At 64.2% G+C, this 48230-nt stretch carries 42 protein-coding genes (1 of these 42 only partly in view); 21 read left to right on the top strand and 21 right to left on the bottom strand.

Translation table 11 applies throughout. From position 1 onward, the window contains the following. Positions 1-2025: Rne/Rng family ribonuclease (locus WBG82_RS01305; protein WP_424420403.1), on the bottom strand; the 2025-nt coding region annotated here is incomplete at its 3' end. A gap of 853 nt (positions 2026-2878) precedes the next feature. On the opposite strand from WBG82_RS01305, the gene WBG82_RS01300 reads away from it, so the two are divergent. The 3 genes from WBG82_RS01300 (at position 2879) to prfB (ending at position 8166) form a co-directional block, all read left to right on the top strand. Beyond that, positions 2879-4279, top strand: a complete 1401-nt coding sequence (locus tag WBG82_RS01300; RefSeq protein ID WP_424420400.1) for an N-acetylmuramoyl-L-alanine amidase — start codon at positions 2879-2881, stop codon at positions 4277-4279. 163 nt (positions 4280-4442) lie between these two features. Continuing rightward, a complete protein-coding gene (locus WBG82_RS01295; RefSeq protein ID WP_424420398.1) occupies positions 4443-6938 on the top strand; it encodes a penicillin-binding protein 1A in 2496 nt (831 codons plus the stop codon). 96 nt (positions 6939-7034) lie between these two features. Continuing rightward, a protein-coding gene (gene prfB / locus WBG82_RS01290) for a peptide chain release factor 2 (RefSeq protein WP_424420395.1) occupies positions 7035-8166 on the top strand; the annotation gives its coding sequence in 2 pieces (ribosomal slippage) (positions 7035-7103 and positions 7105-8166; 1131 coding nt in all). A 12-nt stretch (positions 8167-8178) separates the two neighbouring features. Here prfB and mobA read toward each other — a convergent pair. The 5 genes from mobA to bcp all read right to left on the bottom strand — a co-directional run bounded on the left by mobA (position 8179) and on the right by bcp (position 12528). Beyond that, on the bottom strand, positions 8179-8805 hold the full coding sequence (gene mobA / locus WBG82_RS01285) for a molybdenum cofactor guanylyltransferase MobA (protein WP_424420392.1): 627 nt from the start codon (positions 8803-8805) through the stop codon (positions 8179-8181). A gap of 119 nt (positions 8806-8924) precedes the next feature. Continuing rightward, the gene (locus WBG82_RS01280) at positions 8925-9446 is read right to left on the bottom strand and encodes a bactofilin family protein (protein ID WP_424420389.1); all 522 of its coding nucleotides are present in this window, start codon (positions 9444-9446) and stop codon (positions 8925-8927) included. A gap of 28 nt (positions 9447-9474) precedes the next feature. Further along, positions 9475-10848, bottom strand: a complete 1374-nt coding sequence (locus tag WBG82_RS01275; RefSeq protein ID WP_424420387.1) for a peptidoglycan DD-metalloendopeptidase family protein — start codon at positions 10846-10848, stop codon at positions 9475-9477. Positions 10849-11020: 172 nt separating this feature from the next. Beyond that, positions 11021-11809 carry a ferritin-like domain-containing protein gene (locus WBG82_RS01270; RefSeq protein WP_424420406.1) on the bottom strand — a complete coding sequence of 263 codons (789 nt, stop codon included), beginning with the start codon at positions 11807-11809 and terminating at the stop codon, positions 11021-11023. A gap of 62 nt (positions 11810-11871) precedes the next feature. Next, positions 11872-12528, bottom strand: coding sequence for a thioredoxin-dependent thiol peroxidase (gene bcp / locus WBG82_RS01265; RefSeq protein WP_424420385.1), 657 nt, complete (start codon positions 12526-12528; stop codon positions 11872-11874). 224 nt (positions 12529-12752) lie between these two features. Here bcp and WBG82_RS01260 point away from each other — a divergent pair, with 224 nt between their 5' ends. After that, positions 12753-16301 carry an AsmA-like C-terminal domain-containing protein gene (locus WBG82_RS01260; RefSeq protein WP_424420383.1) on the top strand — a complete coding sequence of 1183 codons (3549 nt, stop codon included), beginning with the start codon at positions 12753-12755 and terminating at the stop codon, positions 16299-16301. A gap of 83 nt (positions 16302-16384) precedes the next feature. Further along, on the top strand, positions 16385-17518 hold the full coding sequence (locus WBG82_RS01255) for a ferritin-like domain-containing protein (RefSeq protein ID WP_424420380.1): 1134 nt from the start codon (positions 16385-16387) through the stop codon (positions 17516-17518). A gap of 90 nt (positions 17519-17608) precedes the next feature. Here the strand turns inward: WBG82_RS01255 and tyrS are convergent, their stop codons facing one another. Further along, positions 17609-18865 (bottom strand): tyrosine--tRNA ligase, encoded by a 1257-nt coding sequence (gene tyrS / locus WBG82_RS01250; RefSeq protein WP_424420378.1) that lies wholly within the window; start codon positions 18863-18865, stop codon positions 17609-17611. 87 nt (positions 18866-18952) lie between these two features. Here tyrS and WBG82_RS01245 point away from each other — a divergent pair, with 87 nt between their 5' ends. Next, positions 18953-20065 carry an anhydro-N-acetylmuramic acid kinase gene (locus WBG82_RS01245; RefSeq protein ID WP_424420375.1) on the top strand — a complete coding sequence of 371 codons (1113 nt, stop codon included), beginning with the start codon at positions 18953-18955 and terminating at the stop codon, positions 20063-20065. A 72-nt stretch (positions 20066-20137) separates the two neighbouring features. Here WBG82_RS01245 and WBG82_RS01240 read toward each other — a convergent pair whose 3' ends face one another. Next, a complete protein-coding gene (locus tag WBG82_RS01240; RefSeq protein ID WP_424420372.1) occupies positions 20138-20488 on the bottom strand; it encodes a DUF3147 family protein in 351 nt (116 codons plus the stop codon). 31 nt (positions 20489-20519) lie between these two features. Further along, complete coding sequence (locus WBG82_RS01235) at positions 20520-21176, bottom strand: alpha/beta hydrolase (RefSeq protein ID WP_424420370.1); 657 nt, start codon at positions 21174-21176, stop codon at positions 20520-20522. A 272-nt stretch (positions 21177-21448) separates the two neighbouring features. On the opposite strand from WBG82_RS01235, the gene WBG82_RS01230 reads away from it, so the two are divergent. Genes WBG82_RS01230 through WBG82_RS01180 form a run of 11 tightly spaced genes read left to right on the top strand, consistent with a single transcriptional unit; the run spans position 21449 to position 30140 of the window. After that, positions 21449-21922, top strand: coding sequence for an Rrf2 family transcriptional regulator (locus tag WBG82_RS01230; RefSeq protein WP_324300060.1), 474 nt, complete (start codon positions 21449-21451; stop codon positions 21920-21922). 33 nt (positions 21923-21955) lie between these two features. Next, positions 21956-23164, top strand: a complete 1209-nt coding sequence (locus tag WBG82_RS01225) for a cysteine desulfurase family protein (RefSeq protein ID WP_424420366.1) — start codon at positions 21956-21958, stop codon at positions 23162-23164. Positions 23165-23185: 21 nt separating this feature from the next. Next, the gene (gene sufB / locus WBG82_RS01220) at positions 23186-24640 is read left to right on the top strand and encodes a Fe-S cluster assembly protein SufB (protein WP_424420364.1); all 1455 of its coding nucleotides are present in this window, start codon (positions 23186-23188) and stop codon (positions 24638-24640) included. After that, on the top strand, positions 24640-25380 hold the full coding sequence (gene sufC, locus WBG82_RS01215) for a Fe-S cluster assembly ATPase SufC (RefSeq protein ID WP_424420362.1): 741 nt from the start codon (positions 24640-24642) through the stop codon (positions 25378-25380). The genes sufB and sufC overlap by 1 nt, the downstream gene beginning before the upstream one ends. Before the next feature lie 9 nt (positions 25381-25389). Beyond that, complete coding sequence (gene sufD, locus WBG82_RS01210; protein WP_424420359.1) at positions 25390-26721, top strand: Fe-S cluster assembly protein SufD; 1332 nt, start codon at positions 25390-25392, stop codon at positions 26719-26721. Continuing rightward, positions 26718-27968 carry a cysteine desulfurase gene (locus WBG82_RS01205; RefSeq protein WP_424420356.1) on the top strand — a complete coding sequence of 417 codons (1251 nt, stop codon included), beginning with the start codon at positions 26718-26720 and terminating at the stop codon, positions 27966-27968. The genes sufD and WBG82_RS01205 overlap by 4 nt, the downstream gene beginning before the upstream one ends. 9 nt (positions 27969-27977) lie before the next feature. Then, entirely contained in the window at positions 27978-28364 is a 387-nt protein-coding gene (locus WBG82_RS01200; RefSeq protein ID WP_424420353.1) for an SUF system Fe-S cluster assembly protein, read from the top strand. A 53-nt stretch (positions 28365-28417) separates the two neighbouring features. Beyond that, positions 28418-28777 carry a HesB/IscA family protein gene (locus tag WBG82_RS01195; RefSeq protein WP_424420350.1) on the top strand — a complete coding sequence of 120 codons (360 nt, stop codon included), beginning with the start codon at positions 28418-28420 and terminating at the stop codon, positions 28775-28777. Between the two features lie 19 nt (positions 28778-28796). Beyond that, positions 28797-29213: a TfoX/Sxy family protein gene (locus WBG82_RS01190; RefSeq protein WP_424420347.1), complete on the top strand. Its 417-nt coding sequence runs from the start codon at positions 28797-28799 to the stop codon at positions 29211-29213. Positions 29214-29267: 54 nt separating this feature from the next. Continuing rightward, entirely contained in the window at positions 29268-29606 is a 339-nt protein-coding gene (locus tag WBG82_RS01185; RefSeq protein ID WP_424420344.1) for a hypothetical protein, read from the top strand. A gap of 33 nt (positions 29607-29639) precedes the next feature. Next, positions 29640-30140, top strand: coding sequence for a DUF411 domain-containing protein (locus tag WBG82_RS01180; protein WP_424420342.1), 501 nt, complete (start codon positions 29640-29642; stop codon positions 30138-30140). A gap of 77 nt (positions 30141-30217) precedes the next feature. Here WBG82_RS01180 and WBG82_RS01175 read toward each other — a convergent pair whose 3' ends face one another. From WBG82_RS01175 to WBG82_RS01160, 4 genes are all read right to left on the bottom strand, one after another. After that, entirely contained in the window at positions 30218-30616 is a 399-nt protein-coding gene (locus WBG82_RS01175) for a nuclear transport factor 2 family protein (RefSeq protein WP_424420339.1), read from the bottom strand. A 2-nt stretch (positions 30617-30618) separates the two neighbouring features. Next, positions 30619-31410, bottom strand: a complete 792-nt coding sequence (locus tag WBG82_RS01170) for an enoyl-CoA hydratase/isomerase (protein WP_424420336.1) — start codon at positions 31408-31410, stop codon at positions 30619-30621. A gap of 20 nt (positions 31411-31430) precedes the next feature. Continuing rightward, positions 31431-32231: an enoyl-CoA hydratase-related protein gene (locus WBG82_RS01165; RefSeq protein ID WP_424420334.1), complete on the bottom strand. Its 801-nt coding sequence runs from the start codon at positions 32229-32231 to the stop codon at positions 31431-31433. A 173-nt stretch (positions 32232-32404) separates the two neighbouring features. Next, positions 32405-33460 carry a GGDEF domain-containing protein gene (locus WBG82_RS01160; RefSeq protein WP_424420331.1) on the bottom strand — a complete coding sequence of 352 codons (1056 nt, stop codon included), beginning with the start codon at positions 33458-33460 and terminating at the stop codon, positions 32405-32407. 249 nt (positions 33461-33709) lie between these two features. Between WBG82_RS01160 and WBG82_RS01155 the strand changes: the two genes are divergently transcribed. Beyond that, positions 33710-35173: a coniferyl aldehyde dehydrogenase gene (locus tag WBG82_RS01155; protein ID WP_424420328.1), complete on the top strand. Its 1464-nt coding sequence runs from the start codon at positions 33710-33712 to the stop codon at positions 35171-35173. Between the two features lie 61 nt (positions 35174-35234). After that, positions 35235-36446 (top strand): M20 metallopeptidase family protein, encoded by a 1212-nt coding sequence (locus tag WBG82_RS01150; RefSeq protein ID WP_424420326.1) that lies wholly within the window; start codon positions 35235-35237, stop codon positions 36444-36446. Between the two features lie 62 nt (positions 36447-36508). On the opposite strand, the gene WBG82_RS01145 is transcribed toward WBG82_RS01150, so the two are convergent. The 4 genes from WBG82_RS01145 to WBG82_RS01130 all read right to left on the bottom strand — a co-directional run bounded on the left by WBG82_RS01145 (position 36509) and on the right by WBG82_RS01130 (position 42116). Further along, positions 36509-38035: a DEAD/DEAH box helicase gene (locus WBG82_RS01145; RefSeq protein WP_424420324.1), complete on the bottom strand. Its 1527-nt coding sequence runs from the start codon at positions 38033-38035 to the stop codon at positions 36509-36511. Positions 38036-38229: 194 nt separating this feature from the next. Beyond that, entirely contained in the window at positions 38230-38778 is a 549-nt protein-coding gene (locus tag WBG82_RS01140) for a hypothetical protein (RefSeq protein ID WP_424420321.1), read from the bottom strand. 98 nt (positions 38779-38876) lie between these two features. Next, positions 38877-40913 (bottom strand): DNA topoisomerase IV subunit B, encoded by a 2037-nt coding sequence (gene parE / locus WBG82_RS01135; protein WP_424420319.1) that lies wholly within the window; start codon positions 40911-40913, stop codon positions 38877-38879. A 93-nt stretch (positions 40914-41006) separates the two neighbouring features. Then, positions 41007-42116, bottom strand: a complete 1110-nt coding sequence (locus WBG82_RS01130) for a methyltransferase (RefSeq protein ID WP_424420317.1) — start codon at positions 42114-42116, stop codon at positions 41007-41009. Positions 42117-42308: 192 nt separating this feature from the next. Here WBG82_RS01130 and WBG82_RS01125 point away from each other — a divergent pair, with 192 nt between their 5' ends. Beyond that, on the top strand, positions 42309-43631 hold the full coding sequence (locus WBG82_RS01125; protein ID WP_424420314.1) for an NADH:flavin oxidoreductase/NADH oxidase family protein: 1323 nt from the start codon (positions 42309-42311) through the stop codon (positions 43629-43631). Positions 43632-43822: 191 nt separating this feature from the next. Here the strand turns inward: WBG82_RS01125 and WBG82_RS01120 are convergent, their stop codons facing one another. Then, positions 43823-44545 (bottom strand): TPM domain-containing protein, encoded by a 723-nt coding sequence (locus WBG82_RS01120; RefSeq protein ID WP_424420312.1) that lies wholly within the window; start codon positions 44543-44545, stop codon positions 43823-43825. Beyond that, on the bottom strand, positions 44545-45138 hold the full coding sequence (locus WBG82_RS01115) for a LemA family protein (RefSeq protein ID WP_424420309.1): 594 nt from the start codon (positions 45136-45138) through the stop codon (positions 44545-44547). The genes WBG82_RS01120 and WBG82_RS01115 overlap by 1 nt, the downstream gene beginning before the upstream one ends. Positions 45139-45860: 722 nt before the next feature. Here WBG82_RS01115 and WBG82_RS01110 point away from each other — a divergent pair. Further along, positions 45861-46628: a VOC family protein gene (locus tag WBG82_RS01110; protein ID WP_424420306.1), complete on the top strand. Its 768-nt coding sequence runs from the start codon at positions 45861-45863 to the stop codon at positions 46626-46628. Between the two features lie 54 nt (positions 46629-46682). Here WBG82_RS01110 and glnA read toward each other — a convergent pair whose 3' ends face one another. Then, positions 46683-48092 (bottom strand): type I glutamate--ammonia ligase, encoded by a 1410-nt coding sequence (gene glnA / locus WBG82_RS01105; protein WP_424420303.1) that lies wholly within the window; start codon positions 48090-48092, stop codon positions 46683-46685. A gap of 70 nt (positions 48093-48162) precedes the next feature. Then, positions 48163-48230, bottom strand: partial view of a P-II family nitrogen regulator gene (locus WBG82_RS01100; RefSeq protein WP_424420301.1) — the 3' portion only. The gene runs 271 nt beyond the window's last position; only the last 68 of its 339 coding nucleotides appear in the window; the start codon falls outside the window, past its right edge; it ends in the stop codon at positions 48163-48165.

Raw genomic sequence — 48230 nt, 5'->3', positions numbered from 1 at the left:
CTCCGCCTCCATGCCCTCGGCGCCTTCCTCGCCCCGGCGGCCACCGCGCCTGCGACGGCGGCGGCGCCTGCGGCGGCCGCCATCTTCATGCTCTTCCTCGCCCTTGCGCGCATGCGTTTCCGCTTCGGCCGCTTCTTCGGCTTCCTCGGCCACTTCCTCGACGACGGGCTCTTCTTCCGTAAACGCCGTTTCGATGTTGATCGCGCCCTGTGCCGGACGCGCCCGCGTCAGCGCGCGTGCCTCAGCCACTTCGATCCGGTGCTCCGAACCCTTGAGCAGGTGATCGGCCTCGATATAGATCGACGTGCCGTAGCGCTCCTCGATGTCGAGAAGGTTGGCGCGCTTCTGATTGAGAATATAGACGGCCACATCGACCGGCACCTTGGCGGTGAAGGCGGCCGCTCGTCCCTTGATCGCTTCGGCCTCGACGCCGCGCAGCACATGAAGCGCCATGGATTCGACCGAGCGGACGAGGCCCGTGCCGTGGCAGTTCGGGCACTGGACCGTGGAGCCTTCGAGAACGCCCGAGCGCATGCGCTGGCGCGACATTTCGAGAAGGCCGAAATGGCTGATGCGGCCGACCTGGATGCGCGCCCGGTCGAACTTGAGTGCGTCCTTCAGCTTGCGTTCGACGGCGCGGTTGTTCCGGTTCTCCTCCATGTCGATGAAGTCGATCACGATGAGGCCGGCAAGGTCGCGCAGCCGCATCTGGCGCGCGATTTCCTCGGCTGCCTCGAGATTGGTCCGAAGCGCCGTCTGCTCGATGTTGCGCTCCTTGGTGGAGCGGCCCGAGTTGACGTCGATCGAGACGAGGGCTTCCGTCGGATTGATGACGACGTAGCCGCCCGATTTCAGCGTCACGACCGGGTTGAACATGGAATCGAGCTGCTGCTCGACCTGATGCTTCTGGAAGAGCGGCTGGCGATCCTTGTAGGGCTGAACATTCTTCGCATGGCTCGGCATGAGCATGCGCATGAAGTTCTTTGCTTCCTTGTAGCCCTCGTCGCCCTCGACGAAGACGGTGTCGATATCCTTGTCGTAGAGGTCGCGGATCGAGCGCTTGATGAGGCTGCCTTCCTCATAGACGAGGGCAGGGGCGATCGATTTGAGCGTCAGTTCGCGCACGCTCTCCCACATGCGCAGCAGATATTCGTAGTCGCGCTTGATCTCCGCCTTGGTGCGCTTGGCGCCCGCCGTGCGGATGATGAGGCCCATGCCCTCCGGCACCTCGAGCGACTCGGCGATGCCCTTGAGCTTCTTGCGGTCCGCGGCCTGCGTGATCTTGCGCGAAATGCCGCCGCCCCGCGCCGTGTTCGGCATCAGCACGCAATAGCGGCCGGCGAGCGAGAGGAAAGTGGTGAGCGCCGCGCCCTTGTTGCCGCGCTCTTCCTTGACGACCTGCACCAGCAGGATCTGCCGGCGCTTGATGACTTCCTGGATCTTGTAGTTGCGGAAGTTGTGCCGCTGCTTGCGGGGTTCGGCGTCGTCATGGACCTCGTCGAGCGCGTCATCCGCGCCGACGACCTCGACCGTCTGGTCGGAATGAACCGATTCCGTCTCGCCGCGGTCGATAGGCCCGTCGCCATCCTCGCCGTGATCGTCATGGTCGGCGTCGTCGTGATGCGCCTCGACGTGAGGAGCATCGGCAGGGGCCGCGGCCTCGGCAGGCGCGGGCGCTGCTGCGGCGGGCTCGGCCTCGCCGGCGTCCTGATCTTCCTCCTCGGCCTCGCGGCGCGCTGCAGCAGCCTGCTGCTTCACCAGCGCTTCGCGGTCGGCGACGGGGATCTGGTAGTAGTCGGGATGGATTTCGCTGAAGGCCAGAAAGCCGTGCCTGTTGCCGCCATACTCGATGAAAGCCGCCTGAAGCGACGGCTCAACGCGCGTGACCTTGGCCAGATAGATATTGCCGCGAAGCTGCTTTCGGCTTTCCGACTCGAAGTCGAATTCTTCAACCCGGTTGCCGCTGACGACCACGACCCGGGTTTCTTCCGGGTGGGTGGCATCGATGAGCATCTTGTTCGCCATTGAGAGAATCTCCAGGGCGCCATCCGCCGCAAATCGCAAGGCGCAAGTTCATGCGGCCGAGCGGGCGCGGGCGGGCGCCGATTTGATGAATCCGGCCGGTCGCCGCCACCGCATCGAGGATGGGCGCGGCGTTGGGGCCGGAAAGGGTCTGAAATGAGGAGGAGACGAGCACGCCGCAGGCAGCATGACGTGAGGCGACAGACTTGTGCGCGTAGCGAACCTGTCCTGCCTGTCTGCCGTTTAACTGCGTCGGTGCGTCGTGCATCGGAACCTTGCGTTACCCCCTGAAGACGCCGGGGGCGGGCGGAACTTGCCGTCGCCCGCTCGCTCCATCCACGGGACGAAGGGGGCTGGACGAGCGTAACTCGCTCTTGCGGTGTGGCACCGTGTTCACAGTCGGGCTGAAAGGGCGGCAAACCGCAAAATGCCGTTCCGCATGTCGCGGGGGCCTGTCCGTCGCGTCCTTTCGGCTAATCGGACCCCGGGAGCCCGGATCTCAGTGACCAGGCGACCGATGGGTGGATGCCAAACCGGCTAGCCCCTGTTTTGTACTTGGTACGATCCTGATTTGGCAAGAGATGCTTGATCGCGGATCGGCGCCGGTCCGGGGCTACCTCCCATTAACCACCCGAACCCTTGAAAAACCGTAAAAATTTCCGCCCTTGTAACGGTTTATAAAGTATTCTCGTCACAATAGTTTAGACCTGCTTCATTGATTCAGCCGCGCTTGGCCGGAGCATGAACAAGCAGGGGGCCGGCCGCGATCGGCGATCGCAAAGGCGTGGGCTGCGGGTGCGTTATGGTCAATAAGCTGCGACGAATCTCTGGGGGGAGAGCAGGGCTGCGAGCGCTCGTGCGGCCGCTTCTCGTCGCATTCGCCTTTTTCGCTTTCTCGGCCCCCTTCGCGGTGGCGCAGCCCGCCCAGGGCGTTCTCGGCACGTTGCCGCTTTCGCCACCGCGCGCCGAAACCGCCTCCGGGCGTCAGCCCGACGATCTAACGCGCCTCTTCAACGAAGCCGCCCTGCCGCCCGCATCGGGCGCGGCGGCCGAGCCTTCGGCGCCGCTTCCGCCTCAGACGCGGCCTTCCACGGTCGGCGAGGCCGGTTCGGCCATCGCCGGCATCCGCGTCGGCGACCGGGAAGGCGAAACGCGGTTCGTGGTCGAGCTGAGCGGCAACAAGCCGGCCCGCTATCAGGTCTACACGCTCGCCGATCCTTATCGCGTGATTGTCGACTTTCCCGATCTCGCCTCGCGCCTGCCCGAGAGCGGCGGCGAGAAAGGGCGGGGCGTCATCGCGGATTACCGTTATGGCGAATTCCAGAACAACACGTTCCGCGTCGTCATAGATACGACCGGGCCTGTCTCCGTCTCGCGCAATTTCGTGCTCGATCCGCAGGGCGGCTTTGGACCGCGCGTGGTGCTCGATCTCGCGCCGACGGATCGCGCGAGCTTCCTCAGGACGGCGGGCCTGCCCGGATCGGACAAGGCCGTCTCGATCGAGCCTAAGCCCGAACGCGCCGTGACCGCGCCGCAAAATCCCGCGGCGAGGGTGCCCCATCGCCGCGTCGTCGTCATCGACCCCGGCCATGGCGGCGTCGATCCCGGCACGCATGGCCGTTCGAGCGGCGTGGTCGAGAAGGATGTCGTGCTCGCCTTCAGCAAGGAGCTTGCGCAGAAGCTGCGCGCGACTGGCCGCTATGAAGTTCACCTGACGCGCGACAAGGACGTGTTCATCCCTCTGCGGGGGCGCGTGCAGATCGCCCGCCAGCGCAATGCCGATCTCTTCATATCGATCCATGCGGATTCGATTGCGAAGCCCGATGTGCGCGGCATGTCGATTTACACGCTCTCCGAGACGGCTTCCGACAAGGAAGCGGCCGAGCTTGCGCGCAAGGAAAACCTCTCCGACGTCATCGCCGGTATCGATTTTCAGGGCGAGTCCAGGGAAGTTACGGGAATTCTGATCGACCTCGCGCAGCGCGAGACCAAGAACTACTCCGTCCGTTTCGCGCGGTCCGTGGTCGATTACGCGCGCCACTCGACGGCGCTTCTGGACCCTGCGCACCGTTTCGCGGGCTTCGTGGTGCTGAAGGCCCCGGACGTGCCTTCCGTGCTGGTGGAGCTTGGCTTCCTGACCAATCGCGCCGACGAAAAGCAGCTGACCTCGCCGAAATGGCGCAGCTCCGTCGCCACCTCTTTCGTCCGCGCCATAGACCGCTATTTTGGCGACCGGCTCGCCGAGGGGCCGAACTGACAGCTAACGGGCCGCGCGGCGGCCCCGTTAACCGAGCCGAACGCTCCCTTCGCCGGAAGGTTTCGATCGGGGGCAAGACCGTGCTAAATGTCGGGCGCATCGCGGAGGCCGGATATGCCTCTCCCCGTGTGCGATCGGCAATGTTCGAGAGAAGGATGGGGCGGTGAGCCCATTGTGGAAAATTCTGACGGCTCTGGCGGCGGTCTTTCTGGTTTGCGTCGCGGGCGTGCTTTTCGTCGGTGGCTATCTGCTCTGGCAGATGAACATCGAACTCCCTGACTATTCCAAGCTCGCCGATTATGAGCCGCCGGTCATGACCCGCGTGCATGCGGGCGACGGCACGCTGATCGCGGAATATGCCCGCGAACGCCGCCTCTATGTTCCGATCGACGCGATCCCGAGCCGCGTCATCGAGGCCTTCCTCGCGGCCGAGGACAAGCACTTCTATACCCATAGCGGCATCGACCCGGTCGGCATCGCCCGCGCCATGGTCGACAACGTCTTCAACGTCATCAACGATCGCCGCCTCGTCGGCGCGTCGACCATCACGCAGCAGGTGGCGCGCAATTTCCTTCTGACGCGCGATCGCAACGCACAGCGCAAGATCACGGAAATCCTGCTCGCGCTGCGAATGGAGAAAGCCTACTCGAAGGCCAAGATCCTCGAGCTTTATCTGAACGAAATCTATCTCGGCAGCGGCAGCTATGGCGTGGCGGCGGCCGCGCTCAATTATTTTGGCAAGCCGCTCAACGAGCTTTCGGTCGCCGAAGCGGCCTATCTCGCCTCCTTGCCCAAGGGACCGGAGAACTACAATCCCTACACCCATCGGGATCGTGCGATCGCGCGGCGAAACTGGGTGATCGGCCGGATGCAGGAGGACAGCGCCATCACGGCCGAGGAGGCACGCGCGGCGCTCGCCGAGCCCTTCGTCACCATTCAGCGCCCGGTCGGCGTGCAGGTCGCCTCCACCCAATATTTCGTCGAGGAGGTTCGCCGCGAGCTTTACTCGAAGTTTGGTGAGCAGAAGCTCTATGAGGGCGGGCTCAATGTCCGCACCACCATCGACACGAGGCTGCAGGCGATCGTCCGCCGCGCGCTTCGCAAGGGGCTGACGGATTACGACCGCCGCCACGGCTATCGCGGCGCGGTGGCCACGCTTCAGCCCGGCGAGAACTGGCATGAGGCCCTCGCCAAGCGGCCCTTCGCCGAAGACCTGGCGCCCTGGACATTGGCCGTGGTGCTCGATTTGTCACCCCAATCGGCCAAGATCGGACTGCGCCCCGAAAAACTCGGCAACGGCAAATTCTCGACCGAGATCAAGACCGGCACACTCCCATTCTCGGAAATGTCCTGGGCACGGAAGTCGATCAACGACAAGTATCTCGGCCCGGCTCTGAAGCAGCCGTCCGATGCGCTCGCCGTCGGCGACATTATCTGTGTCGAACCGATCTACAAGAAGGGCCAAACCGCGCCGGATCACTACGCGCTGCGCCAGGTTCCGGCCGTCAATGGCGCCGTCATCGCGATGGACCCGCATACGGGCCGCGTGCTCGCCATGCAGGGCGGCTTCAGCTTCGATCAGAGCGAATTCAATCGCGCGACGCAGGCGCTGCGCCAGCCCGGCTCGTCCTTCAAGCCCTTCGTTTACGCGGCGGCTCTCGACCACGGCTTCACGCCGGCCAGCCTTGTGCTCGACGCGCCTTTCGTCATGGATCAGGGGCCCGTGCTCGGGCTCTGGAAGCCGGAGAACTACGAGCACAATTTCTTCGGGCCCTCGACCCTGCGGTTCGGGCTTGAGCGCTCGCGCAACGTCATGACGGTGCGCCTCGCACAGAGCGTCGGAATGAATACCGTGGCCGATTATGCCCGCCGCTTCGGCATCACGGACAACATGCAGCCGGTTCTTTCCATGTCGCTGGGCGCCGGAGAGACGACGCTGATGAGGCTCGCAAGCGCCTTTGCCATCCTCGACAATGGCGGGCGAAAGGTCACGCCGACACTGATCGACCGCATCCAGGACCGTTGGGGCCACACGATCTACAAGCATGACGATCGTCCGTGCCCGGACTGCAATGCGGATTGGTCGAACCAGCTGCCGCCCGAGCTTCCCGACAATCGCGAGCAGGTCGAAAGCGCGCAGACCGCCTATCAGATCACCTCGATGCTCGAAGGCGCCATTCAGCGCGGGACGGGATCGGCGGTGAAGGTCGTGCCCGTGCCTCTCGCGGGCAAGACCGGCACGTCGAGCGACGAGCGCGACGCCTGGTTCATGGGCTATTCGCCCAATCTCGTGGTCGGCGTCTTCGTCGGCTACGACAATCCGACGCCGCTTGGCCGGGCCGAGACGGGCGGGCGCACCGCCGCGCCGATTTTCCGCGACATCATGATGGAAGAAGTCGGTGGCGAGCCCGCGATCCCGTTCCGCATTCCGCCCGGCATCAATCTGGTCAAGATCGATGCGAAGAGCGGCCAGCTTGCATCATCCAGTGATCCGAACGTGATCCTCGAAGCCTTCAAGGAAGGCACCGAGCCGCAAACCGCCTCGGGCACGCCGACGCTTGGCGTCGTCACCGGCGCACCCGTGACCGATTTCGACAGCGGGACATCGGGCGCGGCGAGCGGCGACAGCATCACGTCGGGAACCGGCGGGCTTTATTGAGACGGCGCGGCTGAAGCGCATGCGATCGCCGAGGGCGGGTTTACACCCGCCGCCGTTCAGCCTATTTTCCGCGCCTGATTCAGAGGAGACAGAAAAATGCGTGCCGAGACCCAGGGCATAGCCGACGAAATCAAGCAGTCCTTGGGACTGCTGAGGAGGCATCTTTGACTGGGATACAGCCCGCAAACGCCTCGATGAACTGAACGCCCGAGCCGAGGATCCCAATTTCTGGAACGATCCCGCGCAGGCGCGTGCGCTGATGAGCGAGCGGACGCGCCTCGACGCGGCGATCAACGCCTATCTGCGCCTCGAAACCGCACTCAATGACAATCTCGAGCTGATCGAACTCGGCGAGATGGAAGGCGACGAGGGCATCGTCAGGGAGGCTGAAGAAGCCCTCAAGGCGGTGCATGAGGACGCGCGCAAGGCCGAGATCGAAACCCTGCTTGCAGGCGAGGCGGACGGCAACGACGCCTATCTCGAAGTGCATTCCGGCGCCGGCGGCACCGAAAGCCAGGACTGGGCGCAGATGCTGCTGCGCATGTACACGCGCTGGGCGGAGCGCAAGGGCTACAAGGTCGAACTGGTCGAACGCCATGACGGCGAAGAAGCCGGCATCAAATCGGCGACCGTCATCGTCAAGGGCCACAATGCGTTCGGCTGGCTCAAGACGGAATCCGGCGTTCATCGCCTCGTCCGCATTTCGCCTTACGACTCCAATGCGCGGCGTCATACGAGCTTTTCGAGCGTCTGGGTCTATCCGGTGGTGGACGACTCGATCAACATCGACGTCAAGGAAAGCGACTGCCGCATCGACACCTATCGCTCCTCGGGCGCTGGCGGCCAGCACGTCAACACGACGGACAGCGCCGTCCGCATCACCCATCTGCCGACCGGCATCGTCGTCGCCTGTCAGAACGAGCGTTCGCAGCACAAGAACCGGGCGACGGCCTGGAACATGCTGCGCGCCCGTCTCTACGAACTCGAACTCGAGAAGCGCGAAGCCGCCGCCAATGCCGAGGCCGCGAGCAAGACGGATATCGGCTGGGGCCATCAGATCCGCTCCTACGTCCTCCAGCCCTATCAGATGGTGAAGGACCTGAGGACGGGCGTCGAAAGCCCGACGCCATCGGACGTGCTCGATGGCGGCCTCGACGAGTTCATGGCCGCGGCGCTCGCCGCCCGTGTGCGCGGCGGGCCGGAGCAGCCGGTCGAAGACATCGCCTGAGGAGACGGGCCGTCAGTCTCTGACGGCGCCGCTCTCCCACAGCGCTTCCAGCGCCTCGATATCCGCGGGCGTGTTCGCGCCGAGAAAGGGATCGTAGCCGCCATCGAAATCGGCGTGAGCCGCGCCGAGGGAACGCTGAACGATCCGCACGGCGCGCTCTCCTGCACGAAATCGCTTCTCGACATCACTCCGCAGGCTCGTCGCCCATAGCGCGGCGAGCGGATAGGGCTCTCCGCCAAATCGCGCCACGGCGCAGCGCGCAGGGGCCGCGCTCATTGCGGCGGCGAGGCTCCTTCCAAGCGTGCGGGGTATGAAGGGCGTATCGCCGGAGACGGCGAGCAGCGCATCCTGCCCGCGCGCTTCGGCCCAGCCGAGCCCGGCGACAATGCCCGCAAGCGGTCCTTCGTTTTCGGCAGGCACCGTGCCGCCGGAACTGGCGTCCGGCAGCACTGGAAGCCCGAATGCCTCGAACCGGGCAGGGTCGCCATTGGCGCCGATCGCGAGCGTTTCGACCTGCGGCGCGAGCCTCTCGATCAGATGCGCGAGAATGCTCCGCCCGCCGATGGCGATGAGGCATTTGTCGCCGCCGCCCATCCGGCTTGCGCGGCCACCTGCCAGAATGAGACCGGAAACCTTCATGGCTCTTGCCCGCCTCCGCTGGATGCGGCGACGACGATCACATGGAACCCGGCGCCAACGCAAAACGGCCGCCCCCGTGAAGAGGCAGCCGTCAGCGAATTTGGGTCCGACGTGTTGGCTTACTGGGCCGCGGGCCGCTTCACCACGACGCCGCCATCGCCCACGACGACCGGGCTCGCGGCCTCGGCCGGGCGCGGCGCCATCGGGCGCGGGACGGCGAGAGGAGCGGCACCCGCCGGGCGGGAAGGCGCGGCCGGCTTCGGCGCGGCGGCCGGCTGGCTGATCGGATCGTCGGAATGGCGGCAATTGCCCTCGAAGAACGCGCCCGTTTCTACGGCCAGCGCCTCGTGCAGAATGTCGCCCTCGACATGGGATGTGGACGAAAGCTGGACGCGCCGTCCCCGAATGGTACCGATCACGCGGCCGCGGATGACGATGTCGTCGGCCACGATCTCGCCGTTGATAGAGGCTTTCTCGCCGACCGTCAGCGACTGGCTGCGAATATCGCCTTCGACCGTTCCGTCGACCTGGATGTCGCCGCTCGCGGTGAGATTGCCATGCACCACCAGATCGGTGGAGATGATGGAAGGAGCGGTGCGCGCGCCCGTTCTCTTGATCGGCGCGATCGGAGCTGGCGCCACGACGGGAGCGGCTGGTTTCTCGGACTCTTTACCCTTGTTTCGCGAAAACATAATGCCCTGCCTCGATGAACTTGGAGGGGTCACGGACGATACCGTCGAACCAAACCTCATAATGGAGATGAGGCCCGCTGCTGCGACCAGAGGACCCGACTTTGCCGACAACGTCCCGGAAAGCAATTTTCTGGCCAACTTTCACGTCGATGCGACTGAGATGGCCATAACGGGTGTGAAAGCCGTTTCCGAGATCGACCTCCACCATGCGCCCATAGGCGCCTTTCCAATCGGCGAAGATGACGGTGCCCGGGGCTGTCGCGAGAACCGGCTTGCCATAATCGGTGGCGAGGTCGAGGCCCGCGTGAAACGCCATTTTGCCGTTGAAGGGATCGACGCGCGGCCCGAAGCCGCTCGTCTCGTGATAGCCGGCCAGCGGTTCGGCCAGCGGCATTCTTGCGATGGAGCTTTCCAGATTGGCCATGGTGCGAAGGTTTTGGCTGACCCGGAAAACCTGCCTTGAGAAGTCGTTTTCGTCGCCAGCGCCGGCCAGCGCCTCGCCTTCCTCGAGGCCGAGGAAGGGGCCGCCTTCCGCCGCGCTGCGCGGCGATTTGTTCTTCGTGAGCGTCTTCACATCCACGACGTCGGTCATGCCGATGATCGCCTTGAGCTCGCGGATCTTGCGGTCGGTCGTCTCCTCGACTGAGTTGATGAGGCCCTGCTGGGCGCGGTCGAGCCGCGTCAGCCGCGCGTCAATTTGAGACGCTGTGCCGTTATGGCCGTCATGCGCGCCGCCGGCGAGGCCGGCGATGTCGGGGCCGCCATCGGCGCCATCGACCACGAATGTCTGATCGCCCTCGGCTCGCTGCGGCCGCGTCGTCGTATGCGCGATGCCGGGCCCATCGGACTCGTGGTCCATCGTCATCAGGATCGTGTTGCCCTGCGCGCTGTTTCCGGTCCCGCGCGTCGTCGCCGCGTAGCGCTCGCGCATGGCGTTGAGTTCGAGCCCAGCGGACTGGCGCTGGGTCATGAGCTGGGTGAGCTGGCGGTGCTTGTTTTCCAGCGCGCGCGTGGTGGCGAGGAAGCGCTCCTGCGAGATGATGAGCTGGCCGTTGAGCTGGTCATAGGCGGATTGAAGCTCCGCCATGCGCTCCTCATAGGCGCTCTGCATCTTCACATAGCGCTGGTCCTTGGAGGCGATGATCTGCTCCTTGAAGACCACATTCACGGAGGCAAACGCGACCCAGCCGAAGAAGAAGAGGGCAATTCCCGCGAAGACCGCCTGCGTCAGCGGCGAGAGCGAGACGAATTGCACCTGCCCATGGCTGCGAAGATAGATCTGCCGCTCGACATAGTGATGGCGCGCGAAACGGCGCACGGCATCGCCGAACCCCGAGCCTCTATGGTGCATGCCCCTCATGCGCCATAACCCCCCTCTACGACAGCCCCTCGATCGAACGGCGTAACCACGGACACACAGGCTAAAATCCAGTGCGCTGGTTAACATCTGATTGAGAAACTTTTATGCCATCCCCCGATGTCGAAATACTGTCGCTTAATGGGACGAGAAAGAAAAGACTTTTTCACCCTACGGAAAGCGGCTCGTAGAAGGAGGGGAGAAAACCGGCCTGTGCCCGGGCATCTGCATTGAAAGGTGGCTTGAGCGAGCCACGGAAGTGCCGTCTGACCAGAGAATGGAAGGTCTGCTCACTGTCGAGTCCTTCTCTGGCGCACAAATAGCGGAACCAGCGCACACCAGCCCCAACATGTTGCTGCTCGTCGCGATAAATGACGCCGAGCACGGCGGCGCTTTCATGGTCGCCCGCGCCGGTGAGCCGCTCGATCATGACCGGAGTGACGTCGAGGCCGCGCGCCTCGAGCACCATGGGCACGATCGCGAGGCGGGCGAGAAGATCGTGGCGTGTTTCATGCGCCGCCTGCCAGAGCCCGTCATGGGCGGGCAGGTCGCCATAGGTTCCGCCCATGGCCGCGAGCCGCGCCTGAAGCAGCATGAAGTGGCGCGCTTCATCGTCGCCGACCGAAATCCAGTCGTCGAAAAAGGCGCGGGGCAGCGGCTCTCCCGCAAACCGGCCGGCGATGTCGAAGGCAAGGTCGATGGCGTTGAGTTCGATATGGGCGAGAGAATGCAGGAGCGCGAAGCGCCCGCGCGGGCCCTTGAATGTGCGCCTCGGCATTTCGTTCGGCGGCAGAAGCTGCGGCCATGCCGGGCGTTGCGGGCGGTCGGGCAGTTCTCCCGGCGCAAGCGGCAGCGCGCCCGCGCGCCAGAGAGCCGCCGCTTCATGTGCGAGGCGGGCCTTGCCTTCGGCATCGGGGCATTCGAGTACGGCGCGGGCGGCCTCCGCCAGCGACATTCCTTCGCAAATGGCGGAGGAGGGAGAGGTCGGTTCGATCGTCACGTAGTATTTCCGCTCGCTCAGAGGCCCTTCACCGCGGCCAGCACCTCGTCGGCATGGCCATCGACCTTGACCTTCGGCCACACATGGCGAATGACGCCCTTGGCATCGATCAGGAAGGTCGTGCGGTCGATGCCCATATAGGTCCGGCCATAGAGCTTCTTTTCGCCCCAGACGCCATAGGCTTCGAGCATCTTCGTGCTTTCGTCGGAAAGAAGCCGGATCGACAGCCCGTGCTTGTCCCTGAACTTGCAGTGGGAGGCGACGGAATCCCTGGAAACGCCGAGGACCACGGCCCCTGCCGCCGCGAAGGCGGCCTTCTTGGCCGAGAAGGCGATCGCCTCGATCGTGCAGCCCGGCGTGTCGTCCTTGGGATAGAAGTAGAGAACGATCTTCTTTCCCGGAAAGCTGCCAAGGCTGACGCTGCTGCCGTCATCGGCGGGAAGTGAAAATGCCGGAGCGCGCTCGCCGACCGCCGGAAGCGCGCGGGCGCTGGCGGGCGCGGCAGGCTTTGCGCCGGCGGGCTTCGCCTTTGCAGCGGTCTTCGGAGCGGCCTTGGCGGCAGAGGCCGTCTTGGGTTTCGCGGCCGCCTTTGCCGTTGCCTTCGCCTTTGCGGCGGGGGCCTTCTTCGCCGCCGCCTTCACGTCCGGCTTCTTTGCTCCAACCGTCTTCGCCATGAGCATCTCTCCAGTCGCTTGCCTCACCTTGCGGGCGCGACGCCGCCCGTCCGGCCTCCAATATGCATGAGCGTCGCTCAATGAACATCGTAAACAAATGGGCGATGTCCAGTCAGGCCGCCCCAAATCAGAAGACTTGAGCGGAGCCTGCGAGTAAAACAACACGAAACGCACTCGTCCGATCGGCTTCAAGGCCATGACGAGCAAGAGGGGCCAGTCGTTTCTTGATTCGCCGGACGAGTAAGATTGCTCTGGAGATTTTCGGCGTCGCCGTCGCCGCGATGGCGGTGCTGCTCGCCGTGCTGGCCTGGCGGCTCTCGACCGGTCCGATTTCGCTGCCGATCATGAACCAGATGATCGAGGATGCCGTCCGGCGCGATCTGCAGGGCGGCCGTCTGACGGTCGACAACACCGTCCTCATCTGGACGCCGGAGGACCAGCAGCTCGGCTTCCGGCTGGCGAATGTCCGCCTCACCGGCGCGGACGGCAATCTGGTGGCCGCGATCCCCGATTTGCAATTCCGCCTGAGCGTGCCGGCGCTGCTGGTCGGCCGGCTTGCGCCGACCTATGTCGATTTCTATGGCGTGCAGGCGTCGATCGTGCGCCGGCCGGGGACGGGCATTTCGCTGGGGCTTGCTTCGGCGGGCGCCGCGCCCGCCGCGCCGAGCGAGGGAGATGCCTCCGCCATCCTCGCGCCGATGTTCGAGGCGCTTGCGACCGGCAACACGACGAATTCGGTCCTCGGCTATCTGCGCCATGTCGGCATGAGGAACGCGACGCTGCGCTTTGTTGATGAAGTCAATGGAGTGACCTTCGTGGCGCCCGACGCAAATCTCGCCATGTATCGCGGCGCGGGTGGCGGCGTGGCGGGCTCGCTCATCGCCGATATGCGGATCGGCGACACCACAAGCCACATCGAACTCAACGGGACGCTGCCGCGCGGCGGCACGTCGCTCGAAGTCGGCATGAGGGCGACGAATGTCGTGCCCGCAGCGCTTGCGCGCATGTCGCCCGCCTTCGCCAACTACGCGATGTTCGACGCCCCCATCGGCGCCACCGGCACGCTCAACATGCGCACAGATGGCTCGGTGGCCTCGGCGCAGCTCATGCTCGAAGCGGGCAAGGGCACCTTCACCCTGCCGGGCCTGGAGCAGGCGCCGGTCGCGCTCGAAAAGGCGCATGCCGAGATCGCGCTCGATGCGCTCGCGCACCGCCTCGACCTGAAGCAACTCGTCCTTCAGGCCGGGCCTCACAGCGTCTCGCTGGTGGGGCATGTCGATTACACGCTCGGCGCCGGTCTCAATGTCTCATCGGCGCGCGTCGAGCTTACCGGTGGCAAGACCGCGACGCAGATGGCCGGGTTCTTTGAAGGTCCGGTGGAGCTCGACGATATCCGCTTCAACGGCCTGCTCGATTTCGACAAGCGCTCGCTTTCGATCGATGAGGTGAGCCTTGGCGTCGCGGGCGGGGGAAGGATCGCCGCCGCCGGAACGATCGGCGAGGGGGCGCGTTCGCCTTCCGTTGACATGAGCGGCACTCTGACCTCGATCCCGGTCGATACGGTGCGCGCCATCTGGCCGCTTCCCCTCTCGCACAATGCGCGCGAGTGGGTGTCCGAGAACATGAAGGGCGGGATGCTCAACAAGGGCTCGTTCCGCGTCGACGCGCCCGCCGACATGCTGGCCGATGCCGACAATGGCATGGCGATCCCGAACGAGCGAATTCGCTTTGAGTTCGATGTCACCGGCACGACCATCTCCTATCTCGGCAAGATGCCGCCCATGACGGGCGTGACCGCGCGCGGATTGCTGCAGGGCGACCGCTTCGACGCATGGGTCAACTCGGCCTCGGTCGCATTGTCGCCCGGCCGTTCCATCGCTGTCTCGAACGGTCACTTCGCGGATGGCGCGCTTGCCGACAAGCACAGCATTGGCGAGATCGAGCTTTCGGCGTCGGGCGCGACCGCCGACCTTCTCGGCCTGCTGAACCACGAGCCGCTGAAGCTCATCGGCGGGTTCGGCCTCGATCCGGCGACCGTCGGCGGCAGCGGTACGCTCAGCGCCAGGCTCAGGCTGCCGCTCGTGAAGGATGTGAAGATCGACGATGTGGACTTCTCCGGCAAGGCGCGCGCCGAGAAGATCTCCATCCCGAACATTCAGAAGGATCTTTCGGTCACGGACGGCGCTCTCGACATCGACGTGCAGCGCACCGGCCTCAAGGCGAGGGGAACCGTCAGCATCAATGGCAGCGTTCCGCTGAGGCTCGTCTGGAGCGAGAGCTTCGTTCCCACGCGCGGGCCGGGATCGGTCTTCGAGCTTTCGGGCTATCTCGACGACGCGAGCCGTACCGCCGTCGGTCTTCCGCTCACGGAATTCATTTCGGGAACGGCCGAAGTGCAGGCGAAATTCACCGGCCGCGGTTCGGCGATCACCAATGCCACCGTTCATGCCGAATTGTCGGCCGCGATCGCCAAGGTGGACGACCTCGCCTGGATGAAGCCGGTCGGCAAGCCGGCAACCGCCGACCTCAAGGTCGAGTTCATTCGTGATGCCTATCGCATCTCGGATTTCGTGCTGGCGGGAGAGGGCATTGACGCGAAGGGCGGCTTCAGCATCGACAATGCTGGACGCATTCTCGCCGCCGATTTTCCGGTCGTTAGGCTCGGTGCCTCGAACGATCTCTCCTTGAAGGCGAAGCGCGATCCGAAGGGCGCCCTCGTCCTGGACATCAGCGGCGCGAAGGCAGATGCGCGGGGGCTCATTCAGGACTTCATTTCCGGCTCGGGCGACAAGGCGGAAGCGGAGAAGGCCGCCACGCGGCTACTGACGCCGGAAATGGAGCAGGACCCTTCGCTCCGGTCGATGATCCGCGCCAATGTGGCCGAAGTCGCCGCGCAGAACAACACGAAGCTCATGGGGCTCAAGGCGTCCTTCACCCAGATCGACGGCGAGGTCTATCTGATGGAGCTTTCCGGCGCCGACAGGAATGGCGGCGCGCTCGCCGTGGAGATCAGGAGCGGGGCGGACAGGACGCGCGAGTTCTTCATGCATTCGCCCGATGCGGGCTTCGTCCTCAGCGCGCTCGATCTGATGACGAGCGCACGCGGCGGCACGCTGAACGCCAGAGCGGTGATCGACGACAAGCTTCCGGGCTCGCCCATGAAGGGCGAGTTCTCGGCCGACAAGTTCCGCATCGTGAACGCGCCCGTCCTCGCGAGCATTCTGACGCTGGGCTCGCTCACGGGCATCCGAGATACGCTCAATGGCGAAGGCATTTATTTCGATTCGCTGAAGCTCCCTTTCAACGTGACCGGCCACAGGATCCGCGTGGAGGACGCACGCATGTCCGGCCCCGCCATCGGCCTCACCATGAATGGCGAGATCGACCGCGCGCGAAACGTAACCGTCATGGAGGGCACGCTGGTGCCCGCCTACACGATCAATTCGATTCTCGGCAATGTGCCGTTGCTCGGTCCGCTGATCGTCGGCCGGCAGGGCGAGGGGGTCTTCGGCTTCACCTATACGGTCAAGGGCGACATCGACAATCCGAGCGTGATCGTGAACCCGCTCTCCGCCATCGCGCCGGGTTTCCTGCGCCGCCTCTTCGAGTTTTCAAAATCCCTGCCGCCGGAGGCACCGGCGCAAGCCGCGCCTTCGGAGGCGGCGCCTGAACCGCGCCCCGTGCCGCTCCCCGCAGGGAGGCCCGAATCGTCGTCCGCGGCCCCGGCTGCCCCTGAGTCCGCGCCCGTGCCCGGAACGGCTCCAAAACAATAGTGCGGAGTACCGATTTAAATTGCGGAGTTTTTCTCCGCATATAGGATAGGGTTATTGGCATATGGACGGCGGAGGAGGAGACGATGTCCACAAACCAGAAAATGACCGTGGATTCTGCTTATGAGGCGGTGGCCCCGGACGACTTTCCGGCCATGATGGATGTGGAGCGCTATGGGCAGCGTTCGGCCGCATTCGACAAGATCATTTCGGCGACGCATGACCATTTCTGGGATCCGCTCGATCCCAAATATATCGACTTCAACGATAGCTGGGATCTCGACAGCCAGTTGCTGATGCCGGCGGACTTCAACATGGAGTTGAAGACTGCTGTTTCAGACAAGCTGGACGAGAGGCAGAAGATCTATCTCGTCAACGAATCCGTGCGCTGGACCATGTCCTCGATCCTTCATGGCGAGCAGGGCGCGCTCGCGCTGTCGGCGAGCCTCTGCCACATTCTGAAGGACCCGGGCGCGCAGGAATACGCCGCCAACCAGACGCGCGAGGAAGCGCGCCACGTCACGGGCTTCGCCAAATACATTCAGGCCCGCTGGGGCAAGCCGAAGCCCTGCGGCGTCGTTCTCGAAAAGCTGCTCTGCGAGATCGTGGCGACGCCCCTCGTCTGGAAGAAGCTCGTCGGCATGCAGATGATCGTCGAGGGCCTCGCCATGGGGACTTTCGCGACCTTCTACGCCAAGACGAACGATCCGCTGATGCGCAAGCTGATGCAGTTCGTGATGACGGACGAAGCCTTCCATCACAAGTTCGGCAAGATCTGGGCCGATCGCACCGTGCCGAAGCTGCCGGAGAACGAGCGCAACCTGATCGAGGACTGGGCGCTCGAGGTCTTCATGATGCTCATGCGCAATTCGACCGGGCCCGAGCAGAAGAAGGAAATCTACGAGCGCATCGGCCTTGATTGGCGCTGGGTGCAGGGCGCGCTCACCGAAGCCCTCACCGACAGGAACATGCGCAAGGAACTTCAGGAATCGACCAACGTGTTCCGTGTGCTGATCAAGACGCTGCTCAAGGCCGGCATCGTCACGAAGCGCACCGCGCACTACTACGCCGCCTATGTCGACATGGAAGAACTCTATGGCGAAGGCGACCGCATGGTGGGCGACGACATCGCCGAGGAAGGCATCCGCTATCTGCGCGAGATCAACGGCGCGGGCGGTCAGGCGGCGATCTACGCGCTTGGCGGTCAGGCTGCCGAATAGTCATTGAGCCGGCCCTGAAGGCGCGGTTTGCGCCCTCGACATATCAGCGCCATGGCCCGACGAGCCCGGGTCATGGCGCTTTTTGTTGGTTCAGCCCTTCGCCTTCAGGAGAACGTGGCGCTTCTTGCCGAGCGAAAGTTTGATGATGCCGTCGCCGGTGAGGTTCGCGCCTGTCAGCGCCAGTCGCTCGTCGGAGACCGCCTCGTCATTCAGGCGAACGGCGCCGCCCTTGATCTGGCGGCGCGCATCGCTGGTCGAGGTGACGAGCCCCGCGGTCACCAGCGCGTTGAGAATGCCGAAACCTGCATCGAGGCTCGCCGCCTCGATCTCGACCGTCGGCAGGTCGGCGCTGATCGTTCCTTCCTCGAAGGCCGCCCGCGCGGCGGCGGCGGCCTTTTCGGCCTCTTCGCGGCCATGCAGCATCGCGGTCGCTTCGGTGGCCAGCACCTTCTTCGCCTCGTTCAGTTCGGCGCCTTCGAGCTTTTCGAGCCGCGCGATCTCCGCGAGCGGCATTTCGGTGAAGAGCCGGAGGAAGCGGCCGACATCGGCGTCTTCGGTGTTGCGCCAGAACTGCCAGTAGTCGAAGGGCGAGCGCATATCCGCGTTGAGCCAGACGGCGCCCTGCGCGGTCTTGCCCATCTTGGCGCCGGAGGCGGTGGTGATGAGCGGGCAGGTGAGAGCGAAGAGGTCGAGGCTCGCGGCGCGGCGCCCGAGTTCGAGCCCGTTGACGATATTGCCCCACTGATCCGAGCCGCCCATCTGGAGCCGGCAGCCATAGCGCTTGCCAAGTTCGACGAAGTCATAGGCCTGGAGGATCATGTAGTTGAATTCGAGGAAGGAGAGCGGCTGCTCGCGTTCCAGCCTGAGCTTCACGCTGTCGAAGGAGAGCATGCGGTTGACCGAGAAGTGGCGGCCGTAATCGCGCAGGAAGGCGATATATTCGAGCTTGTCGAGCCACTCGGCATTGTTGACCATGATCGCGTCGGTCGGCCCGTCGCCGAAGGTCAGGAAGCGCGTGAAGACGGTCTTGATCGAGGCCATGTTGGCCGCGATCTGGTCGTCGGTCAGGAGCTGGCGCGACTCGTCCTTGCCCGACGGATCGCCGACCTTTGTGGTTCCACCGCCCATCAGCACGATGGGCTTGTGGCCCGCCTGCTGCAGCCGGCGCAGCATCATGATGCCCATGAGATGGCCGACATGAAGGCTCGGTCCCGTGCAGTCGAAGCCGATATAGGCGGTGACGGTTTCCCTGGCGGCATAGGCATCCAGAGCCTCCGGATCGGAGATCTGGTGAATGAAACCGCGCGCATCGATTTCGCGCAGGAAGTCGGACTTGAAATTGCTCATGATCGGCTCGATTGACGCTGATGCCATAGGCATGAAGGAGCCGGTGGTGTATCACGCTTTTACGACAGGGAAAAACGGGCAAACGCCATGATCCGCGCCATCGGCCTGATGAGCGGCACCTCGCTCGACGGCATCGACGCCGCCATTCTGGAAACGGATGGCGAGCATGTCGTGCGCCCCGGCCGCAGCCTCGGCATACCCTATTCAGCGGAGGAGCGGGCGGTACTGCGGCAGGCGCTCGAAGCCGCCAAGGGCTGGGAGCCCGGCGAGCCGATGCCCGAGCCCGTCGCCGAGGCCGAGCGGCTGCTGACGCTCGCCCATGCGGTGGCGGTTCGCCGCCTGCTCGATGAGGCGGGGCTTGCGCCCGCCGATGTGGAGGTCGTCGGCTTCCACGGCCAGACCGTCCTTCACCAGCCCGAGCGGCGCCGGACGGTGCAGATCGGCATGGGCGAGGCTCTGGCGGACCTGATCGGCATTGATGTCGTCAATGATTTCCGCTCGGCGGATGTCGCGGCGGGCGGCCATGGCGCGCCGCTCGTGCCGCTTTATCACCAGGCGCTGGCGCGGAGCGCGGGCATCAGGGAGCCGGTCGCCATCGTCAATATCGGCGGTGTCGGGAACATCACCTATGTCGCGCCGGAAGGAGAGCTCATCGCCTTCGATACGGGGCCGGGCAATGCGCTCATCGACGATTGGGCGCATCGCCACACGGGCGAGCCCGTCGATCTCGACGGGGCGCTCGCGGGCGCGGGGGAGGTCGATGTCGAGGTGCTGCGAGAATTGATGGAACATGACTTCTTCGAGGCGCCGCCGCCGAAATCGCTCGACCGCTTTTCCTTTTCGTCCGCCGCCGTCGAGCGCCTCTCGCCGCCCGATGGCGCGGCGACGCTGACGGCATTCACCGTGGAGGCGATTGCGCGCGGCGTCGCGCACATTCCGGGCGTTCCCTCGCGCTTCATCGTCTGCGGAGGCGGGCGGCGCAATCCGGTGCTGATGCGGATGCTCTCGAAGCGCCTGCAGGGCGGGGTTCTGCCTGCGGAGGATCTGGGCTGGCGGGGCGACGATGTGGAGGCGGAAGCCTTCGCCTATCTCGCGGTCCGCTCGCTTCGCGGCCTGCCGCTCAGCCTTCCGACCACGACCGGCGTGCCGGAGCCGATGCCCGGAGGCCGGCTCCACAGGGCCGGCCGACAAGGCCGATGAAATGAGGCCGGCTCCACAGGGCCGGCCGACAAGGCCGATGAAGCGAGGGGGACTCCACAGAGCCGGCCGCTCCTAGAGGCTGACGCCGAACCTCGCCGCGATCCAGATGGTTGCCAGATAGAGCAGCATGGTGAGCAGGCAGGAGGCGGCGAGCGCGAGCCAGAAGCCCGTTCCATATCTGAGCAGCGCCGGCAGCACGAGAAACATCGGCAGCGTCGGCAGCACATACCAGAAGGTCGACTCGGCGAGGCTCGCAATGCGCTCCTTGTCGCCGGTGTCGTTCCAGAGCCAGATGAAGGCGAGGATCGAAATGAGCGGCAGCGAGACGACGAGCGCGCCTAAAGACGGGCTGCGCTTGGCGATCTCCGAAACGGCCATGATGATGAAGCCGGAGAGGAGCGCCTTCACGATTGCATAGAGCATCGGCGTTCCCCTCTGGCCGGTTTGGCGCGGTTCAGGCTTTCTGCGCGTGAGCGGCGAGGCGCTTGTCGAGATAGGCGCCCGAGACGCTGGTGAGCTGCTCGAGATGCGAATCGAAGAAGTGGTTGGCGCCGTCGATCGTCGTGTGCTCGATGACGATGCCCTTCTGCGTCTTCAGCCTGTCCACGAGCTTCTGCACATCCGCCGCCGGCGCGACCTGGTCGGCGCTGCCATTGATGATGAGGCCCGAAGAGGGGCAGGGCGCGAGGAAGGTGAAGTCATACATGTTGGCGGGCGGAGCGACCGAGATGAAGCCCTCGATCTCCGGCCGGCGCATGAGCACCTGCATGGCGATCCAGGCGCCGAAGGAGAAGCCCGCAATCCAGCACTGGGAGGCGTCGGGGTTCTGCGCCTGAAGCCAGTCGAGGGCGGAAGCCGCGTCCGAAAGCTCGCCAATGCCGGAATCGAAGGCGCCCTGGCTGCGGCCGACGCCCCGGAAATTGAACCGCAGAACCGAAAAACCGCGCGCGACAAAGCCCTGAAAGAGCGTGTAGGTCACGGGGTTGTTCATGGTGCCGCCGAACTGGGGGTGCGGGTGCAGCACCAGCGCGATCGGCGAATTGGCCTTGCGGCTGTGATGGTAGCGGCCTTCGATGCGGCCGGCAGGACCATTGAAAATAACCTCAGGCATGCCCGTCTCACTCACCTTGCTATTAACCGACTGAGAGCGTCGGAAATTTTCCGTCGCAATCGGCTCTTTTCCTCTGGAAATCTTTCCCGGAGGCAGCTAAATAGTTGACTAAGGCGCTCGGGATAGGCCGGGCCGAAGTGCAAAAGCCTCCCCCCGAACTCATGCCGGGCCCGAAGGAGAGGCGCACGTTCTTAACACAGGCAAGTCCCGGTTAGGCAAGGGTTTTGGCCCTTTGCGCCGCCAGGAAGCTCTGTTTCGAGAGGAGAAGGTCCGTGAAACTCACGACAAAGGGTCGTTATGCGGTCATGGCCATGGCCGATCTCGCCCGCTACAGCACGGGCCGTCCCGTGGCGCTGGCCGACATCGCCGAGCGTCAGGAAATTTCGCTCTCATATCTCGAGCAGCTTTTCGCCAAGCTGCGCAGGGGCAATCTGGTGAAGAGCGTTCGCGGCCCCGGCGGCGGCTATCTGCTCTCCCGCCATGCGGACGACATCCGCATTTCGGACGTCATCCTGGCGGTGGACGAGCCCATCAAGGCGACGCGCTGCGAAGTCGGCTCTCCCAAAGGATGCATGGGAAACAATTCCAGCCGCTGCATCACCCACGATCTCTGGGCCGAGCTGAGCCACCATATTCAGCTTTTCCTCGGCTCGGTGTCGCTCGGCGATGTGATCAACGGCCGCGTGGTATCGACCGCGAGCCCGCGTCCCGCACCCGAGCAGGCGATTTCCAACGCCGCCGATTGAACGAAAACTCCTGACGCCTGAGGCACTGAAGGCATGACGATCGAGCGCGCCTATATGGACCACAATGCCACCGCTCCGGTTCGCCCGGAAGCGGCGGAGGCGGTCGCGCGCGTGCTCGCACTGACTGGCAATCCGTCATCCGTTCATGCCGAGGGGCGGGCGGCACACAAGATCGTCGAGGATGCGAGGGCGGCGGTTGCCGCGCTGGTGAACGCGAAGCCCGCGGAAATCACCTTCACGAGCGGCGGCACCGAAGCGGCGAACCTTGCCCTTCACGCGGCGAGGAACGCGCTCGGCGTTCGCCGCATCGTCCTGTCCTCGGTGGAGCACGATGCCGTGCGGCTTGCGGCAGCCCATTCCGGCCTTGAGGTGGAGGTGCTGCCGGTCAACGAGAGCGGCGTTGCCGATCTTGAGGCGCTGGCCGGGCTTCTCGACGCGCCGGGCAAGGTCAGGACGCTCGTGGCGCTGATGCTTGCGAATAATGAAACGGGCGTCATTCAGCCCGTGGCCGAGGCGGCCGCGATGGCGCGCGCGGCGGGCGCCTTCCTGCTCACGGATGCCATTCAGGCCGTAGGCCGCATGCCGGTCGATTTCGCCGCGCTCGGCGTCGACATGATGCTGCTTTCCGGGCACAAGCTCGGCAGCCCGCAGGGTGTGGGCGCGCTGGTCTGGCGCGATGAGCTTGCATTCGAGCCGCTCATTCGCGGGGGCGGGCAGGAATTGCGCCGCCGCTCCGGCACCGAAAACGTGCCGGGCATTGCGGGCTTCGGCGCTGCGGCGCGCGCCGCGGCGAGGGATGCCGATGCTTATGCGCGCATCGTGGAACTTCGCGACGCGCTCGAAGCCGCCTTGAAGGCGGCCGTGCCGGAAGTGCGGATTTTTGGCGAGAATGCGCCAAGGCTTGCCAATACGAGCCTTTTCTCGTCGGCGGGACTCAATGCGGAAACGCTGCTCATGATCCTCGATCTCGACGGTTTTGCGGTGAGCGCGGGTTCCGCCTGTTCGTCGGGAAAGGTGGCGCGCTCCCATGTGCTCGAGGCGATGGGCGTGGAGCCTTACCTCGCCAAGGGCGCGGTCCGTGTCAGCCTCGGCCTTGCGAACACGCGCGCCGAGATCGAACGGTTCGTTGGAAGCTGGGCCCGCGCGGCGGCAAAAGCGCGCGCCCATCAGAGTGATGTGAAGACCGGCGTGCAGGAGAGCGCATCGGTGCGGGCGGCGGCCTCTTCGGCCGTGCCGGCTTGAGAATGAAGTGGAGAGTACGAGATGGCAGCCGTTAGCGAGACGATCGATACGGTCGATCAGGTTGCAGCCGACAAGTATAAGTACGGCTTCACCACCGATATCGAATCCGAGAAAGCTCCCAAGGGCCTGAACGAGGATACGATCCGTTTCATCTCGGCCAAGAAACACGAGCCCGAATGGATGCTCGAATGGCGCCTGCAGGCCTATCACCGCTGGCTCCAGATGGAGGAGCCGAAATGGGCGAAGGTCGCCTATCCGCCGATCGACTTCCAGGACGCCTATTATTTCGCCGCGCCGAAGCAGAACGCGAAGCCCGCGAGCCTCGATGAGGTCGATCCGAAGCTGCTCGAGACTTACGAGAAGCTCGGCATTCCGCTCGCGGAGCAGGAAGTGCTGGCGGGCGTCGCCGTCGATGCCGTGTTCGACTCCGTCTCCGTGGTCACCACTTTCCGTGCGAAGCTCATGGAAGCGGGCGTGATCTTCTGCCCCTTCTCGGAGGCGGTGCGCGAATATCCCGAGCTTGTCCGCAAGTATCTCGGCACAGTCGTGCCGTACTCGGACAATTATTATGCGACGCTGAATTCCGCCGTCTTCTCCGACGGGTCGTTTGTCTACATCCCCGAAGGCGTGCGCTGCCCGATGGAGCTTTCGACCTATTTCCGCATCAACGAGAAGCAGACGGGCCAGTTCGAGCGCACGCTCATCATCGCCGACAAGGGCTCCTATGTGAGCTATCTCGAAGGCTGCACCGCTCCGCAGCGCGACGAGAACCAGCTTCACGCCGCCGTCGTCGAGCTCGTCGCGCTCGACGATGCCGAGATCAAATATTCGACGGTGCAGAACTGGTTCCCCGGCGACGAGGACGGCACGGGCGGCATCTACAACTTCGTCACCAAGCGTGGCGACTGCCGTGGCGCCCGTTCCAAGATTTCCTGGACGCAGGTGGAAACCGGATCGGCCGTCACCTGGAAATATCCAAGCTGCATCCTGCGCGGCGAGGGGTCGAGCGGCGAGTTCTATTCGATCGCCATCTCCAACCATTTCCAGCAGGTCGACAGCGGCACGAAGATGATCCATCTCGGCAAGAACACGTCGAGCCGCATCGTCTCGAAGGGCATTTCCGCCGGTCGCTCGTCGAACACCTATCGCGGGCTCGTGAGCGTTCACAAGAAGGCGGAGAACGTCCGCAACTTCACGCAGTGCGACAGCCTGCTCATCGGCTCGAAGTGCGCGGCGCACACCGTGCCCTATATCGAGGCGAAGAATCCGACCGCGATCCTCGAACATGAGGCGACGACATCGAAGATCAGCGAGGAACAGCTCTTCTATTGCCGCCAGCGCGGCGTACCCGAGGAAGAGGCGGTCGCGCTCATCGTCAACGGCTTCTGCCGCGAAGTGCTGCAGCATTTGCCGATGGAATTCGCAGTCGAGGCGCAAAAGCTCGTCGGTATCAGCCTGGAAGGAAGCGTAGGATAATGCTCGAGATCAAGAACCTGCATGTCGTCGTGGACGGCAAGGAAATCCTGAAGGGCATCGATCTCACGGTCGGCGCGGGCGAAGTCCATGCCATCATGGGACCGAACGGTTCCGGCAAGTCGACGCTTTCCTATGTGCTCGCCGGGCGCCAGGGATATGAGGTGACGGAAGGCTCTATCACATACAAGGGCAGGGATCTCCTCGCCATGAATGTGGATGAGCGCGCGGCTGCGGGCGTCTTCCTCGCCTTCCAGTATCCGATCGAGATTCCGGGCGTCACCAACATGATGTTCCTGAAGACCGCGATCAATGCGCAGAGGAAGGCGCGCGGCGAGGCCGATCTCGATGCGCCGCGTTTCCTGAAGCTCGTGCGCGAGAAGTCGAAGCCGCTCAACATCAGCGAGGACATGCTGAAGCGCGCGGTCAATGTCGGCTTCTCGGGCGGCGAGAAGAAGCGGGCGGAAGTGCTTCAGATGGCGATGCTGGAGCCCTCGCTCGCGGTTCTCGACGAAACCGACTCCGGCCTCGACATCGACGCGCTAAAGGTCGTCGCCGATGGCGTCAACGCGCTGCGCTCGCCCGAGCGCGCGATGATCGTCATCACCCATTATCAGCGTCTGCTCGATTACATCGTGCCGGATGTCGTCCATGTGCTCTCGAAGGGCCGGATCGTCCGCTCGGGCGGCAAGGAGCTTGCCGCGGAACTCGAGCGGACCGGCTATGCCGAGTTTGCGGCGTAAGGATCGGAAATGACAGGCGAAGCCGAACAGCTTTTCATCGACGCCTATGAGCGGCAGCGCGCGGCGCTTCCCGGCGCGGGCATCGGGTGGCTTTCCAGGCGCCGCGATGAGGCGCTGCGCGTCTTCAGGACGGCGGGGCTTCCGCATCGCCGCCTCGAGGATTGGCGCTACACGGATCTGCGTCAGGCGCTGGGCAGGGCGTCCCTTGCGCCTGCGCCCGAGCATCGGGGCGCGGTGCTGCTCCCGGGCGCGGAGGCGCGGCCTTCCGCTGCCGCCTTCAACGCCATCGAGCGGCATGTTCTCGTATTCGTGAACGGCCGGCTGCGGGCCGATCTGTCGGATGCGGCGCTGCCTTCGGGCGTCGATGTGCTGCCGCTGGCGGATGCGCTCGACAAATCCTGGGTGCGGCTGCTTGTCGAGACGAGCGCGGCCACGACCGGCGCCACCAATGTCATCGCGCTCAATACGGCGCTGATGCAGGGCGGCGTGGCGATCCATGTTCACAAGGGCGTCAGGCTCGAAAAGCCGCTGCATCTCCTCTTCCTCGCGGCCGATGACGGCGCGTATCACGCGCGCAATTTCATCCGGCTCGACGAAGGGGCGTCGGCGTCGATCCTCGAGTCCCATATCGGGGCCGGCGCGTCGCGCTACTTCGCCGACCTGGTGACGGATGTTTCGCTAGCCGATGGCGCGAGCCTCGATCATGTGAAGGTGCAGGACGAAGCGCCGGACGCGATCCACCTCGCGACGCTTTCGGCGCATCTCGACGCGCGGTCGAAGCTTTCGACATTCTCGATGACGATTGGCGGCGGCGTCTCGCGCTCGCAATCGTTCATTCGTTTCGAGGGCGAGGAGGCGGAAGCCGAGGTCAATGGCGCGACGGCGCTGCGCGGCTCGCAGCATGGCGATCACTTCGTGCTCGTCGATCACGCCATTCCCCATTGCACCAGCGGCACGCTGTTCAAGACCGTTCTCGACGGGACCTCGACCGGCGTGTTTCAGGGCCGGGTCGTCGTGCGCGAAGACGCGCAGAAGTCCGACGGGCGGCAGATGACGAACGCGCTTCTGCTCTCCCGCGACGCGGCGATGAATGCGAAACCCGAGCTCGAGATTTATGCCGATGACGTCCAGTGCGCCCATGGCTCGACCATTGGCGAGCTGAACGCCGCGGCGATCTTCTATCTGCGTTCGCGCGGCATAGACGAGGCAACGGCGCGCCAGCTTCTCATCTCGGCATTTCTCGACGAAGCCTTCGAGAGCGTGCCACATGAAGCCGCGCGGGAAGCCTTGCGTGCGCTTGCCGCGGGTTGGTTCCAGCCGGGAAGCGAGGTTGCGTCATGACGGGTCAACCATTGAAGCGCGTCGAAGAGGGCTATGACGTCGCGGCCATCCGGGCGGATTTTCCGATCCTGAGCCGCGAAGTCTATGGCAAGCCGCTCGTCTATCTCGACAACGGAGCCTCGGCACAGAAGCCGAAGGTCGTGATCGACACGATGCGCGAGGTCATGGAGCACGAATTCGCCAATGTGCATCGCGGGCTCCACTATCTCTCCAACGCGGCGACGCAGCGCTTCGAGGATGCGCGCGAGAAGACGCGCGCCTTCGTCAACGCCGCCTCGACGGACGAGATCATCTTCACGTCGGGCTCGACCGATGCGCTCAATCTCGTCGCATCGAGCTTTGCGGCGCCGATGATCGGTCCGGGCGATGAGATCGTGCTTTCCGTCATGGAGCATCACTCGAACATCGTCCCCTGGCATTTCCTGCGCGAGCGGCAGGGCGCGGTTCTCAAATGGGTGCCCGTGACGGATGAGGGCGACCTCGACATGGAGGCATTCGAGAAGCTGCTCGGGCCGAAGGTCAAGATCGTCGCGATCACTCATATGTCGAACGTGCTCGGCACGGTCACGCCGATGAAGGAGATCGTGCGCCTTGCCCATGCGCGCGGGATTCCGGTCGTGGTCGATGGCTCGCAAAGTGCGGTGCATCTCGAGATCGACGTGCGCGATCTCGATGTCGATTTCTATGCGGTGACGGGGCACAAGATTTACGGGCCCACGGGCATCGGCTTTCTCTACGGCAAGAAGGAATTGCTGGAGAAGATGCGACCCTATCGCGGTGGCGGCGAGATGATCCGCGAAGTGAGCCTCGATGCCGTGTCCTATGCCGCGCCGCCTCATCGCTTCGAGGCGGGAACGCCGGCGATCGTCGAGGCGATCGGCCTCGGCGCCGCGCTCGATTATGTGCATGGGGTCGGCCGCGCGCGCATCGCGGCGCATGAGGCGAGCCTGCTCGCCTATGCGAATGAGCGGCTTTCGGAGATCGAGGATCTGCGGATCATCGGCACCTCGCGGAGCAAGGGCGGCATCATTTCCTTCACGCTCGGTTCCGCGCATGCCCATGACATCGCAACCGTGATCGACCGCGCGGGCGTTGCGGTTCGTGCCGGGCATCATTGCGCCCAGCCGCTCATGGAGCGTTTCGGCGTGACGGCGACGGCGCGGGCCTCCTTCGCCATGTATACGACGCATGAGGAAATCGACCGGCTGGTCGCGGCCCTCATCGACGCGAAGAAATTCTTCGCCTGAGGAACGGATATGTCAGAAGACGTGAACATGGCGGTCGGCGAAAATCCACCTGACGCGGCGGCGGGTTCATCCGCGCTTCCGCCCGAGGAGCTGGAGCGGCTGACCGACGACATCATCGACGCGCTCAAGACGGTTTACGACCCCGAAATCCCGGTCGACATCTATGAGCTTGGCCTCATCTACAAGGTCGATATTTCGGACGATCGCGACATCACCATCGACATGACGCTGACGGCGCCGGGCTGTCCGGTCGCAGGCACGATGCCGGAAATGGTGGCCGATGCCGTGCGTTCGGTCGATGGCGTGGGCGATGTGAAGGTCAACATGGTCTTCGATCCGCCCTGGGACACGAGCCGAATGTCCGAAGAGGCGCGCGTCGCGCTCAATATGTATTAGCCCGCTTGAACGGCCTGACCTGGATAGCCACCTGAAGCCTGAGGATGAATGACATGGCAAGAGAACGCCCAAAGGCAATCAGACTGACCGACAGGGCCTCGGAGCATCTGCGCGCCATCATGGCGCGATCCGAGGGGAAAGTTGTCGGCCTGCGCGTCGGCGTGAAGAATGGCGGCTGCGCCGGCATGGAATACACCATGGAATATGCCGAGGAAGTGAAGCCGCTCGACGAAGTGATCGAGGACAAGGGGGTGAAGATCCTGATCGACCCCAAGGCAATCCTCTTTCTCATCGGCACGGAGATGGACTACGTGACTGAGAAATTCTCCTCCGGCTTCAAGTTCAACAATCCGAACGTGACGGATGCCTGCGGCTGCGGGGAGAGCGTCACCATCGAGCCCGCCGGCGCCTGACCCGCGGGGCAAGAGACGCATGGCCGTCAGCGCCGAATACAAGGAATTCGTCGCCGAACAGCTTGAAGGGCTCGGCCCCGTGCGCATGCGCGGCATGTTCGGCGGCGCGGGCGTCTATCTCGACGATCTGATGTTCGGCCTCATCTTCGAGGAAACGCTCTACTTCAAGGTCGACGACACCAATCGCGCCGATTTCGAAGGAGAGGGGATGGAGCCCTTCACCTACGAAATGCGCAATGGAAAGACCGGGGCGCTCCACTATTACGAAGTGCCCGAGCGCCTCTATGACGAGCCGGATGAGCTTGTGCAATGGGCGCGGAAGTCTCTCGCCGTCATGCGGACCGCAAGGTCGGCAAAGCTTGCGAAGGCGGCGCGGTCCGCAACCCGGAAAAAGCCTGCGGCGAAGCGGACGCGAAAGAGTGCGCCGAGGGAATAGGGCGGACATATTGCGCCATTGTGTTTGGCTGCCGGGCTGGTCAAACTCGCGCGCATGACGTCGAAATTCGCATCCTGGGGCGCCATTCTTTCGCTTCTCGCCGCCGTCCTTTTCGGCGTGGGGATGCATGCCGTGCCGTTCTCCGACGGACACTCCAAAATGCTTTCGGAAATGGCCCCCGCCGGTGCCGCGTGCGACGGATGCTCCCGGCATGAGGGAACCGTTCCGGCTTCCTCCTCCTGCCAGATTTCCTGCGGCGTGCCGGCCGTGATCCCGATGGCGGCGATCGCGCTCGATCTTGCCGGTACGGACGAATTCGAGGTGGCGCCGCCCGCGGCGATGCGGCCCTGGACGCACGCGCCGGAACTGTCGCCGCCCCGGCTTTCAGCCTGATCGGATCGTTCGTTACACCATCAGGAGAAAGTCATGTTTCAGAAAATGAAGTTCGCGCGGCCTCGCGTCGCGCGCCGTCTGGCCGTCGCTGTCCTGCTGTCGGCGGTTGCGGCCATGGCGATGCCCGTCGCCGCTCTTGCGGCGAAATCCGCGCCGCGCATGGCGACGCTTTACAAGTCGCCCGATTGCACATGCTGCGACGGATATGCCGACCATCTCCGGCAGAGCGGCTTCGATGTGAAGATCGTCGTCGACGAAAATCTTGTTGCCAGGGCAATGGCGCTCGGCGTCACCGAGGAACTTCTCGGCTGCCACACCACTCTCATCGACGGTTATTTAGTCGAGGGGCATGTGCCGATTGAATATGTCCACCGGCTCTTGCATGAGCGCCCGAAGATCGCGGGCATCTCGGTCCCGGGGATGCCGGTGGGCGTTCCCGGCATGCCGGGCGAGCGGCAGGGACCGCTCAGGATTTTCGAGATCGCGGCTCCCGGCGCGGTCGCGGGCGGGCCCCGGATCTACGCCATAGATTGACGAAAAAAGGGCGTCCCCCGCCGGGGACGCCCTTGTCTTCTTGTCATCCTGGAGCGGCGCGGCCGCGTCGAGGAAGCTCAAGCCTTCATCATGCCTGCGAGGCGCTCGGCCATGAGCGAGTGCAAGAGATTGATCGCCTTCAGCGGCCGCACCATCACCTTGAAGCGGTTGATCTTGCCTTCCTCGTTCCAGCCGATCATGTCGATGCCGTTGATGACGATGCCGTCGATCTCCGTCTCGAATTCCAGCACGGCGGAATCCGCGCCGAACCATTCGCCAACATAGCAAAAGCGGTCGTCATTGCTCAGGACATGCATCGCCGCCGTCAGATAGGCGGTGGTGATCGCTTTTCCCCGTTGCGGCGTGTGCACGACGGGCGATTGAAACACCACATCGTCGGCGAGAATGGCGTCGAGACCTTTCGGGTCTTTCGACTTCACCACCCTGTGCCAGTTTTCAATCGCCGCCGGCTGCATCGTCACTCTCCCTTGAATTGCGCGGGGCGCTTTTCGAGGAAAGCGCGCACGCCTTCCTTGAAGTCGCGGGAGTCGCCGGCCGTGCGCTGGTTCTGGCGCTCCAGATTGAGCTGCTCCTCATAGGTGTTGTCGGTGCTCTCCCAATAGAGCTGACGGATGAGGCCTAGCGCCACGGTCGGGCCATTGGCGAGATCATGCGCGAGCTTCTTCGTTTCCTCGGCGAGCTTCGCATCGTCGAAGACGCGGTTGACGAGGCCCCATTCGAGCGCCGTCTCGGCGGGCAGCTTTTCACCGAGCAGCGAAAGCTCCATCGCGCGTGCCTTGCCGACGAGGCGCGGCAGGATCCATGTCGAGCCGCCATCGGGCACGAGGCCGATGCGCCTGAACGCCTGGAGGAAATAGGCCGAACGCGCGCAAAGCACGAGATCGCCCATGAGCGCGAAGCTCATGCCCACGCCCGCGGCGGGTCCGTTGACGGAGGTGATGAAGGGCATCTTCAGATTGCGCAGGCGCCGCAGGAAGGGGTGATAGGCCGTCTCCAGCGCCGAGCCCGCATCCGTCCGCCCGGCATTGTTGTCGCCGCGCCCCTGCAGATTGGCGCCGGTGCAGAAGCCGCGCCCTTCGCCCGTCATGACGAGGCAGCGCAGACCGTTCTTCGCGTCTTCCACCTCATCCATCGCCTTCATGAGCCCGCCGAGCATTTCCGGCGAAACGGCGTTCATGACTTCCGGATGGTTCAGCGTCAGCGTGCCGACCGGCCCGTCGATCTCGAGTCTTACGCGCTCGAATTCCATGATTGTCTCCCTAAACCTGTTCAGCCCTTGAATTTGGGTTCGCGCTTCTGAAGGAAGGCGGTCACGCCTTCGATGAAATTCGGATGGTCGCCGAGCTGGCCCTGAATCTCGCGTTCATAGTCGAGCTGCTCCGCAAATGTATGGCGCTCGGAAATGTCGAGCGCCTTCTTGATCTCGGCAAAGGCGTTGGTCGGGCCCTTGGCGAGTTTCTGGGCGAGCGACATGGCTTCGCCCATCAGTGCGTCGTCATCGACGCATTTCCAGATCATGCCCCATTCGGCGGCGGTTTCAGCGGCGAGCCTGTCGCCGGTGAGCGCAAGGCCGAGCGCGCGTGCGCGGCCGACGAGGCGCGGCAGCGTCCATGTCGTGCCGAGATCGGGGATGAGGCCGAGCCGCGGTCCGAAGACCTGAATGAAGGTCGCCGACCGCGCGGCGATGACGATGTCCGCCGCGAGCGCAAGCCCCACGCCGCCGCCGGCCGTCATGCCGTTGACCGCCGCGATGACGGGCTTTCCGAGATCCATCAGCTCACGCATCATCGGGTTGAAGGCGACTTCCATGCCATGCGCGACGCCCTGGCCGGCGCTCATGCCTTCCTGCCGCGAGCCCTGTGCGGCGAGGTCGGCGCCCGCGCAGAAGCCGCGTCCCGCGCCCGTCATCACGAGCACGCGCAGATCGGCGTTTGCCTTCACCTCGGCGAGCGCCGCGCGCACCTCGGCGATCAGCTCCATGTTGATGCTGTTGAGCACTTCCGGCCGGTTGAGGGTGAGCAGGGCGATGCCGTCGTTCGCCTCGAGCGTGATGGTGTTGCGGGTGGTCATTCTGGCCTCTCGTCGCCGCGATTTCCGATGTCGAATTGCGGGCGAGCATAGACGTGGCCGCCGCGCGACGGAAGCCGGGATGAAGCGGCGCAACGGCTATCGGGTGCGCGAAAAATGCGGACGAGGATTCCGTTGCGTCAATTTCATGGAGGCAGGGCGCGGGCTTGCGGGTCTCAGCTCGCCTTGGCCCTGATCTGGAGGTCCTGCGTCTCGCTGACGACGCGGTTGCGGCCGCCGCGCTTGGCCGCGTAGAGGCAGGCATCTGCCCGCTCGATGAGCGTGGCCGGGCTCTCGCCGGGCCGCATCGTCGCCACGCCGAGCGACATGGTCACGCGGCCAAGCGTCTCGCCCGTCGAACGCTTGACGAGTTCGCGCGCCTGCACGACCTCGCGAATGCCATTGGCGAGTTTTTCCGTTTCGCTCGTCGTGGCGCCGGGCACGATGATCGCGAATTCCTCGCCGCCATAGCGGGCCACCGTGTCGCGCTCTCTGGCGCCGGACTTGAGGCAGCTTGCGACGAGGCGCAGCACCTGGTCGCCCGTCCTGTGGCCCCATGTGTCGTTGAACTGCTTGAAGTGGTCGATATCGCCGATGACGAGGCAGAGCGGCGTCTGCTCCCTGGTCGCCTGCGCGATTTCCTGCGCGAGCGCTTCGTCGAATGCCTTGCGGTTGGCGAGGCCCGTCAGGCCGTCGGTCCGTGCTTCGTTGCGCGCCTTGGTCAGGTTCGTCCTGAGCGTCTTCAGCTCGCCCTTGGTTTCGTTCAGCCGCGCTTCGAGTTCCCGGCTGCGGTTTTCCATCTTGCGCGTGGCGGTGACGATGGCCTCGACCACGCGGCGGACATCCTTGGGCGTCGATTTGGCGGTCAGCTCGGCGCTGGCCTGCCGCATGGAGGTGCCAAGCTCGTTGGAGCCATCGGCGGTCGCCTCGACCAGCTTCATGATCTTGTCGACTTCGACATTCAGCCTTTCGCCGGCGTCGAGGGCGGCCTCGGCGAGGGACTCGTGGCTGGCGAAGCGCTGGTGGAGTTCGGCCGAGGTCTTCTCGTTGATCGGTTGGCCTTCCTTCAGCCGCTTGTCGATCTCGTCATTCAGCTCGCTATTATGGCCGGAGACGTAGCGGAACCAGATATCGTAGTTTTCCGGCAGGGGCACGACGCCATGTCGGGCCATGAGGCCGAGAGCCCTCGTGCTCCATTCGGTGGCGACGGCGATGTCGTCTGTATAAGTCAAATCCCTATCCTCACCTTGTCGCCATCCCCGAGCCGCCCGGGGGTGGCTGGTCTCTACAGCTCCGAAGCTAGGCGATCTTTGTTACGTGCCGGTAAACCGGGGACTGAAATGGCACATCCGGCACGGTTGACGTTGCGTCATATTGAGAGTGAAGATTGTCAAAACGCAGGTCTACCGGGACCCGCTTGTCATGTATATTTCCCTTAATGAGAGCTGCACCGGGAAGGCGCGCAACAGGAGGAAAAGAACATGAGTCTGGCCGAGTCCAAGGCTAACGAGGCGGATGCGAGCGCAATCTCGGCCTCGATCCGTAACATTCTGGATCGTCAGAAGGCAGCCCATATAAAGGACGGCCCTCCCTCCGCCGAAAAGCGCATCGACTGGATCGACCGCGCGATCGCGCTTCTCGTGGACAACCAGAAGGAGATCGCGGAGGCGCTGGCTTCCGATTTCGGGCACCGCAGCCACGATCAGTCCCTGCTGACCGACGTGATGGGCTCGCTCGGGCCGCTGAAGCACGCCAAGAAGCATCTGCGCCAGTGGATGAAGCCCGAAAAGCGCAAGGTCCAGTTCCCGCTCGGTCTTCTCGGCGCCAAGGCGCGCGTCGAGTACCAGCCGCTGGGCGTGGTGGGCATCATCAGCCCGTGGAACTTTCCGATCAATCTGACGTGGACGCCGCTCGCGGGCGTTTTCGCGGCGGGCAACCGCGCGATGATCAAGCCGTCGGAGTTCACGCCGGCGACGTCGGAACTCATGGCGCGCATGATCCGCTCGGCCTATGACGAAACGGAAGTCGCCGTCATCACCGGCGGACCGGCGGTCGGCCAGGCGTTCAGCAGCCAGCCCTTCGACCATCTTCTGTTCACGGGCGCGACCTCGATCGCGCATCACGTCATGCGCGCGGCGGCCGAAAATCTCGTGCCGCTGACGCTCGAGCTTGGCGGCAAGTCTCCGGTCATCGTGTCGAAGTCGGCGAAGATGGAAGACGCGGCGGCCAAGATCATGACCGGCAAGACGCTCAATGCCGGCCAGATCTGCCTCGCGCCGGACTATGTCTTCGTGCCCGAGAGCCGCGTCGATGAATTCGTGTCCGAGGCCACGAAGTCGATCAGGAAGATGTATCCGACCATCAAGGACAATCCGGATTACACCTCGATCATCAACCAGCGCCATTACGAGCGCATCAACGGCTATGTCGAGGATGCCAAGGCGAAGGGCGCGAAGGTTGTCGAGATCAATCCGGCGAACGAGGACTTCAGCCAGCAGCAGGCCCACAAGATTCCGCCAACGATCATCCTGAACCCGACCGACGACATGAAGGTCATGCAGGACGAGATCTTCGGCCCGGTCCTGCCTGTGAAGTCCTATCGCGACGTGACGGAAGTGCTTGGCTACGTCAACGATCATCCGCGCCCCCTCGGCCTCTACTATTTCGGCGAGGACGAGCAGGAGGAGCGGCAGGTGCTCGACCGCACGACCTCGGGCGGCGTGACGATCAACGACGTCATCATGCATGTCTCGATGGAAGATCTGCCCTTCGGCGGCGTCGGCCCGAGCGGCATGGGCGCCTATCATGGCGTCGACGGTTTCAAGACCTTCAGCCATGCGAAGGCGATCTACACGCAGGCCAAGGCCAAGATGGTGGTGGAGATGTTCCGTCCGCCCTATGGCCTCAAGACGCGCAAGCTTCTGGCCTCGCAGATCAAGAAGTAAATCATTGGAAATGATGCAGGCGGCGCCCCGGTGGCGCCGCCTTCGCATTTGAAGGGGGATCATGCCCGACATTCGTCGTTTTCTCGGCGAGGCCGAGGCCATGCTTCCTGAGGCAATCGCCCTGCGCCGCCGCATCCATGCGAAGCCGGAACTCGGCCTCGACCTGCCGTTGACGACGGAAGCGGTGCGTGAAAGGCTCGACGGCCTCGACGTCCAGATCGCGCGCGGGCCCTCGACCTCGGGTCTCGTCGTCTCGCTCACGGGCACGAAGCCGGGCTCGCAAAGCGGCCGCACCATTCTCCTGCGCGGCGACATGGATGCGCTTCCCATGCGGGAGGAAACCGGGCTCGATTTCGCCAGCGAGTTCGAGGGCCGCATGCATGCCTGCGGGCATGATGCGCACACCGCCATGCTCGTTCAGGCCGTGCATCTTCTCCACCGCCATCGCGACGAGCTGCCCGGCACCGTCAAATTCATGTTCCAGCCGGGAGAGGAGGGCTATGCGGGCGCCCGCCACATGATCGAGGATGGCCTTCTCGATGCCGATCCCCGGCCCGACGCCGCCTTCGCGCTTCATGTGACGCCGAATTTCCGCTCCGGCGCTGTCATCTGCCGACCGGGGCCGATGCTCGCCTCGTCCGATGTCTGGACGATCGAGATCAAGGGCAAGGGCGGTCACGCTTCCATGCCCCATATGGCGGTCGATCCGATCCCGGTGGCCTTCGAGATCGGCCTTGCGCTTCAGTCCATGGTCACGCGGCGCATCGATCCCTTCGACCCCGTCGTCCTCACCTGCGGCAAGGTCACATCGGGCACCACGAACAATGTGATCCCCGAAAACGCCACCATGCTCGGCACGCTGCGCGCCTGTTCGGAGCGTTCGCGCGACATGGCGCATAAGGGGATCGAGCGTGTGGCGACGAACATCGCCGCCGCGCATCTCTGCGAGGCGAGCGTTCGCATCGACCGCATCTATCCGGTGACGATCAACGATGCCGACTTCGTCAGCTTCGCGCGCGGCGTGGCCAGCGATGTGCTGGGGGTGGAGAACTATATTTCGGCGCCCGCGCCGGTTATGGGCGCGGAGGATTTCTCCTATGTGCTCCAGCGCATGCCCGGCTGCATGATGTTTCTCGGCGCCATGCCCGAGGGGCATCACAGCCATGTGGCGCCCTGCCACTCGAACCACATGGTGCTCAACGAGGACTGCATGGCGGCCGGCATCGCGCTTCACGCGGCGGTCGCGCATCGCTTTCTCAATCAGGGCGTCTGACGCGCAAAGAAAAGGGCGGCCGAAGGGCCGCCCGATTCAAATCCTCGCGGAAAGAGAGATCGTCACGCTCCCTGAGCTTCGGCGACCTCTTCTTCCTCGATGTCCTTGGTGGTCTTTTTCGGCAGCTTCACCGCGCGCAGCATGAAGGCCGGAACGTGATCGCCAAGCCCGATGACCTTCGATCCCTCATCCTCGTCATGACGTCCACGTCCCCGTCCGCCATGGCGCTCGCGCTGCGGCCGTTCGCGCCGCTCCTGCTCGCCGCGCGCGGGTTCCGCAGGCCGGGCCTGGTGGATCGTCTCCGAGACGAGTTCGGCAACCGGATCGGCGGGGGGCAGGGCCTCGGAATCGAGAATGGGCTCGGCCTTGACCGGCTGGGGTGCCCGCTCGCGCCCGCGGCCGCGCCTGGGCTTGCGCTCGCCTCCCTCGGCTGCTTCAGCCGCGCCTTCTGCGGGCGCCGCTGCTTCATGGCCGGGAGCGGTGTCATGCACCGGAATTTCGGTGCCGATCAGCTTTTCGATCTGGGTGAGATACTTGCTGTCCTCGCGCGTCACTAGCGTATAGGCGATGCCGGACTTTCCCGCGCGGCCGGTCCGACCGATGCGGTGGACATAGTCTTCGGCATGTGTCGGCACGTCGAAATTGAAGACGTGGCTCACATCGGGGATGTCGAGGCCGCGCGCGGCGACGTCGCTCGCGACGAGAAGGCGGATATTGCCGGAGCGGAAGCCGTCCAGCGTCTTCATGCGCGTCGACTGGTCGAGATCGCCGTGAAGCGCGCCGGCGGAAAAGCCGTGCCGCTCGAGCGAGCGCTGCACGACGGAGACGTCGCGCTTGCGGTTGCAGAAGATGATGGCGTTCTTGCAGTTCTCCGCCCGGATGAGGCGGCGGAGCGTGTCGCGCTTGTCCTCTCGCGCGGTCTTGACCACGGCCTGCGTAATGTTGGCGCTGGCGGAAGCGGGGCGGGCGACTTCGATGCGTTCGGGATTTTGAAGGAAGGTATCGGTGAGCCGCTGGATTTCGGGCGGCATGGTCGCGGAGAAGAAGAGCGTCTGCCGCGTGAAGGGGATCTTCTTGCAGATTTCTTCGATGTCGGGAATGAAGCCCATATCGAGCATCCGGTCGGCCTCGTCGATCACGAGGATCTGCACGCCGGTGAGCAGCACCTTGCCGCGTCCGCAATGATCGAGCAGGCGGCCCGGCGTGGCGATGAGAACGTCGACGCCACGGTCGAGCTTCTTTTCCTGGTCGCCGAAGGAGACGCCGCCGATGAGCAGCGCCATCGAGAGCTTGCTGTACTTGCCGTAGGTTTCGAAATTCTCCGCGACCTGCGCCGCAAGCTCGCGTGTCGGCTCCAGAATGAGCGAGCGCGGCATTCGCGCCCTGGCGCGTCCGCGTGCCAGCCGGTCGATCATCGGCAGCGTGAAGGACGCCGTCTTGCCGGTGCCGGTCTGCGCGATGCCGAGCACGTCGCGCCCGTCAAGCACATGCGGGATGGCCCTCGCCTGAATGGGAGTGGGTTCAGTGTAGCCGGTTTCGGCTACTGCCTTCAGCACATCGGCCCCAAGGCCGAGTTCGTCAAATTTCATATAATGAGGCCCGTTTTACACCATTTACCGGCTGCCCGATGGTGGCCCACTCGCAGGGCCCGTGGACGCTTCTGTCTAGGGGGCAGCCATTTTGCGCGTCGTTCCGCGGCCGCGCTGTCCGCAATTCCGCGCAAAACATAGGGAATATGGAGGCGTTGTCAATTCTCGCCTTGGGCGCCTATGCCAATGAGACGCTAAATCCCGCCGCCAAAGGGCGATATAGTGAGCCCCTGTGGCGGAAACATCGCAGCGAGGAGCGACTGCATGGCCGCGCGATAATTCTCGTCGCCCTGTCCCTGAACGCTGTCGGCGGAAAGCGCGCCGCGCGCAACCATCCTGTCGCTCATGCAATAAATCGCGATGACGCGAAACGGTGCGCCCGGCGCGGCTTCGGCGCCGCCAAGGGCGGCCGCATCCGTGCAGGCGGTTTCGCTCGGCGCGCTCGCTCCGTTGAAGATAAGCACGAGCCGCGTTCCCTTGCCCGGAGCCGCATTGGCGGGGAGGGGGCTCAGCGGCGCGCCGCCCGCCCATGCCGGTCCATGCAGTCCGGCGACGATGGCGGCCGCATCCATGCCGGGAGCGGGGGCGCCGCGCAGCTCCACGTTGAAGCCGCCCGCCGAGATGACGGAAGGCTTGTAGAGCGAGGTCTGATCGACATAGGAGACGACCGGAAACGCGAAGGCCGCACTCCCGAAAAATCCAGTCATGGCAAGAGCCAAGGCGAATTTGTGGACACCGCGCATGATGTGCCTCCATCGGCCGCCCGGCCTCTTTCCCGTGCTGGCCGGGGCGTCCTCATTCTAGGCGCGATGCTTCCGCCCCGGAATCAAATATCCGCGCGTCAGATGTCGAGATCGGTGGCGAAGGCCGCGCGTTCCTGAATGAACTGGAAGCGCAACTCGGGCTTGTTGCCCATCAGCCGCTCGATGGCGCTTCTGGTCTCCTTCACCTCGGCCTCGGGAACCACCACGCGCAGCAGCGTCCGCTTATCGCGCACCATGGTTGTTTCCTTGAGTTGCGAGGGAAGCATTTCTCCCAAGCCCTTGAATCTGCTTATTTCCACCTTGGCGTTGCTCCTGAACTCTTTCTTCAGGAGCTCATCCTTGTGCGCGTCGTCGCGCGCATAGGCCGTCTTGCCACCCTGGCTGAGCTTGTAGAGCGGTGGCACGGCAAGATAGAGGTGGCCCTGCCGGATCAGGTCCGGCATCTCCTGGTAGAAGAAGGTGATGAGCAGCGAGGCGATATGGGCGCCGTCGACGTCGGCGTCCGTCATGATGATGATCTTCTCGTAGCGAAGATCGGCGTCGCGATAATGCGAGCCCGTGCGCACGCCGAGTGCCTGAATGAGATCGGAGATCTGCTGGTTCTGCTGCAGCTTCGCGCCGCTCGCGGAGGCGACGTTGAGGATCTTGCCGCGCAAGGGCAGGATCGCCTGAGTCGCGCGGTCGCGCGCCTGCTTCGCCGAGCCGCCGGCCGAATCGCCCTCGACGATGAAGAGTTCGGAATTTTCGGCGCCAGCCTGAGCGCAGTCGGCGAGCTTGCCCGGCAGTCTCAGCTTTCGCGTCGCCGTCTTGCGCGCGACGTCCTTCTCCTGCCGCCGCCTCAGCCGGTCCTCGGAGCGGTCGATCACCCAGTCGAGGAGCTTGTTCGCCTGCTGCGGCGAGGCCGTGAGCCAGTGGTCGAAATGGTCGCCGATCGCCTTCTCGACCAGCCTATGCGCCTCGGGGCTTGCGAGCTTTTCCTTCGTCTGCCCCTGAAATTCCGGCTCGCGAATGAAGACGGAGAGCAGGACGGTCGCGGTGCCGAGTACGTCTTCTGCCTGAATCTGCGCCGCCTTCCTGTTGCCGACGAGTTCGCCATAGGCCTTGAGGCCCTTGGTCAGCGCCGCGCGCAATCCCGCCTCATGCGTGCCGCCCTCGCTGGTCGGCACGGTGTTGCAGTAGGAATGGACAATGCCTTCGCCGCCGCCATGCCAGGCGATGGCCCATTCGGCCGCGCCATGCGCGCCCGCGCGCGAGACCTTGCCGGAAAAGGGATCGGCCGTCACCCAGTCCTGCTCGCCGATCTCGGCGCGCAGGAAGTCGACGAGCCCGCCCGGAAAATGCAGCACGTCCTCGGCGGGCGTCTCGTCCTTGATGAGCGCGGGGGCGCAGTGCCAGCGGATCTCGACGCCGCCGAAGAGATAGGCTTTCGCGCGCGCCATGCGGTAGAGCCGCGCTGGCTTGAAAGCGGCGCCCTTGCCGAAGATTTCGGCGTCGGGATGGAAGGTGATCCTCGTGCCGCGCCGGTTATGGATGCGGCCTTCGTCGATCACCTTCGTCTTCGGCGCGCCGCGCTCATAGATCTGGCGATAGAGGGTCTGGTCGCGCGCGACCTCGACCTCGAGCCGGTCGGAAAGCGCGTTGACCACTGAGACGCCGACGCCATGAAGGCCGCCCGATGTCTCATAGGCCTTGCCGCCGAACTTGCCGCCCGAATGGAGCGTGGTGAGGATGACCTCGAGCGCCGACTTGTTCTTGAACTTGGGATGCGGGTCGATCGGAATGCCGCGGCCATTGTCGGCGACCGTCAGGCTCCCGTCTTCATGCAGTGTGACGTCGATCCAGCCCGCATGGCCCGCCACGGCCTCGTCCATGGCGTTGTCGAGCACTTCGGCGAAAAGATGGTGCAGCGCCTTCTCGTCGGTGCCGCCGATATACATGCCCGGCCGCCGGCGCACGGGCTCGAGCCCCTCCAGAACCTCGATGTCCTTGGCCGAGTAGGTGCCGTCATCCTTCGCGGCTCTGGGCGCGGATTTTGGCGATTTCGGCGCCTTGGGCGCAGCGGCGAAGAGATCGTCGATAGGGGCGGCGGGCTTGGTCGGCTTGCGAGCGGCCATGAAAACTCGAACTTGAAGCTGGGGGAACGAATCGAGGCCGATTGTAGGGCGGGGGAGGCGGATGGGGCAAATGACCCCGGATCGGCCGGGTTTCTAGGCCGGACTCGCCTCGATCACGCTGGCAAGCCCCACCGTCGGCACGATGCGGTCGAGCCTGAAGCCCGCCTTGGCCATCAGCGCGCGATATTCCTCCTCGGTGCGTTCCCGGCCCGTCGTCGCCACCAGCATTTCGAGATCGAGGAATTTCGAGAAATGCGCGACGCCCGGCGCGGGGATGACGTGTTCGAGCAGGAGGAGTTTCCCCGAGGGCGGAATTTTGGCGCGGATGTTTTTCATGATGAGGATGGATTCCTCGTCCGACCAGTCATGGATGATGTGCTTCATCACATAGGCGTCGGCGCCGCCGGGTACGGCCTCGAAGAAGCTGCCGCCCTCGACCGTCACCCGCGCGCCGAGCCCTGAGGCGTCGAGATAGCGCCGCGCGCCCTCTGCGGTCGCTGGCAGATCGAAGAGGATGCCCTTCATGCCGGGATTGAGCATGAGGATCGAGCCGAGCACCGCGCCATAGCCGCCGCCTATGTCGGCGACCGTCTTGAAGGGCGAGAAGTCATAGGCCGCGAGAATGGGGTCGAGTTCCATCTCCGAAACATTGATCATGCCCTTGTCGAAAATGTCGCCGCGCTCCCTGTCGCCCGAGAGATATTCAAACGACTTCATGCCATGCAGATGCTCGATCGCATTGCCGCCCGTTTGGGTGCAATGTGCGAGGTCGCCCCAGTTCGCCCAGTTGATCTGGCCCTGAAAGATCGAGAAATGCCGCATGGATTGCGGATGGTCGGTCCTCAGCGTCGCGCCGAGCGGCGTCAGTCGGAAATTGCCGAGACTATCCTCGTTGAAGACGCCGACGGTCGAGAGCGCGCGCATCACGCGATAGAGCGCGTCCGGGTCGGCGCCCACTTTCTCGGCAAGCGTGCGCGCGGAGATGGCGGCGCTTTCGCTCATATGGTCGGCGACGGCGAATTTCGCCACGACCGAGATCGCCTGCGAGATCCAGAAGCCCGAAAGCATCTCGATGAGAGCCACCGGCGGCGGCACCATTTTGCGAGCGAACGTTGTGAATTTCAGTCTGGCCTTGCCGACGAGCGCGGCAATGGACGCAGGCGGAAGTTTGGGTTTCGCCGTCCTTATCCTGACGCCTTGCATGGTGCGATCCTCTGAGGTCCCGCCCGAAGCCATGCGTCAGTCTAGTACCGCCCGCCGGGCGCCCGCAATTCGCTCGCCTTGGCTATGTCCGCCCCGTCTGGCTTACGTGAAACGGCCGGCTTGCCTCCAACGGCCGATATGCCACATTCGGACATTGCTGAAATTGCGACCGAAATTGCGAAGGTGAAAGCGATGTCCGACAGTCCGTCCCCGGTGGCTAAAACCACCATTGCAACGCCCCTGACGCTCCCTTGCGACGCGGTCCTGAAAAACCGTCTGTCCAAGGCGGCGATGACCGAGGGATTGGCCGATGCGCAGAACCGCGCCACCGAGGCCCATGTGAAGCTCTATCGCCGCTGGGCGGAGGGCGGGGCGGGCATGCTCCTCACCGGCAATGTGCAGGTCGATCGCCGCTGCATGGAGCGCCCCGGCAATGTCGCGATCGACGGTCCGCAGTCGAGCGAAGCCCTCGCCGCGCTGCGCGCCTATGCGAAGGCGGGAACCGTCAACGACACGCATCTCTGGATGCAGATCAATCACGCAGGCCGCCAGACGCCCGCATCGGTGAACAGCGAGCCCCTGGCTCCGTCCGACAAGCCGCTCGACATGCCGGGCGCGCAATTCGGCAAGCCGCGCGCCATGACCGGCGCCGAGATCGAGGATGTCATCCGGCGCTTCGCCCATGTCGCCACCATCGCGCGGGAGACGGGCTTCACAGGCGTCCAGGTTCACGGCGCGCATGGCTATCTCATCTCCGAATTTCTTTCGCCCGATGTGAACACGCGCACGGACGAATGGGGCGGCAGCCTCGAAAACCGCGCACGCCTTCTCCTCGAGATCGTGCGCGCCATCCGCAAGGCGGTCGGCCCGGATTTTCCGGTTTCCGTGAAGCTCAACTCCGCCGACTTCCAGCGCGGCGGCTTCTCGCATGAGGATTCGATCAGGGTCGCCGCATGGCTCAATGCCGAGGCGATCGACCTTCTCGAAATCTCGGGCGGCACTTACGAGCAGCCGCGCCTCGTCGGTCTCGACGATATGACGCTCCATCCCGAGAAGGCCGAAAAGCGCAAGGAGAGCACCATCGCGCGCGAAGCCTATTTCCTCGAATATGCGCGCGACATCCGCGCAGCGGTGACGATGCCGCTCATGGTGACGGGCGGCTTCCGCACCATCGGCGGCATGAATGCAGCGCTCGCCTCGGGCACGATGGACGTCGTCGGCCTTGCGCGCCCGCTCTGCGTCGATCCTTCCGCGCCCGCGCGGCTTCTCTGCGGCGCCGTGCGCGAGGTGCCCGCCTATGAAAAATCGCTGCGCATCGGCCCCGGCCTTCTCGGGCCGCACAGCCGCTTCAATATCGTGAAGGCGCTCAATGGCTGGGGGCAGCAGGGCTGGTTCTGCCTGCAGATTCTGCGCATGGGGCAGGGCCTCGACCCGGATCTCAATCTCGGCGTCTTCAAGGCGTTCCGCGCCTATGCGAAGAACGAGGCGAAGACGGCGGCAGCGCTGGTGCGCTGACGCTGTTCGAGCCCGGCATGACGGGCGGGCAGGGGCATGACACACGCCTCAATTTCAGGCTGTCACCCCGGACTTGATCCGGGGTCCAGCTTTGCCGCGCTCGTCCGAGAAAATGGATGCCGGGTCGAGCCCGGCATGACGGGCAGGCAGAGGCGGGACGGGCCATTCGCTTCTTCCCTGCCTTGAGAACCTCACCATCGGCCGGAGGCGCCGCCGCCCCCCGAGCTACCGCCGCCTCCGCCAAAGCCGCCGCCCGAGCCCCCGCCAAATCCTCCGCCTCCGCCGCCCCACCAGATGCCGCCGCCGCGTCCGCCGCGACGGCGCGCATTGGCGACGAAGAACATCCAGACGAGGAAGAAGATGAGGAAGGGCACCGCGTCCCGCCAGTCGCCCTGATCGCCCGTTTCCTGGGGCAGGGCGCCGCCGCCCAGAACCGTCAGGATCGCGTTCGTGCCTGCCTCGATTCCGCCGGGAAGATCACCCTCCCTGAAACGTGGCGTGACGATGTTGCGGATGATCTGGCTTGCCAGCGCGTCGGTCAGCGTTCCCTCGAGCCCGTAGCCGACCTCGATCCGCATCTCGCGCTCGTTGGGCGCGATGAGGAAGAGGACGCCGTTGTCCTTGTCCTTCTGCCCGAGGGCCCATGTGCGGAAGAGTTCATTTGCGTAGCTTTCTATGTCGCGCCCCTGAAGCGACGGCACGGTCGCCACGACCACCTGGTTCGTCGTCCTGGCCTCATGCGCGCCGAGCGCTGCCTCGAGCCTGGCGATGTCATCGGCGGGCAGCACATGCGCCGCGTCGACCACCCGCCCGGTGAGCGGCGGAAAGACGATGCCGGCGGCAAGCGCCGCGCCTGCCGCGAGCCCCAGCCAGAGCCCGAGCAGAAGCGCAGGCAGGGGCGGGCGGCGCGGCATCAGAACTGAACCTGCGGCGCCTTTTCCGCGCCGGCCTCGGCCGCGAAGTTGGCCCGTGGCTGGGCGGAGGGATAGAAGATCGCCGCGACGAACCGGCCGGGATAGGTGCGGAGCGTCGTGTTGTAGGTCTGCACGGCCTGAATATAGTCGCGGCGCGCCACCGAGATGCGGTTCTCCGTTCCCTCGAGCTGCGATTGCAGCGTCAGGAAATTCTCGTTTGCCTTGAGCTGGGGATATTGCTCCGCGACGACGAGCAGGCGCGAGAGCGCGCCGCCGAGTTCGCGCTGCGCCCGGTCATATTGCTCCACCGATTTCGGATCGCTGGGATCAGGCGCCGGAAGCTGGCCCACACGCGCCCGCGCATTCGTCACTTCGGTCAGCACCTTTTCCTCATGCGCCGCATAGCCTTTGACGGTCGACACCAGATTGGGAACGAGGTCGGCGCGCCGCTGATACTGGTTGAGAACCTGCGACCATGCCGCATTCGCTGCCTCGTCCTGACGCGGAATGGTGTTGACGCTGGAAAAGAGCCAGATCAGGCCCAGCAGAATGATGGCAATGATGCCCCAGAGCACGACGCGCGCGTTCGACATGAGATCCCTCTCATTCCCTTTGTCCGATGCGCAAACGCTATCCGGCATCGGTCCATTCGGCAACGCGGCGGCATTGCCGTGCAGGAGCGGAAATAGGGAGCCGTTTCTGGATTGTAAGTGGGGATATCTTGTTCTGAACATATGCAACCCCGCTTAGCGGAAGCCCCGGATCTCCTGTCGGGCGTTCCTTGCGGGGTTGCTTATGGATGTGCCTCTGGCACTCGCCCGCGCTTTAAAGCCGGGCCTGATCCATTGTCTCGATCGCCTGCGCACTCAATGTGCGTAATGCTGACGTCAGACTTGTGTTGCGCTCTGTGGCCTACAATGTTTGCTGACCGACTACGCAGGTAGAACGCGACAGGGTGACGATGAAGTGCAAGGTTCAAAACTTTCAGAACCTTCCTTGCGTCGGTGGATTCATCTTCTGAAACCTCCTCCTTCAAGTCTCTGATGCAGGAAAAGGCTAGGCCAAATCGGTGCGGAACGTCAATAACAAAAGCCTGATTTGACTGCGACGAATGAGGGTCAGCATGATTGACGCAAAATAGACGTATACGGAATAATGCGTCATTCGCCGCGCGGAAGAATGCAGGGCGGTCGCGCTCATCGGTGGCATGAAGTCGCGCGCGAGGGGATTCGTTTCAGCGATGCGATCGTTCCTGCCGGCTTGACGGAGAGGCATCCGCCGATCACGTTGCTTCGGGAAACAGGGGAGGAATGTGATGTGGCTTCGGCAGGTGGCGCTCGTCGCGCATGATCTGGAACCCGTCGTCGATCGGCTCGCCAATGTGCTTGGCCTCAAGGTCGCCTATAACGATCCGGGTGTCGGCATTTTCGGGCTCGTCAACGCTGTCATGCCGGTAGGCGGCGAATTTCTGGAAGTCGTGCAGCCGGTGAAGGAAGATGCCTCGGCGCTTCGCTATCTCCGCAGGCGCGGCGGCGATGCTGGCTATATGGTGATATTCGAGGCCGCCGATGCGTCTGGCGAGCGCGAGCGGATAAGGGGCCTCGGCGCCAGAGTGATCGCCGAGCGCGATGGCCGTTATACGTTCACGCATTTTCATCCGGGCGATTTCGGCGGCGTGCTGACTTCCGTCGATTCCGTCGTGGGCGTGGCCGACTGGTTCGACCGCGACAGCGACTGGCCTCCGGCGGGGCACGACTGGCGCAATGCGCGCAACGAGGTTTCGACGGCGCTTCTCGGCGTCGCCATTCAGTCGGAAAGCCCGGCCGCGACGGCGGCGCGCTGGGGCCAGTTGCTCGGCGTCGCGGTTACGGAAGGCCCGTCCGGAGCACGTCTCGATCTCGCGCGTGGTTACGTCGATTTCGTGCCACCAGTCGACGAGGATGGAACCGGCGTCGTCGGCATCGACATTGCGGTGAGCGATCCCGCCCGCGTCATCGAGGCGGCGCGCCGTCATGGCGTTCCGGTCGAGGGCGGGGCCGTGCTGATCTGCGGCGTGCGCTTCCGCCTCATTCCCGCTGCCTGAAACGAAAAAGGCCGGAGACTTCGCTCCGGCCTTTCCATCCGATCCGTAGGCGGATCAGACGCTGTAATACATATCGAACTCGACCGGGTGCGGCGTCATCTCGTAGCGCAGGCACTCTTCCCACTTGAGCTCGGCATAGGCTTCGATCTGCTCGACCGAGAAGACGCCGCCCTTGGTGAGGAAGGCGTGATCGGCCTCGAGCGAAGTCAGCGCCTCGCGGAGCGAGCCGCTGACCGTCGGGATCTGCTTCAGCTCGGCCGGCGGCAGGTGATAGAGGTCCTTGTCCATCGGCTGGCCCGGATCGATCTTGTTCTCGATGCCGTCGAGGCCGGCCATCAGCATCGCCGCGAAAGCGAGATAGGGGTTCGCGCCCGGATCGGGGAAGCGGATCTCGATGCGCTTCGACTTGGGCGAGGTGCCGTGCGGGATGCGGCAGGAGGCCGAGCGGTTGCGCGCCGAATAGGCGAGCAGCACCGGCGCCTCATAGCCCGGCACGAGGCGCTTGTAGCTGTTCGTGAGCGGGTTGGTGAAGGCGTTGAGCGCCTTGGCATGCTTCAGGATACCGCCGATATACCAGAGGCATTCCTGGCTGAGATCGGCATATTTGTTGCCGGCGAAGAGCGGCTTGCCGTTCTTCCAGATCGACTGGTGGCAATGCATGCCCGAACCGTTGTCGCCGAAGACCGGCTTCGGCATGAAGGTCGCGGTCTTGCCATAGGCCTGGGCGACGTTGTGGATCACATACTTGTAGATCTGCATGTGATCGGCCGCCGTCGTCAGCGTCTGGAACTTCGTGCCGAGTTCGTGCTGGGCGGAGGCCACCTCATGGTGATGCTTCTCGATGACGACGCCCATCTCCTGCATGACGGTGAGCATCTCGCTGCGCAGATCCTGCGCGCTGTCGATCGGATTGGTCGGGAAGTAGCCGCCCTTCATGCGCGGACGGTGGGCGAGATTGCCGACCTCGTAGCGCGTGTCGGAGTTCGTCGGCAGCTCGATGGAGTCGACCTCGAAGCCCGTCTTGTAGGGCGAGGTGGAGAAGCGCACATCGTCGAAGATGAAGAATTCGGCTTCCGGGCCGAAGACGATGGTGTCGCCGATGCCGGTCGATTTCAGGAACGATTCAGCGCGCTTCGCCGTCGAGCGCGGATCGCGCGAATAGAGTTCGCCGGTCGCCGGTTCGACGATGTCGCAGAGAATGGCGAGCGTGTTCTGCGCGTAGAAGGGGTCCATGACCGCCGTTGCGAGATCGGGCAGCAGCACCATGTCGGATTCGTTGATCGCCTTCCATCCGGCGATGGACGAGCCGTCGAACATGGTGCCCTGCGCGAAGAACTCCTCGTCGCAGAAGCCGATATCGAACGTCACATGCTGCAGCTTGCCGCGCGGGTCGGTAAAGCGCAGGTCGATATATTTGACGTCCTTTTCCTTGATGAGCTGCTGAATGGAGGCGTAGTCAGCCATTTAATCTTCCCCGTTCTGGATGGGTGTGTAGCGGTGTTTGGTTCGGATGGTTCGCAGGCGGCTCGTCGCGTCAGATCGCGTCCGTCCCGGTTTCGCCGGTGCGGATGCGGATCGCCTCCTCGATCGTGGAAATGAAAA

This window comes from Parvibaculum sp., from assembly GCF_049671045.1.
GTDB lineage: Bacteria > Pseudomonadota > Alphaproteobacteria > Parvibaculales > Parvibaculaceae > Parvibaculum.
The sequence above is the reverse complement of the archived record's forward strand: the minus strand, read 5'-3'. Positions and strand labels throughout refer to the sequence as shown.

Coding starts and splice junctions, on each gene's coding strand:
- mobA (WP_424420392.1), bottom strand. CDS start 8,805: ATGAAGGTTTCCGGTCTCATTCTGGCAGGTGGCCGCGCAAGCCGGATG.
- WBG82_RS01275 (WP_424420387.1), bottom strand. CDS start 10,848: ATGCACCATAGAGGCTCGGGGTTCGGCGATGCCGTGCGCCGTTTCGCG.
- WBG82_RS01270 (WP_424420406.1), bottom strand. CDS start 11,809: ATGTCGCTGGCGGAGGCCGCCCGCGCCGTACTCGAATGCCCCGATGCC.
- bcp (WP_424420385.1), bottom strand. CDS start 12,528: ATGGCGAAGACGGTTGGAGCAAAGAAGCCGGACGTGAAGGCGGCGGCG.
- WBG82_RS01255 (WP_424420380.1), top strand. CDS start 16,385: ATGTCCACAAACCAGAAAATGACCGTGGATTCTGCTTATGAGGCGGTG.
- tyrS (WP_424420378.1), bottom strand. CDS start 18,865: ATGAGCAATTTCAAGTCCGACTTCCTGCGCGAAATCGATGCGCGCGGT.
- WBG82_RS01245 (WP_424420375.1), top strand. CDS start 18,953: ATGATCCGCGCCATCGGCCTGATGAGCGGCACCTCGCTCGACGGCATC.
- WBG82_RS01240 (WP_424420372.1), bottom strand. CDS start 20,488: ATGCTCTATGCAATCGTGAAGGCGCTCCTCTCCGGCTTCATCATCATG.
- WBG82_RS01235 (WP_424420370.1), bottom strand. CDS start 21,176: ATGCCTGAGGTTATTTTCAATGGTCCTGCCGGCCGCATCGAAGGCCGC.
- WBG82_RS01225 (WP_424420366.1), top strand. CDS start 21,956: ATGACGATCGAGCGCGCCTATATGGACCACAATGCCACCGCTCCGGTT.
- sufB (WP_424420364.1), top strand. CDS start 23,186: ATGGCAGCCGTTAGCGAGACGATCGATACGGTCGATCAGGTTGCAGCC.
- sufC (WP_424420362.1), top strand. CDS start 24,640: ATGCTCGAGATCAAGAACCTGCATGTCGTCGTGGACGGCAAGGAAATC.
- sufD (WP_424420359.1), top strand. CDS start 25,390: ATGACAGGCGAAGCCGAACAGCTTTTCATCGACGCCTATGAGCGGCAG.
- WBG82_RS01205 (WP_424420356.1), top strand. CDS start 26,718: ATGACGGGTCAACCATTGAAGCGCGTCGAAGAGGGCTATGACGTCGCG.
- WBG82_RS01200 (WP_424420353.1), top strand. CDS start 27,978: ATGTCAGAAGACGTGAACATGGCGGTCGGCGAAAATCCACCTGACGCG.
- WBG82_RS01195 (WP_424420350.1), top strand. CDS start 28,418: ATGGCAAGAGAACGCCCAAAGGCAATCAGACTGACCGACAGGGCCTCG.
- WBG82_RS01190 (WP_424420347.1), top strand. CDS start 28,797: ATGGCCGTCAGCGCCGAATACAAGGAATTCGTCGCCGAACAGCTTGAA.
- WBG82_RS01185 (WP_424420344.1), top strand. CDS start 29,268: ATGACGTCGAAATTCGCATCCTGGGGCGCCATTCTTTCGCTTCTCGCC.
- WBG82_RS01180 (WP_424420342.1), top strand. CDS start 29,640: ATGTTTCAGAAAATGAAGTTCGCGCGGCCTCGCGTCGCGCGCCGTCTG.
- WBG82_RS01175 (WP_424420339.1), bottom strand. CDS start 30,616: ATGCAGCCGGCGGCGATTGAAAACTGGCACAGGGTGGTGAAGTCGAAA.
- WBG82_RS01170 (WP_424420336.1), bottom strand. CDS start 31,410: ATGGAATTCGAGCGCGTAAGACTCGAGATCGACGGGCCGGTCGGCACG.
- WBG82_RS01165 (WP_424420334.1), bottom strand. CDS start 32,231: ATGACCACCCGCAACACCATCACGCTCGAGGCGAACGACGGCATCGCC.
- WBG82_RS01155 (WP_424420328.1), top strand. CDS start 33,710: ATGAGTCTGGCCGAGTCCAAGGCTAACGAGGCGGATGCGAGCGCAATC.
- WBG82_RS01150 (WP_424420326.1), top strand. CDS start 35,235: ATGCCCGACATTCGTCGTTTTCTCGGCGAGGCCGAGGCCATGCTTCCT.
- WBG82_RS01145 (WP_424420324.1), bottom strand. CDS start 38,035: ATGAAATTTGACGAACTCGGCCTTGGGGCCGATGTGCTGAAGGCAGTA.
- WBG82_RS01140 (WP_424420321.1), bottom strand. CDS start 38,778: ATGCGCGGTGTCCACAAATTCGCCTTGGCTCTTGCCATGACTGGATTT.
- parE (WP_424420319.1), bottom strand. CDS start 40,913: ATGGCCGCTCGCAAGCCGACCAAGCCCGCCGCCCCTATCGACGATCTC.
- WBG82_RS01130 (WP_424420317.1), bottom strand. CDS start 42,116: ATGCAAGGCGTCAGGATAAGGACGGCGAAACCCAAACTTCCGCCTGCG.
- WBG82_RS01125 (WP_424420314.1), top strand. CDS start 42,309: ATGTCCGACAGTCCGTCCCCGGTGGCTAAAACCACCATTGCAACGCCC.
- WBG82_RS01120 (WP_424420312.1), bottom strand. CDS start 44,545: ATGCCGCGCCGCCCGCCCCTGCCTGCGCTTCTGCTCGGGCTCTGGCTG.
- WBG82_RS01115 (WP_424420309.1), bottom strand. CDS start 45,138: ATGTCGAACGCGCGCGTCGTGCTCTGGGGCATCATTGCCATCATTCTG.
- WBG82_RS01110 (WP_424420306.1), top strand. CDS start 45,861: ATGTGGCTTCGGCAGGTGGCGCTCGTCGCGCATGATCTGGAACCCGTC.
- glnA (WP_424420303.1), bottom strand. CDS start 48,092: ATGGCTGACTACGCCTCCATTCAGCAGCTCATCAAGGAAAAGGACGTC.